Here is a 57,005-nt window from a genome sequence, read left to right on the forward strand (position 1 = left end):
GGCATGGTGGCTGAAGGACCAGGCCGAGGGCCGCAGCGGCGTTGCGCTTCCCGACGCCCTTGAGCGGAAGTATCCGCGCGCCGGGCATTCCTGGCCGTGGTTCTGGGTTTTTGCGCAGCACACGCATTCGACCGATCCACGGAGCGGTGTCGTGCGTCGCCATCACATGTATGACCAGACCTTTCAGCGCGCCTTCAAACGTGCCGTAGAACAAGCAGGCATCACGAAGCCCGCCACACCGCACACCCTCCGCCACTCGTTCGCGACGGCCTTGCTCCGCAGCGGTTACGACATTCGAACCGTGCAGGATCTGCTCGGCCATTCCGACGTCTCTACGACGATGATTTACACGCATGTGCTGAAAGTTGGCGGTGCCGGAGTGCGCTCACCGCTTGATGCGCTGCCGCCCCTCACTAGTGAGAGGTAGGGCAGCGCAAGTCAATCCTGGCGGATTCACTACCCCTGCGCGAAGGCCATCGGTGCCGCATCGAACGGCCGGTTGCGGAAAGTCCTCCCTGCGTCCGCTGATGGCCGGCAGCAGCCCGTCGTTGCCTGATGGATCCAACCCCTCCGCTGCTATAGTGCAGTCGGCTTCTGACGTTCAGTGCAGCCGTCTTCTGAAAACGACACCATGTGCAAACGATGTCAGAATAGAGTTAAATTTCCTATTGATTGACATATTCCGTCAAAGGTAATAGATTTCATCCTGACACTTTTGCCTTTGGAGGCATCTTGCAAGGTCAACGCATCGGCTATGTCCGCGTCAGCAGCTTCGACCAGAACCCGGAACGGCAATTGGAGGGTGTTCAGGTGGCGCGGGTGTTCACCGACAAGGCTTCTGGCAAGGACACCCAGCGTCCCGAGCTGGAAAGGCTGCTGGCCTTCGTCCGCGAGGGCGACACCGTGGTGGTGCATAGCATGGACAGGCTGGCACGCAACCTTGATGACCTGCGCCGCATCGTCCAAGGGCTGACACAACGGGGCGTGCGCATGGAGTTCGTCAAAGAAGGGCTGAAGTTCACCGGCGAGGACTCACCGATGGCCAATCTGATGCTGTCGGTCATGGGAGCCTTCGCTGAGTTCGAGCGCGCCCTGATCCGCGAACGTCAGCGCGAGGGAATCGTGCTGGCCAAGCAGCGCGGTGCCTACCGGGGACGAAAGAAATCGCTGAACAGCGAACAAATTGCCGAGTTGAAACGGCGAGTTGCGGCAGGCGACCAAAAAACCTTGGTGGCCCGTGACTTCGGCATCAGCCGCGAAACCTTGTACCAGTACCTGCGGGAAGACTGACCATGCCACGCCGCTCAATCCTGTCCGCCACCGAGCGCGAAAGCCTGCTGGCACTGCCAGATGCCAAAGACGAACTGATACGGCACTACACGTTCAACGAAACCGACCTGTCGGTGATCCGTCAGCGTCGCGGCGCCGCGAATCGATTGGGCTTCGCTGTGCAGCTTTGCTACTTGCGATTCCCTGGCACCTTTTTGGGCGTCGATGAGCCTCCGTTTCCGCCCCTGTTGCGCATGGTGGCCGCGCAACTCAAGATGCCAGTGGAAAGTTGGAGCGAGTACGGCCAGCGCGAACAGACACGGCGGGAGCACTTGGTCGAGCTGCAAACGGTTTTTGGGTTCAAGCCCTTCACCATGAGCCACTATCGGCAAGCCGTGCATACATTGACCGAGCTGGCCTTGCAGACCGACAAAGGCATCGTGCTGGCGAGCGCACTTGTCGAGAATCTGCGGCGGCAGAGCATTATCCTGCCCGCCATGAATGCCATCGAGCGCGCAAGCGCCGAGGCCATCACCCGTGCCAACCGACGCATTTACGCGGCGCTGACCGATTCTTTGTTATCACCCCACCGTCAGCGCCTGGACGAACTTCTCAAGCGCAAGGACGGCAGTAAAGTGACGTGGCTGGCATGGCTGCGCCAGTCGCCTGCCAAACCGAACTCTCGCCACATGCTCGAACATATTGAGCGCCTGAAATCCTGGCAAGCACTTGATCTGCCCGCAGGCATCGAGCGGCAGGTTCACCAGAACCGCCTGCTCAAAATCGCTCGTGAAGGTGGCCAGATGACGCCTGCTGATCTGGCAAAGTTCGAGGTGCAACGACGCTATGCCACGCTGGTAGCGCTGGCCATCGAAGGCATGGCCACCGTCACCGATGAAATCATCGACCTTCACGATCGCATCATCGGCAAGCTGTTCAACGCGGCCAAGAACAAGCATCAGCAGCAGTTCCAGGCTTCCGGCAAGGCGATCAACGACAAGGTGCGGATGTATGGGCGCATCGGTCAAGCGTTGATTGAGGCCAAGCAAAGCGGCAGCGATCCGTTCGCCGCCATCGAGGCCGTTATGCCCTGGGACACCTTCGCCGCCAGCGTCACCGAAGCGCAAACATTGGCGCGGCCTGCCGACTTTGATTTCCTGCACCACATCGGTGAAAGCTATGCCACGCTACGCCGCTACGCGCCGCAGTTCCTGGGCGTGCTCAAATTGCGGGCTGCGCCCGCCGCCAAGGGTGTGCTCGATGCCATCGACATGCTGCGCGGCATGAACAGCGACAGCGCGCGCAAGGTGCCCGCCGATGCGCCAACCGCATTCATCAAGCCGCGCTGGGCAAAGCTGGTTCTGACCGACGACGGCATCGACCGGCGTTACTACGAGTTATGCGCCCTGTCGGAGCTGAAGAACGCGCTGCGCTCCGGTGATGTCTGGGTGCAGGGTTCTCGCCAGTTCAAGGACTTCGACGAATACCTGGTGCCGGTCGAGAAGTTCGCCACTTTGAAGCTGGCCAGCGAATTGCCGCTGGCAGTGGCCACCGACTGCGACCAATACCTGCATGACCGGTTGGAATTGTTGGAGGCGCAACTCGCCACAGTCAACCGCATGGCTGCGGCCAACGACTTACCGGATGCCATCATCACCACCGCGTCAGGCCTGAAGATCACGCCGCTGGACGCGGCAGTACCAGACGCCGCGCAAGCCATGATCGACCAGACAGCTATGCTGCTGCCGCACCTCAAAATCACCGAGTTGCTGATGGAGGTCGATGAATGGACGGGCTTCACCCGCCACTTCACACACCTGAAGACCAGCGACACGGCCAAGGACAAAACCTTGCTGTTGACGACGATCCTGGCCGACGCGATCAACCTGGGTCTGACCAAAATGGCCGAGTCCTGCCCTGGCACCACCTACGCCAAGCTGTCTTGGCTGCAAGCCTGGCACATCCGCGATGAAACCTATTCGACGGCGCTGGCCGAGCTGGTGAATGCGCAGTTTCGGCAACCCTTCGCCGGCAACTGGGGTGACGGCACCACGTCATCGTCGGACGGCCAGAACTTCAGAACCGGCAGCAAAGCAGAAAGCACTGGTCATATCAACCCGAAGTATGGAAGCAGTCCAGGACGGACTTTCTACACCCATATCTCCGACCAGTACGCGCCCTTCAGTGCCAAGGTGGTCAACGTGGGCATTCGTGATTCAACTTACGTGCTTGATGGCCTGCTGTACCACGAGTCGGACTTGCGCATCGAGGAACACTACACCGACACGGCAGGCTTCACCGATCACGTGTTTGGCTTGATGCATTTGCTGGGATTTCGCTTCGCGCCGCGTATCCGTGACTTGGGCGAAACCAAGCTATTCATCCCCAAGGGCGATGCCGCCTATGACGCGCTCAAGCCGATGATTAGCAGCGACAGGCTGAACATCAAGCAAATACGCGCCCATTGGGATGAAATTCTGCGGCTGGCCACCTCCATCAAGCAAGGCACGGTAACGGCTTCGCTGATGCTGCGCAAACTCGGCAGCTACCCGCGCCAGAACGGCTTGGCCGTGGCGTTGCGCGAGCTGGGGCGCATCGAGCGCACGCTGTTCATTTTGGATTGGCTGCAAAGCGTGGAGCTGCGCCGCCGCGTCCATGCGGGGCTGAATAAGGGCGAGGCGCGCAACGCGCTGGCCAGGGCGGTCTTCTTCTACCGATTGGGTGAAATCCGCGACCGCAGTTTTGAGCAGCAGCGCTACCGGGCCAGCGGCCTCAATCTGGTGACGGCGGCCATCGTGTTGTGGAACACGGTATATCTGGAGCGTGCCACCAGTGCTTTGCGTGGCAACGGCACGGCGCTGGACGACACATTGTTGCAATATCTGTCGCCGCTGGGGTGGGAGCACATCAACCTGACCGGCGATTACCTATGGCGCAGCAGCGCCAAGGTCGGTGCGGGGAAGTTTAGGCCATTGCGACCGCTGCCACCGGCTTAGCGTGCTTTATTTTCCGTTTTCTGAGACGACCCCACACAGAACGACATGGTCGAAGGTTCTCTTGTCAGAGATTACCCAGTTGCCGGTTTTCACACGGCCTGCTTCACTCACCCCTGCGGTAAGATCGGGTATGAGCGTCCCCTGCATGCCGTCAGTTCGAATTGAAAGAATTTCACCCGATAAACCCAGCTCTGCAAGCTCACTAATAAACGGTCTTTTCATCCGGCTTACCGGTTTTGGCTTCGTCATTTTCATCTTTGCTGTAACACCTCAGTACCCCATTGCTCGTTCCTGGCGGGACAGCCGTTCATCAGCAGCCTGAAGACGCTCATCACGCCGCCGTGCTGCCAGAACCCGTCGTTCTGAAAAAGACATAGCCGCTACGTTTGGTACGCTGAGCTTACCGTCACCGGCACAAACGTCACAGCGAACATCAAATGCTCCGGCAAAATACTTTTCACGCATTTCTGGCTCCCACTCAGCCATTTCTGATTGGGTGAATCCATTTTCAAAGGCCGGGTTTTCCATGGTCCCGTGGCCTTCGCACTGGTGACAGATTATGTACTTAAATTTGCGCATGTAACGCTCCTGTATATGATGGATGAACCACTCTCGTTCAGGGTTATGGCGAAATGTTTATCGCCGCAGCGAGAGATTCAGTCTTGCTATCAATATTCCTGAAGGTTGTCCGCCTGATTTCAGGGAAAGCATTCATTCACTGGCCGGTTCTACCTTATTATTCATACAGATTAAAGTAGTTGTGCCTACTACTGCGGTCACCTTCCTTGACAAAGTAAGCAAAGTTTGAAAAATTTAACACCGACGAAAGGCCATACCTTCGTTAGTGTGCGAAAGCCGCTTGCGAGCGACGGAATAGGTGAAAGCTTTAGTCAGGGTTAATTACCCTGTCTGCGGTGATGGGATGGCTCAGGCGTATATCATCACTCCTTCCAAAGTCCGTACACACTCTTTCAGCCTTTGCAGAAATGCAGGGGCTGTTTCATATCAGACAAGCGCAATGAAATTTTCAAATGCTTTCCAGAAATTCAAAGGCCTTAAGCTTTATCTGTATCTTACGGTCCCCGCACGGAAAGTAACTTTCCTGAACAGGAACCGCCTTGCCAGCCTTAACTTTCTAAACGGTTAAAGTTACACCAGGCTGTAAATGGTGAAACAGTTTTTGAAGCCCATGAAACACCGCTGTCGGAAAGATAACTAGCCCCAAGACGTCTAACTTCTTTTTGATGTAGAGCTAATTCTTTCGGATCGGCAATATCTTCCACCACGCTCATCATGGCAATCTGAACTCCGGGAGATGCCATTTTATAAGCTGTCGAGCTTGCAACTGAATTTTTCAGGATTGCCAATCTTTCTTTTTCTGGTCGCCCGTTGTCAGACGTATTCGCGTACGTTGTACCCGCAACTAACAATGGAAGACTGGCGTTGGCACAGAACTGCATAACGCGTTTTTGCTGGAGCTGTAATTCAGTGGCTGCAAATGCTTTACTGCATCCGAGGATCCCGATAATCATCACTAATGCTGTTTTATACATAAAATTGAAACCGTCCTTATTGAACTTTAAATGTTGCGGTTAACACTGTGTGGAGATGTATGGACTGGATAATACCCACATGCCTGCGCCTGCCAGTATACCGGCTCAGGTATTAAACCTAAGAGATCTGGTGCACCGGATTTTACCTTTTCATTTCGGTTTTATCTTGAGCCTGGCTCTTGAGTTTAAATTTAAAGGTATGGCGCATGCAGGTTTCACTGACGGGTTTTCACACATCCCGGCTGTAACCCATCATTGTTCATGAGCCAGGCCCTGGTATCCTGCCCAGCGTACGGCCAGCCGCTCTAAGTCCAGATCGTACACCAGCGGTGTGATTTTACGGCCTTCAAACAGCTCGCCCAGCTCAATGCCTGGCTTAAAATGAACGGTCAGGGTGGCCGGATCTATGCCCATAAGATCGGCATCAAACAGAGCATGCATTGTTGGAGTCATCAGGATGCCATTAGACGGATTGTACCGGGTTCCATGTTCAATGTGTGCCGCATCCAGGACACCGCCATTAACCCAACCGGTTACCGCACAACGGCCCGCGAAATTCTCGATGAGCAGAGCTTTAAATTTACCCTGTGCCACGCCACTACGTTGCGTCACTACGCGCTCGCAGTGCTCACCCTGGATATCTACGTCAGGTTTCCGCTTTGGTTCGCTGGTGGCCGTCTCAGCTTGTTTTAGGGTGGAACGTGGATAGGCCAGGTTATATGCTGCGCCTGTGGTCATTTGCTCGATGACCGCAGGTGCATAACCTTCTGCTTCCAGCTTACGATATGCAGCCCGGTAGTCTCTTTGGGTTTTCAGCGGGTATATCTTTCCGCCTTTACCATCGAAAGCGATAAACCAGAAATCGTCCGTGCCAGTTTCCAGATTTCTGCAACGTTTCAGATGCCATCCGCCTTCTCTCGCCCAGATGGTACGGTTATTTCTGGCATTCGTTTTGTCATAACCGTTCTCGTCAAGCCAGCTATCAAAGCTGGTCAGCCCCAGATCCTGAACCTCCAGAGAAGGCACTCGAATGACCTGCAAGGTATGGCGGGGTCTTGGCTCTCTCATCTTGATCTCTTCCTAGCGCTGGTCTGGGAAATACGGATATTGCGGGCCATATTCATAGTCATGCGGGCCTGGCTCAACTTCCCAGAATGGACGGCCGCTAATTGTCTTTGGACCGCGCTCGTTTACGATGTCTTCTACATCCTGAATATTAAATGGCATCGTTGCCAGTAACAGCTGATCTTCGGGTGTCAGCGTCACAGTTGCACCGTCGATACGGCTGTAAAGGTCGGCAAACTGTTTACCTGCACCGTGCAACCGGTGCTCCGCTACACTTCTGATTGCGTGTAAGTCCAGCTCCGCCGCTTCCATGCGATCCACGTATAGTTTCATTTCTTTACGCAAAGCGCTCAGCTCACGGGCTTTAATAAACCCGCAGGCGTACCCACCCAGGGCGATAACTGCAATGATTGCTAAAATTGCCATTTTTTTCTCTCACGTGATTGCGGCCGTTACTCTAGTCTTAATGTGAAGTCTGGGAATTCGCTGGATGTTAAGTACGTTTTCATCCCCAGACTGACAGATGCTAAGGCGCGATCCCAACACTCCATTTGTAAGTATCAGGCCCATCTTCTCCGCTGGTGGCATCTGCTACAATCTGTGCATAACGTTCTCCAGCAAGTTCTCTTACCATCTGATCCACGACCCATTGCAGATGATGCATTTCATCGGTTCCGCCGTAACGACAAGCCAACTCAATAGCCCGCTCTATTCTTTTTTGTTCTTCAGTCATACTGAATCCTCACGCTTACATCAGCTATTCTGAAAACATGCACACTATAAATTGCGGCTGTCATTTCTCAGCCAGGCGCCTGCATTGCTGCCTCATTCCATCAAAAATACTTTCCGCAAGCTGCTGGGGGAACTGGTCCGGAAGAAGCCCGCTAACACGTTCAATGACACCCGGGGTTCTGGCGATGATTTCCTCTATCATCGCCTCTGTCTGCTGTTTACTCAGGCCGGTTATCTCACCATGCCTGATCCAGTGGCGTCGTTGTATTCGATATATCTGGTAATAGTTGCTACTGCCACGTACGGCCATCGCCAGTTTGCACTTCTGCCAGGATATCTGATTGTTCCCATGACCGATCACCGGCCATGCCGACAACACATCATAGAGTGGTGTAAGGTGATAACGTCCCTGTGGCCCAATAGAAATACTGAAATTTTTAGCGTGGCCATCTGTTGCGGCCATCATCCAGAAAACTATCTGCGTCATAAAAAACTGCGCTTTGTCACGCTCAGCACGGTCTGAATTACTCAGAACTTCCATAATTTCCGATATACCTGGCCCGCCGTCCGCCTGATATTTTCGTAATGGCGAAATGCCCAGGGCCTGACACATATCCTCCTGGGGTAAACGAATGATCCATTGTCCGTTTCCTGACCATTTTCGGTCAAAACGTTCTACCACCAGCGCTTTCTGATCTTCAAAGTGAGCAATCTGCGTTCTTGCCACGGGGAGCCCGTACTGTTCGAGAAGTACCGAGCAGAGCCATTCATTTTCAACCGACGAGCGCATGTCGGCTTTCATGTTCCCCACAAGTCCGAGCGGTAGCTTGAATATATGCGTCGTTGGTGTATTACCCTCCGGCATACACCACCGATCTTCATGCCACAGTAGGGCTGTTTTCTCCTGAGCACCGGCAATAGATAAACGTAAGTCGTCGTTATCTTCTGGCCTGCCCGGTAGCAATGTCTCCGTGGTATTACGCAAAGTTGCCGCAATTTCTGATTCAGTAAGCGGGTGATACTTCACGGAATATAAATCTGTGGGTTCATCTCCGTCATGAAGCAGCTGTATCGCGCCCACGCAGTCTTTTCCCAGCTCCGTCAGAAGATCAAAAGGCTCCAGGCTATCGGCCTTGTAACGCATTGCCAGACGTCTGCGTATGCCTTCGCTGTCCGGGAGTAAATTATCAAAATAGTCACGTACCACATTTCCACGCCAGACCTGGTTCCCGGGAGTAAAAGGAAGGGACAATGACAGCGGCCTTCCCTGTTCGTCTGCACTCCAGTCAGGAAGGTATTGTAAGCTGTCTACCCCTTTACTTTTTTCCCAGTATCCGACTTTGATTCCGTTCATCCAGATTGCCAGACGCTGCTGTTTCCGGCTCATATCGTTACCATTTCTCCTGTCGTGCAGGTGAGTTTGATTTAAGCATTTCTTCCGTCTGCTTCCCCTCTGAAGAGGCGGTTGTCGAGGAGAAGCTGATTTTTACGCCCAGGATAGAAAACACCTTGAATAGCCGTTCAATGCTCGCACTGGCAGGGTTGGCTTCCAGACGTGAGTATGTCTGTTGAGTGACCCCTAACCTTTCGGACAGGTCTTTTTGCGTCAGGCCATTCGCCTTGCGAAAACCAATGAGCAAGGGACGCAACTGGTTGAGCGTGTTTAACGGGTAATCATTATTGATCATAAGCTGGCCTCAGTAGTTCCTCTGATACACCTTGTACGCTGTTTTCTAAACATACACCCTAAAAGCTGTAATATCAAATTAACAGCCTAAAAGCTGTTAAATAGAGAGTACAACCTTTAGGCTGTTACTAAGTGGCAGCATAAATCTTTATGAGGTTTGATATGAGAGAACTATCAATAATAAGCCGTTACGCTCGTACAGCATCCGGTAAGAGAGCTGACAGATCAGGATCATCGGTAAACGAGAAGCGGAGTATCTTATGGCCCTGTTGTGAGCTGTATAAATAACTACGAGCTACTCTCTGCCTCGGGGAGGAGGCAGAGAGAGTATTAAAAGCAAAGGCAGACATTTTTAGCAGCTGGTGGGCTATGGGGTTCCGGAGGTGCTCCGGTGAATGTTACTTGACTGGCAAGTTTCCTGCTCTGATGGTCAATGCCTCGATGCTGTCTATATTGTTCTGAAGCCGTTCCAGTTCTGCCTTTTCAATACCGGCCCAAAGCTTTAAGTGTCGCTGATAAAGGGACCACTTGAGTGAGTGAAAACCATTCCAGGCCAACCCCATCCAGGAGGCGTAATTCGCATTGAGAATATTGCCGGTGATATACATTTTACCTGCGTTAACAGCACTGGAAGTTCCATAACCCAGGGCAAGCATCATCCGGAAGCGTGGATTTAGCCGCAACGGCATGGTATCCAGTAAGGTCTCCCCAAAAGCTCCTTTTCCCAGCGATACCTGTTTCGCCACATAGAAAACCCGCATCAAAACTTCCATTATGCTCATCGGAATACTTGTCACGATAAACTGACGAAAGTCATACCCGTTGACATACATGTACTCTATTTGTTTGCCGAAGTTAGAACTCCCCACAGGGATCCCCTCAAGCATACGAAGTAGCCCCATAAAAGGAGCCGGTAACCCCATGCCACGGTTTCCTTTTGCTGAGGGGGCATTAACATCCGATGCCAGGTGTCCAAACATTCTGGCGATGAGCCTGAAAATATTGGTTTCGTCTGTAACGCCTTTACTGGAAGGATAAACCACGATCTGTCCATTCTGAACCACCGTACAGGTCCCGTTCAGCATATCCTTTATACCGAAAATAATGCCCAGTACGGGATCGTGTGACAAAGCTCTTAAGCGGTGATTTGTGGGAGACAAAACGCCACCGGCCGCACCCACTAAATCGCTGCTGATCGAACTGTCTGGTGCCCCTATAGGGAACAAATCTGAGAGTTTTGTACTCAGGTCCTCCGGCAAAATGGCATTGAAGGCTTTCTGCACCTGTTTATTGAAAATACCATCCACTTCTGCCGTAAAGCTCACCGTAGGTTTTGGCGGGGCTCTGACGCAAAGTAAATCCAGCATGGATGCTATGAGCCCGCATCCGCAGGCAATAGCATAATCCCAGGCGTCGAGTGCGTAGCGATCATTAAATTCTTTAATATGATTCTGGATCCGGGCATCTACAACAGCCAAGTCATCCGTGGAGAGTATTGTGGCCAGTCCAATATCACCGCATACACGCTGGTTAGCCTCGCTATATATAGTCTTGAGACCAGTAGAATGCATGGCAGTATCTGAAGGGGTCATTTCTCGCAGATGATGTTCTTTAAGCGCCAGATGCTCCGCTTCATCAAGTTCAGTGCCGCTGATTAGCCCGGTCAACTGTGCCTTAAGGCTCTCTATGTCACTGTTAATTGTCTCGTGAGCGTTCGCGATATCCTGACCACGGAGCTGAATATAACGGATGGCCCTGAACTCATCATCATAAGGAGACTGACTCATGTGTTTACCTCACCGCGACCAGGCTACCTTTTGGAGCTTTCTTAGTAAGCATGTCGATTGTTGCCTTGATGCCAGCAATTTCTGCCTTAAAATATTCCGCATTCGACATCAACCTTTCCTGAACTTCGTAGAGCTTTTGGATGGCCTGACTAAGGGCGGCTGTCAGTTTCGCATTTTTTTTGTGTTTCACTATCGCGTACCCGCCAATCCCTAACACAGCTACAGGTGCGGCCAATACCGCAATGCCTGCAACCATACCGCCACCGACGATAGACCCTGCTGTAGCGAGCCCGGAGGTTATGCCTGCTGCTGACACTCCCGTTGTACCAAGCGTATAGAGAGCACCGAAGGAAGCCGCTGCGCCTACGCCTGACCCCGCCAAAGCTGCTGCGCCCTCAGTAATACCCGGGAACTTATTTTCAAGCGCCTGAAGAGCACTTGTAACTTCATCCATTGCCTTCTTGCGAATTTTTTCGAGCTCTTCAGTTTCGGTAGCGTCCATTACAGGCCTCGTATTCATAACTTGCTGTGTGATAGGTGAAAAAGAGCACCATAAAAGTGATGAAGAAATCATGACTTACTATTGTGGCACTTTCGAGTTCATGTTTGTCAGTTTCAATGCTGTTGCTGTTAGTAAGGGCAGACGCCATATCGGGCAGACCCAAAATAACTATCGTGCCAGCGTCATTTTGGAACTGACTTTGCTAAAAATCAGTAGCGGACTGAACAGACATGTGTGGATTTGAATCTGGGCAGGTTCCAGACATTATTCCAACCAGACTTCCAATGACAAAATGCTCGTCATTCTCGGAGACGACATAGGGTCCACCAGAGCAACCATCGGTGTTGAAATGTGCTATTACAAAGCGAGTTGTGAGATGTTGGGGAGAATGATTTGAGCAATTTAAAGGCCAAATGCCTGAAACTTCACCAGGGAATGTCGAAATTGTTGTCTCATTCATTGGATATCCGACACCCAATGTACCCATGCCAGCTGCGGGAGCCAGGACCTTAAAGTAACTACTTACAGGCTGTTGTATTCCAGCTGGTAATACGATTTCTGCACTGTCAACAAACGGAATGCCGTCTTTAAAGTCTGCCCTGTCATTAGCCTCATTGAGAATGAAATCGACTAGAACAGGCTCTTCGTTCACCAGTCCTTGATGGTTAAGAAATTTGACGTAAAGTTTAAGTGTATTGCTGACGGGATAAATTTTTCCAAGAGCATTGGTAACAACATGGGCTGCGGTGAGAATCTTTTGCTGCTGACCATTATCGAAACCAAACGCAGTTGCTTCGAGATGGCTACTAAAATGAGGATCATTGCTTACATAGATTTTACAAACGTAGTTTTCAAACATTATTTCCTCCTTTTGCCGGTACCTAATCAGTTACACGGCTGCATGTTATAAACAACTAAACTCGCTTCCTGATATTTGAGTTTGTATGTTTTGCCAGGCACCAGCTCACCTCTGAAACACGGTTAGTCTCCTCCATGACATGGTTATGGCGATGGTCAGAAACTGTTATCGACGAAAGGCTGGAATTCCTTTAATGGCATTATCCATTTCAAGTCGTATGTCCTGAACGGGAGCGTATATTTTTATGATTCCAGATCTTAACCCTGAAACATTCCCCGTATCAAAACTGACCCGTTACAGATAAGTCACCACCGGTGCTGTCGATTAATTTAGTGAATTGCATGTCCTCATCCCATAAAGGGTAGGGCCTACCCCCGGCATCGAGCAAACCTGACCACCCTGCCCTTATTAAGACCCCACATGCGGCAATGGTGCCCTGTCCACGCCGCCCGCGAACTTTGAGGAAATGGGGAGAAAATAAAAAGAAAACAAAAAGTTATCGGCTGAAGTACCGGCGCAGATCGGGAATCAGGCGAAGCCTGACAGCACGTTAGGGCCTGGCAGGGGGCTTGAGGGATGAGGACATGCAATTGTGATAACCTTCCCGCCACGGGGTCGGTTAAATTCGTATCCTGCCGGTGCAATTCCAACGGCCGCGTTACCAGTTCGCCGGGTAGCATGGCCAGCAAAGCCAGGCATCGAGCACCCGGGTTTCACTGACGGCCGCTGCATAGACGCCGGTATCCGGGAAGAAATAAACCGGGGTGGCGTTGTTCAGCTGGTCGCCTTCATCGGCCAGAGCGCCGATCACCTCATGAGGCTTAAGCAGCATATCCGTTAAATATTCATCCGGGTGGATGGCATTCAGCGATATGGCCATCTCCAGAAATTCATCCAGGGTATGGCGGGTACGATACCCCCGGAAAACCTCGTATGAAGGCGTGACGCATTCACCATCCAGGGAACAGGCATCGTAACCGGCCAGCTGCTCTTCGGTGAGTCCGGAGGCATGCTTTGCCACAAGATTCGTAAATTGCTCTTTATCGTCCATCACAATCCTTACGCTGTAGGGGCCTGTTTGTGTTATCACTGCTTCCGGTTTTTACTTCGCACAACCCGGCAGGTATCCGGTCGCCCGGGCGTCCTTTGCGGTCTTGTTCGCCCTTCGCCTGAATTACGTCAAATCCCTTTCACTACCCGGCCGCAGGGTGACACCTCCCCTTTTCTCCGGAAGCGAAAGAGGAAGAACAGTTTAACAGCCCGGATCCTCAATAATTTTCGCGTAACGGACTAAATAACCGGTTTATGCAGCTTCTGATAACCACAGACCGCGATAGAATAAAACGTCTGGTGAGGAACCGGAGTGTTATGTAAGCGGGGGGTTTAACTGGGTATCTGTGTAGTCCTATTTAGCCAGATATCCCGAATAAAAACCTCAACGATTAGGTAAACGAAATGGATGGATTCTGGTCGATGTTCTGTTTGTTTGTCGTGGTAGTTTCACTGCATAAAGCCCTTTCTGTAGCAGCAGCACGAGCAGACGCAGCAAAATTAAATATGCTTCTCAGAATGAGAAAGTTTAAAAAGTAGCTTTCAAGACATCTGAGAATTCTTTTAAATCCTCAGAGGAAGTTATATGTTTAGGCTATTTGCAAACTAAGGTTGGAATTCCATCATTCTAGCCTTAGATCTTTGATCAAGTGAAGTTGCTCACTTGGTTGGATTTTACCGTTTCCTGACGGCTTTTCAGAAGCGAGGGCTGGTTGGAATGCCTTCCAGCTAGAAGTCTTGCAGATGCTCTCCGGGCATTAACTCATTGTCGAATCTGCACCAGTATCACTAGGTTGTTGAGCGGGCGATTAGCTTTTTCACTGAGCCGCTGTACACTCGACTGCTTCAAGAAGCACTACTTACCATTTGCCTGCCGTAAGGTCTGTTCTTAGCTGGATTTTTTTGGGAGGATACGCAGTCATGACAACTCAATCCAGCTCAATACAATACGCTTACGCGCTAGACGGCGAGGGCACCCTCACGCACATTGGCGCTGCCCTGCGCTCACATACTTACACCTGCCCAGGTTGTAAGAGCCCCCTGACCCCGGTAATGGGCGAGTTCAACGCTAAGCACTTTCGCCATTCGGAAGAATGCTGTGCCCTTGAAACCTATCTTCACAAGTGCGGCAAAGAAGCATTCTTCTATCGCTACCAACAAGCTCTCAGCCGTGAAATGCCTATTAGCCTTGAGCTGGAGCGCCGGGTTGCCTGTAATGGTTCTCGTTTAGCCTTGGTTAGAGACGAAGCACGTCAGTGCGTAAAATCCGTGCCTGCACGCTACAACTTGACTCAATTTTTCGATCAGGCAGAGCTGGAAAAACACGATAAGGTCACAGGGCTGCGACCAGACGTGATGTTGTATGATACGACTGGCGAAAGGCGTTGCTACGTAGAGATTTGTGTCACACACCCCTGCTCTCAAGACAAGATCGAAGCCGGTATCCCGATTCTTGAGTTTAAGGTCCAATCTGCCTCTGATATTCAGATGTTGCTTACCGGGGCCTACTCGATCAAGGAGAAGATCCTGAGAGTATTCAACTGGCTTCCCCCGTTTCAATCTGTGGACACCTGTAGCGGCGTCTGCTCAGTAGGTAACGTGGATATGTCTGTCTGGAGTTTAAGTGGTTCCGGCCGACTCAACGAACAAACGATGCCGCTCGCTGAAGTGGATTTAACAATCAATTCTGACGTGAACACATGGCCTAGATCGTTAGGGGCCGCTGAGCTGGCTGATAACTTACGAGCTTTTATCCGTCACGCCGATCCTCATTCACTATTTCCCAACTGCATTATGTGCGAGCAAGCAGGCCGATGGGAGGATGGCTATCTGCAATGTCACAGTAAGGCAAAGATCGTTCCCTACACCGAGGCCCGTCAGTGCGCCAATTACAAGGTTAAGGCATGACCAAAAGACTGACTTGGGAGCAGAAAAGTATTGTCAGCCATGACACCGGACATGCGTTGGTAAAAGCCGTACCTGGTAGCGGGAAAACAACCACACTTGTAAAGCGCGTTGAGCGGCTGGTCAAGACGGGAACTGATCCTCGCTCCATTCTGATCCTGATGTACAACAAGTCGGCGCAGGTGAGCTTCACGGAGAACTTGAAGACGGCACTGATGTCGAGCGTGATTCCAGAAATCCGCACGTTCCACAGCTTGGCCTTAAAGATTGTTGGTTACGGAGAACGCCAACAGATAATCAAGAAGAAAGACCTCATTACTCCAAGCGACTACCGCTATGAGCAACTGGTAAAGCAAGCCTACCGCTATGGCTTTGACCATGAGGCGAATTATATTGACCCCAATGAAATTGAAAACTTCGAGCTGTTTATTGCTCGCTGCCGGGCGGCGGCCGTAACTCCTGTTGATGCTGCCAATGATCCAACGTTCAGCAACATCAAACGGGAGTTTATTCACGCCTATGGCCGCTATTGTGAGCTGCTGGAGGAAAACAGTCTGCGAACCTTTGATGACTGTTTGATTGAGGCTGTCGCACTGTTGCGTAATGACAGCAGCCTTGGTGCCCACTTCAAGCACATCATTGTTGATGAATATCAGGACGTTAACCTGATACAGCATGACATGACCCGCTTGCTATCTAAGTCGGATACGTCGGTTATGGCTGTTGGTGATGTTAACCAGTGTATTTATGAGTGGCGTGGTGCTCGACCAGACTTTATCGGCGGACTGTTTGAAAGGCACTACCCGAATACGAAGGTGTTTCAACTGTCATGCACGTTCAGATTTGGCCATGAGCTTTCCTTGATGGCTAACTCGGTAATTCGGCGCAACTCTACAAAGCTGACCAAGCTTTGTGTCAGTCATCCTAGCACCCCCAAAACAGAGGTCAGATTGCACTTTGATAACTGCCTATCCAAGGTGCTATCAAACCTCTCGGTGAGCAGTGGAACACAAGCCATATTGTCCCGCACTAAGGCGAACCTTGCTGAGGCGGAAATTGCTTTACGCCTGTGTGGGCTACCTTATCGCTACCTCAATGGTTCAAGCGCATTACACACCCGCACCGAAATCGGGATACTGGTAGTTGGCGTCTTGCTGTCTGTGTACGGCGATCTGCGGCTACTGGAAAACCATCCCAACAAACAAGCGATTGTTTACGGCTTTCTGAAGGAGGCTGGTTTTAGATGGCAGAAAGGGCAATTCAAAGCGGCGCTCAGTGGATTGATGGCTCCGCACGCCGACCTATGGTCTGCTCTAGGTCAGTTATTCGAGGGCGCACAATACCAAAAAGATCGGCTGGGCAGGCTCGCCACTATCTGCCAGAAAGAAGGAGAGGAAACGCCTGCTATCGATGTGTTACGACGCCTGAGTATGGAGGGTTTCATTGATAGTGTTGGCTCTGAGGGTGTAACTCGCACTGGATCGAACGACCAGCAACGAGGGGTCGTGAGGATCGGGGAGCTACTTGACTCCAGTAAGATCGATTCCCGCACGTTTTTAAACCTTATCTTGAATCCAGGCGAGGCTGCTACTGACTGCGATCCCTTCATCCTTTCCACACTGCATGGTTCCAAGGGGCTGGAGTGGGATAACGTAATACTGATCGGGCTGAATGAGCAGGAATTTCCTGGCGGCAAACCCGATGATGTTTACAGCGTTCGCACATCGATGAACACCCCTCCGGCCGAAGAGGAAATCGAGGAGGAACGTCGGCTGTTTTATGTCGGTATCACTCGCACAAAACAGCAGCTAAATCTGGTGGTCCCTCTTGATGAAGGGCTTGCGCGGTGGCTCAAAAACCGCTGGGATAGCACCCCGAAGAAGTCACCGATAGCTACTCGCTTCGTCTATGAGGCTGGCTGGACTGCTTGTGCGGTTACCAGTGATGCGATCTATAACAGCACGGTAGAGAAACAGAAGGCTGACTTCAGCAAGTTTCACCAATGGTATCTAAGAGATCTTCAGCGGCTAAAAGTCTAGGGCTACCGATACTTTTCGATTTCAGACAGGTGCTCGTTATCCAGATCAATTGTGGCTTTTCTTTCAGAAGCGAGCTTCTTCGCTCGCTTTGCATACTGAAGCCCCTTGGCTGGCTGCTCTCCGCGTAGGATCTGTTCAGCCTGCTTGCTCGTGCTGTGCCCCAGAAAGCGTTCGTACTGCTCGTCAGATACCTCAGTGCCGATCAGTCGTTCGATCCAGCCGCTTTTCGGCGGGTAACTTACGCCCAGCGCAAGCAACTGCCTTTTCTGTACCCACTATTTCCGGCGCGGCCGGCTTCAATCAAGGCTTTGGTTAGAACTACAGCCATTTGGGGACTCTCATACACAAACCTGAACCATGCGGGTCTGATTGGCGGTCAAGATAGCAGCGCATCGAAATCAACACTGAACTCTGCTTCTAAGAACTCAATCGTGGCTGGTTGGCTATCGAGCGATGCTTCCCGTGTAGACTCCAGTGCGCACTCCAATCGACGCAGCAGAGTAAACGGCAAAATGATCTTGCCGAAGTCGGTATGCTTGAAATCCCCCCCACAGGTCTTCCGCGTTCTTCCAAATGAAATCAGCTTGCGAAGCAGCCGAACCTACGAACTCTGCCATCTTGGCCTCCAACCAACTTTTGCACGAAACGGCACATCTTCCAAAAGAGGGTTGTCAACCAAGTTTTGCACAAAACGGACTTTGATCCATTTCTAACTAAAATCTACAATCCAACCTCAGATTGCAAATAGCCTATGTTTATTACAGATGGTATGGTTCGTGTTTTTGTTTATTCGATGGCAACTGTACTCTTTCTGCCGCTTGGCTTGTTGAAAAGCACGTGGTGGTTTTCACCATTGTTTGCGATAGCTGCTATTGATTACTTAATGTTTCTGCGTCGACAAGGCTAGTTGCTGAACCTCATACCTCAGAGCAATCTGTATGTTTTTTACACCACTGGTTAAAAGGTCAGGCTACGTTCCTGACGTTTTTTAAAAAACAGTTTTATGTTTGATGCGTTACTGGTCTGTCTGGTAACCCAGTGGTACATTACCATTATTAAGGCTGGCTGGCGGTGGTGCATCATGCTTAAACGACCCTCTCTGAGCGTACTTTCCGACAGTCCTGTGCACCGCACCACTTACCCGGCAGGCCTATGTCTTGGTTATTCTTCGTTGTACCTTTTTCTTCAGCTTTATCCCTGACATGTCTGTCTGAACAGTTCTAAGCAAACCGGAATGTTGTCATGGCCAAAGTACAAGGGCTCTTTGTTGGATACCGAAAATTCGCTGTTGATCGCGACTGGCTTCGTCAGCAGGAAGAACAACGTTATCGGGATCGCCAGCGACAATTTGATGAATGGTCCAGGAAATGGGTCACTGTAACCAGGCTCAAAGAGACTCGTTTATGGACTGACGGAGCCATCAGGCGATGGTTGGGTGAACCTCAGCAGCAGGGTAAATATAAAGTTTTCCCCGTTGAAGCGGTTTTGGCTGCTGAGAAGTTGAATGAGTTTCGGCTCTGGCTTAAACCCCGACTGGAAAAGAAACGTGCCCAGCACCACCACTTTTTAATTCCATTTCTGTAAAGTAGAAACAACGGCAGTTCCGGCCGCATTCAAGGCTTCGGCATCTGGTCAGAAATAAAGCGCCATTTTTCAGTATAAGGGAGGTTAGATAGTGGAAGGTATTGAGACACTGAGTTTGCAGCTTGATGAGAATGAAACTATGGCCCTTGCTCAATTAGTTAAACGTCTGAGCTGGAGCGATCTTCGTGGCTGTGCTGTGAGTGACGAAGAAGCCTGGGTAATGAAAAGCGCAATTGAAAAATTACAACAGGCGTTAAGGGAAGAAGGTTATGCGCCTCGATGAGGCTGGCTTCGTTCTTTATTCCGATAACAAATTTGCTTAAGGACTAACTATGAGCCAGCACTGGTATGAGGTGAAAAGCAATCAGGGAATTGTTCAGGTGATTGTTGGGAGAAGATATTAATGTAATGCGTTTCTGCATTACATCAAGCAGATTAGCTTTTTCTGGTCAAAATAGACGATGTGATTTTTCTTTAGCCGAAGTCCATCCGCTCCCCACGCAACCGGTAAAGGTTCGCAGGTTTAATAAAGATAGGTTTCGTATCTCCCTAAGGGTGGGATAGGTAAACTCATAATGGCATCTGTGTTTACTATGTAAGTATTCGGGTAAAATTCATCTAATACAGTAAAGTTTAGTTTCTTACAAAAGCTTAATAAATATGGGTTTTTCACGTCTTCTATTACAACATCGCACCAGGGATTCGATTCACAGCAAAGCTTCAGAAAAGACTTAAACCATCCCTTGTTTTGTATTTCTTCCGGAAGCCGTACCACATGTATGGTCAGACAATCTCCATGATAACGATTAGTACTTTGTCTAAGCCCTACAACAATCCCCTTTTCTTGAATCTGTACACCTGCCTGATGCTCTTTCATGTCGGGCGTATAGTGCCTTGCTCTGTTTAACCAGGCCACCAGCTGCTGAGCCGTACTTGGTGATTCTTCAGCTATCCATTTCAGGTACTTGATGCGGTCCATATGCGCCTCCCTGTACGATTTCCAATGAACAAAGGCTCTACAGTATTAAGCTGCTGTAGAGCTCATTCAACCAAGCTCAAACTGTGCGTATTAAAGGATGCCTAACCTTTTTGTTTCATCGATCCACGGTCTGAATTCTTCCAGTAGATTATCATATAACTTTTCATCGCTAATCGAACCGAAATCATCCATGGCAAAGAAGTGGGTGTTATCAACCCGGCGGTCAGTAAAGTCATCCAGATTTTTGAGGATACCGTAGCTTGAACCACCCAGGCCGACAAACTTCCAGAAGATGGGGTAGTTGGCAGAACGCCGGATTGCATCTTTAATCGCCCGGGTCTTGCTGATCCCGCCATCGGTAATAAATACAACATACACCGGGATTTTCGAGTCCTTAAAGTAGTCGACTATTTCTTCCATCACAGGAGGCTCGTTGTTTGTCCCTCCGAGGCCCGGCAGGTTCTCCCAGGCTGAACGCTTTCCAGCCCCGCGAATGGACTGAATATATGTGTCCAGGTTGTCCAGTGTGACGTTTGGATACTTCTTATGCTTCTCTCCAAATCCCCAGACATCCATTTCACCGTCGTCGTCGAACTGGGCGGCAAGAACGGCGATGCGGTCCAGCACAGACTGAACGTTACCCTTACTGAACTGGCCACTCATTGAGCCGGATGCGTCAAGTACAAATGCAACCGCTGCCTCAAGGGTGTCCAGTTTATTTTTAGTAAGACTGACCGAGGCTTTTTTAGCGAGGCTTACAAGGCGCGGAGATCTGGTTTCCAGTTTCTTTTCCAGACTGATACGAGCAGGCTTTGCTGGCTGCGGAGCTGGCTGTGCGACATCAACGCCATAGCTAATGGCCAGAGGCTCAAGACCACCGTTGAAACCCTGCCCGAGCGCACGAAGCTTCCAGGCGCCATTGTGCCGATATACTTCACCCAGGATAATTGCTTTCTCACTGCGGCCCTGAGTCTCAGCCTGGAACTCAGCGATTCCTTGAGCCTGCATGCTCAACGAACTGAGCCCACTGATGGTATCTTCACCATCAATGACAACTGTGATTGCAATTTTACTGATGTTCGCAGGAACACGATCCAGTGCTATCTCAATGCTGGACTGCTGAGAACCGGTAACGAGCTTTACTGCCCCTTCAGGAGAAGACAGATTATTGTAAAAGATAAAGTCAGAATCGCCGCTGACCTTTCCCTGAGCATTAAGCAGGAACAGGCAGGTATCGGGTTCGCCTTTAAAGCCGGATTTGGTAGGGTACTGAAGATTCAGCCTGATCGCAGATTGCTGAAGTGGTATGTTTTGTCCGGATTGTAGATTCACATTAACTCTCCTGATTTTTGATTATTTTAAAGCGCAGCGTTTATATAGGTTCCCCTGGCTTAGTTCAGGACGCTGGATTTCTGGTGAGGCGTATATATGGTGTGACACCATATTTCATCACGTTGAAGTTTCTATACCTGTTGAATTGGAATTTCCATTGGTCGGGTATTTTATCTTCCAGAACCCGTGCCTTCATAAGTCGCAAACGTAACATATATCAGAGGGGCATGCTGTTGATATAAGGCACGGAATACAGGCTTTAACCAGCAACCAGAGAAAAATCCGTTTCCTGCCTTTAAAAGGCTCACGTCAGAATTAACATCTCTCTGCTTTCTGAGATTCCCGAACCCTTTCTGCCCCCCCCCTCCTGATAGCGGATCGCAACCAAAAAAAACCCCGGCATTGCCGGGGTATGATTCAGCGTTATTTTAGATGTTAACGCCGTGCTGGGAGGCAAGAGCCGCCAGGCCACCGGCAAAGCCCTGACCGACAGCTTTAAACTTCCACTCAGCGCCATGACGATACAGTTCACCGAAGACCATAGCGGTTTCGGTTGAGGCATCTTCAGACAGATCGAAACGGGCAATTTCCGTGCCGTTGTCGTTGTTGTAAACGCGCATGAAGCTGTTGCTCACCATGCCGAAGTTTTGTTTACGCGCTTCTGCATCATAGATGGTAACGGCAAACACCAGTTTTTTGATATCTGCTGAGACTTTGGTCAGATCGATTTTGACCTGCTCATCGTCGCCGTCGCCTTCACCGGTACGGTTGTCGCCCTGGTGCTCTACCGCGCCATCAGGGCTGGTTTTGTTATTGAAGAAAATGAAATGCGCATCTGACAACACTTTACCGTCTTCGCCTACTGCGAACACGGAAGCGTCCAGGTCAAAACCCTGACCATCGGTTACACGGGCATCCCAGCCTAGGCCAACCATAGCAACATTCATGGTTGGTGCTTCTTTGGTCAGAGATACATTGCCGCCTTTTACGAGAGAAACTGCCATTTTTAGCTCCTGCAAACAGTTGAATGAGGGCTGCATTAACAGCCCCGGGTAGAAAAGTTACTTTTTGATCAGGACGCGTTAATGCCGTACTGAGCACATACAGATGCCAGACCACCAGCATAACCCTGACCTACTGCGCGGAATTTCCACTCACCATTGTGGCGATACAGCTCGCCGAACAGCATGGCAGTCTCAGTGGACGCATCTTCGGTCAGATCGTAGCGAGCAACTTCAGTCTGGTTATCGTCATTAACCAGACGAATAAACGCACCGGATACCTGACCAAAGCTCTGGCGACGAGCCTGAGCATCGTGGATGGTCACAACGAAGATGATCTTGTCAACTTCAGACGGGACGGCGTCCAGTTTAATTTTCAGCGATTCATCATCACCATCGCCCTCACCGGTGCGGTTATCGCCGGTGTGCGTTACGGAACCGTCGGATGACGTCAGGTTGTTATAGAAGATGAAATCTGAATCGCCGCGCACTTTGCCGTTTGAGGCCAGCAGGAATGCTGAAGCATCCAGGTCAAAGTCCTGACCGTCTGTTGAACGCGCATCCCAGCCAAGGCCCACCAGGACGTTTTTCATTGACGGAGCTGCTTTACTTAGGGAGACGTTCCCGCCTTTGGAAAGAGAAACACTCATAAAATAACCTCTTCGATTAGTAATTGTTCAGGTTAACACTTAAGGGGATTAACTCCCCTTTTCCTCAGATTCAGGTTTGCCCGGGAACATGACGCTTGCGAGAATGCCCAGCGCCAGTACACCCAGTACAACATACAGGCTGGTTGTTGCCGCGATGCTGTAACCATGATGCCAGATGTGATCGGTCGCATTCAGGCCGAGTTTTGCCGCGATGAAGAACAGCAGCACGATAACGGCCTTCTCCAGATGAACCAGGTACTGTTTCAGTGCCTCAAGGACAAAGTACAGAGTACGCAGGCCCAGGATAGCAAACATCATGGCACTATAGACGATAAGCGGTTCACGACTGACGGCAATGATTGCCGGTACCGAGTCAAACGCGAACATTACGTCCGAGAGTTCAACCACAGCCACACACAGGAACAGCGGGGTCGCATACAGCGCCGCTTTTTTACCACGGCCAATGGTGACATCGCTGTTTTCTGGTTTCGCCAGTTCAGCATCCACTTCCTTCTGGTTAAGCAGGAAGGCATGCCCTCTGAGCTTCGGCCAGATAGGGAAGAAGCGTTTAACCATGCGGTAAGCCAGATGCTGGGAGTAATCCTCAATTTCATCATCGTCATCACCGCTTTTAAGCATCATGACCGCTGTCCAGGCAACGATAATAGCGAAGACAACTTCAACATACGGCCCCAGACTCAGCAGGCTCGTACCGATGGCGACAAAGATGCCCCTGAAGACAATGGCACCAATGATCCCCCAGTAGAGAACACGGTGGCGATAACGATCCGGAACGGCGAACCAGGAGAAGATGGCCATCATGACGAACAGGTTATCGACCGACAGCACTTTCTCCAGCGCATAACCCGTGACAAACAGACTGGCAACCTCAGCACCGTGGTGGATATAGAGGAAACCGGCAAATGCCATCGCAACCACAACCCAGAATACGGACCAGAGCGCCGCACTCTTCAGCGAAATAGGCTTGTCATCACGGTGCATAAACAGGTCAATAAAGATGGCACCGACTGAAAGCGCAATAAAAACAATGACCGTTTCAGTCGGGAAGCCGATGTGTGTGGAAACCATATTTTACCCTTAGGGATGTGGATCAGAGGCCAAATTCAGCCGGGTCGAAGCCCAACGCGATAGCGATCTCGCGGGAGGCCAGTTTCTCGTCCTGATCGAAGTTACCGTCACTTTTCGCAACGGCAATACCAACACGTAAGGCCAGCTGAGCGGCCTCAGGCTGATCTTTCAGCGCCAGGATGTATTTCATGGTTTCGCCCTTGCCGATTTCAACATCGAAATCGAAGCTTGAAACCAGTTTATTGAAGAACTCAATCACCTCATTGGTATCGAAGACCTTCAGCTCTTCTGAAGAGCGCAGAAAGCCCATCATTTTCTGCTTTTCTTCCGAACTTACGCCGTCACTCGATACGGCAATACGGGCACATACAGCAACGGTGCCCTGCATGAATTTTTTGTTTTTGAAACGGCCAACCTGGCGGGTCAGTTCGTCACGGCCTGAGTTAATGGCACCTTTAACTTTGTCGAAAAAGCTCATACCTGTTTCCTTTGTTGCTGTGTTATTTAGAACCGGCGCTCCAGCGAAATCCCCAGCCAAATGCCCGGTCCATTTCGTCCTGGCCTTTGAAGTACTGGTTAATTCGCTCGACTTTAATTGCGCCGTTTTCGTTTACGAGTCTGGCAATGGCGCACAATGTGCGACGGTTTTCACCTTCGGTCAGGCGGGTCTCAATGGGCGGTTGATCCGGCACATGAATGGTGACCACACCATCAGTCTTGTCCCAGCTGGGAACACCTTCATAAATAAAGGCGTAAATCAGCACTTCGCGGATATGCTTCCATTCACGTCCATTGATATGCAGCCACTCGCCGTCTGATACATCACCCGTCCGGTCATCGCCCTTGAGCTGAACATACGGTTCATCGCGATAATCACCGAATGCATTACCGAGCGCCTGAATGACCGATTTATACCCGTCCTGAAGCTCAACAAAGGCCCCCAGATCCAGGTCGATTCCTTTGGAGCCGAACATGCCTGCAAAGCCTGATTTGCCGCTGCCCCGGTGCCAGTTCAGGTTGATCCGGATTTCACCGAAGTTATCCCGTTTGGTCAGGCTGATTGCAGGCTTCTCTTTTGTCAGCGATACCTTGCTCAGGCTGATTTTTGTCTCAACTGGCGGAGGGGTTACAACCGGAGGAGTCGGGGCTGCGGGAGCCGGTTCGTCGGCAATATTTACGCCGAAATGCTCTGCCAGCGGTTTAAGTCCACCGTTGAACCCCTGCGCAACGAAGCGGAATTTCCAGTCATTATTACGACGGTAAAATTCACCCAGAATTAAGGCTGCTTCCTGACGGCCGCTCAGTTCGACACTGCCGCTAACCAGGCCGGTAGCCCCTTGCTCCACGTCGATGGAAAGATTACGAAGACCGGACACCGTCTGCCCACCGTCACAGGTCACGGTGAACGCAATTTTCTGGACATCAGGTTTCAGCCGGTTGAGCGCGACAGTAAAGGTTGAGTACTGGCCTTCACTGACCAGGCTGACGGTACCATCATCGTTACGTGGCTGACCATAAAACACCATGTCCGCATCACCCTGCACCTTCCCGTCGGCATACAGGCGAAACGCCGAAGCATCCACCTGGCCGCCCGAGGTGATCCGGACCCGCAACTCCTGGGCTGGAACGGGGGCATTGCCCCCCGGCGTCAGGTTCATTAGCGAATAACCGCTGAAACGATATCGGAGTGCATATCGTCAATTGTGCGGCCGCGACAGGCATGGCCAAGGGCGGTAAAGTCCCAGTTGCCGTTATTACGGCGCAGCGAAGAAATAACGATCCCGGTATGTGAGCCCTGCTCAGTCAGCTTGTAGCGAGCCAGCTCTTTGCCGGTTTGATCGACAACGCGGCAGAACGCGTTTTCGACGTCATTGAACGACTGACCACGGAAGCTGTTTACCGTAAACGCCAGGTATTCAACGTTTGCAGGCAGTCGGGAGAGGTTGACATTAATCACCTCATCGTCACCGTCACCTTCACCGGTCAGGTTATCGCCACTGTGCACAACAGCGCCGCAGGTGGATTCCAGTTTGCGGAACCAGATGGTGTCAATTGTTTTACCGGTGCTGTCCATTAATACGCAGCCAGCATCGAGATCGATTGAGTCGTTGCCTCCAAACAATCCTCCAAGAAGACCTTTTTTCTTAACCGGATCCCAACCGAGACCGAAATGAAGCTGGCTTAATGCAGATGATTCTTTGCTGAGTGATACCGTCTGGTTCTTAACTAATGAAACCATGTTTTATTCCTTAAAATGGTAATGACCGAGACAATCAAAGGTATATTTAGTAACTGACGAAGAAAATCATATCATGATGAAGTTCTCTGACAAGGGAAATTTTGGTAGTTTTCTGAAAAAACACAAAAAGAAATCCTTTTCAGGGTGTTAATTTTCTAAGTTTAATTTAAATATCAATGTGTTATCAGGAATCCAAAAAACCTGACGCACTCCATAACCACAGGAGTTATTAATCATATTATGATTGACATGTAGCTTAGACACTCATAGACTCACTTCTCAATCATAAATTTGCATGGCGTTCCGGATAATTAAAAAAAATGAACAAGAAAATTTGGTTTATGGAAGGTTTATCCTCCCAGCGAGATATTATTCAGGGGGTAAAATCATTTGCAAAAAAAAATAATTTTGCCATTACCGTTTTTGCCTCCCACCGTAACGAAAGAAATGAAATCCTTTCCGTTGCCGACTATTCTTTGACTGAACCTGAAGATCCTCAAAAACGTCTTCAGTTTATCCAGGAAACCATTCAGTCCTACGGCATCCACCATATTCATACTGGCCGTAACAGCCAGTGGTTTGAAGAACACCGTTCAGCCATTGAATCGACCGGTGCCACCCTTACTACCGGTGCAACGGGCGTCGACTGGTTAACTCTGGCTGACGAAAAAGTTACTTTTGCTCAGTTTATGGAGCAAAAGGGTCTCCCGGTCGTACCATCCTGGCGGGTGAATACGCTGACAGAATTAAAAACACACCTCGCGGCCCCGCCGTTCACTGACAGCCCGGTATGCGTGAAGCCGGTGACGGGTATCTATGGCATGGGATTCTGGCGCTTTGATGACAGTGCTTCGCCTATGGCCGTCTTTAATCATCCCGAACATCGTCTGGTCAGTCCGCAACAGTATATTGCAGCAGCATCAGCTGCTGAGTCGTTTAAACCCCTTGTTTTGATGCCGTACCTGCCAGGCCCGGAATTTTCCGTCGATATCCTCGCGGATAAGGGCGAAATACTCGCAGCCGTGGGACGCCGTAAGGAAGGGGTTATCCAGTATCTGGTAAACGAAGGAAGCGCCTGGGAACTGGCGTGTGACTGCGCCAGGGTTATGAAGGCCGACGGGCTGGTGAATGTTCAGACGCGAAACGATGTGAATGGCAACCCGGTGCTGCTTGAAACCAACATGCGTCCGTCAGGGGGGGTGGGTTATACCCTTCACAGCGGGGTGAACCTTCCTGGGTTATTTGCTGCCTTTAAGCTCGGTCTGATGTCTGAAGATATGGTGCGCCAGAGCGCTAAAAACACCTTTTCTCCGGTTGCGGTGAGATCCATTACGGATGTAATTGCATACCCGGAATCACTCTCTAACCTTCTGAATTAAGGCGTATTTATGTCTGATATCCTCGAAGATATGATTTATCGCCGTACCCTCTCATGCGGTACGATTCAGGTAACCCGCGACCAGGGTGAAGTTTCGCTCGATGACCTGTTTGACATCGCTGAAAGACGTAACCCGAAACGCGCCTTTCTGTTTGTCAGCAAAGTACTCGGCAGGCACATTCCCGTGCCACCCTCAGTCATGCGGCAGGCCTACAGACAGCTTGCCAGCCAGTTCCCCTCGACACTGACAGGACCCGTACTGTTTATCGGTATGGCTGAAACCGCCGTTGGGCTTGGGGCCGGTGTATTTGATGAAGTGCGCCACCAGCATCCTGAATCTGTCTATCTGACCTCTACCCGTCACCCGGTTGATGGCACGTTGCTTTGCGAGTTCAAGGAAGAACACAGCCACGCCACCGATCATCTGATCTATCTGCCAGATGATGAAGAGAAAAGACGTCGTGTTACCAACGCACGAACGCTGGTTTTGATTGATGACGAGGCAACCACCGGTAATACCTTTATTAACCTGCTTTCAGCCCTGCGTAATACCGGCAAGCTTCAACATATTGAACAGGTTATAGCCGTTACGCTTACCGACTGGAGTGGCAAAGCCTTGTCCGAGCGCAGCACCTTACCAGTCACTTCGGTTTCTCTTGTAAGCGGTAAGTGGGGATGGACCCCATTACCTGATGCACCTGTCCCGGACATGCCGAAAGTCAACGTAACTTCACGAGGAGAATGGGACATCCAGGGAAAACAGTCCTGGGGCCGACTGGGGATGCTCGCACCTGCGGCCGATCTCGGCCATGAGGTCTCCGTCCACAAGGGGGAACGTATTCTGGTTCTCGGGACCGGGGAATTCGTCTGGGAGCCGTTCCTGCTTGCTGAACGGCTCGAAGCTGCCGGAGCACAGGCATTTTATGGATCGACCACCCGCTCCCCTATCGCCGTTGGTTATGCCATTGAGTCCGCCATTTCCTTTACGGATAACTACGGGCTGGGCATCCCCAATTTTGTCTATAACGTCGCCCACCAGCAGTTTGACCGCATTCTTGTGTGTACTGAGACACCCGCAGAAAGTATTGACACGCAGCTTCTTAAAGCGCTGGCTGAGGTTGCGGCCGTCGTGGAGATTGTTACCTATGAATAAACCCGTTGTTCTGAGCGACCTTGACGACACGCTCTTTCAGACCCGTCGTAAAATGGTGGACGAGCTGGCCCTGGAGCCATTCCGTACCGGTGCCGTTGATCGCACCCTGAATCCACGAAGCTTTATGACGGAAGAACAGTCCATGTTGGTGGACTGGCTCCTGGAGCAGGCTGAACTCATACCCGTTACCGCACGGGGAACTGAAGAAATCAGCCGCGTACGGATCCCTTTCCACTCCTGGGCAATCACCACTCACGGGGCCGTCATTCTCACGCCAGAAGGCAAACCCGACGAGGAGTGGAAGGCCCATATGCTCGGCCAGCTGGCTCCCTATCAGGAAAAGCTGACATCGATGCAGCGTCTGATCACTGAAATGATGGACGCAAAAGGGATCAATGCCTGGGCAAGGCTGAACTTCGAATACGGTGAAACGGCGGTTTATATGGTGATGAAGCACCGCGACAGCACCCGCCTTGACGAGCTCAATGCCATTGCAGATGAGATAGAAACGGTGTTTCCGACCGAGGGCTTCTACATCCACCGCAACAGTAATAACGTGGCCTGGCTTCCCACCGCGGTTGAGAAAGGGCTGGCAGTCAGATGGCTGCTTGAAAAACTTCGGGCTGAACGCGGAGTCTTCCCCGTAATTGGTCTGGGCGACAGCCTGAGCGATCATCGTTTTATGAAACTGTGCAGCTGGTTTGGCATCCCGCGTCAGAGTCAGTTTGCAGATGCCATTTCACAGCGAATTTTTGGAGAAAATTAAAATGCAGCCACATGACACATTTACCGGCTCATACCAGCCCGGTGACGTGGAATTTCTGCTAAAGCCGGTAGTCATTGAGATGACGCCGGTTGAGCAAAAAGAAGAGCTGATTCAGTCAGGGAAGAAACATTATTCGGACATGCTCAGTCAGGAGCCAGCGCCAACACAATGGCATCTTGATTTGTTTCACCGGGCGCTGGATCGGGGCGCAGAGAGACTTGCAAAAGAAGTCACACAGCTCGCTATTGCTCTGGCCGAACGCTTCGGTGATGAGCCCATTGTACTGGCCAGTCTCGTCAGAGCTGGCGTGCCGCTCGGCGTTATGCTGCACCAGGCCCTGCGTGACATGGGGAAAACCTCATGGCATTACGGTATCAGCATTATCCGGGATCGTGGAATTGACGGTGCAGCCCTCGACGTCATTGAAGAGCGCCATGGTACCAGCGGTATTGTCTTTGTTGACGGATGGACAGGTAAAGGCGCAATTACCGGAGAGCTTGTACGCGCACTGAAAGATCGCCCGGGCTATCCTGAGCAGCCGCGACTGGTTGTCCTGGCCGATCCCTGTGGCTGCTCCTGGCTTGCAGCCAGTGATGATGACTGGCTCATTCCTTTTGGCATCATGGGTGCGCCGGTATCAGGCCTGATCTCCCGGTCAGTATGGTCCTCTGAAGGATTACATGGGTGCATGGTTTGCGAGCATCTCAGTGAATTCGAATGCAGCCGGATGCTTGTCGATACCGTCGCCCATTTCCGTAAGAAGTTAACCCCGTCATCCCTCGCTACCCTGAGCTGGAATATGGAGTCAGCCCGGGTCTTATGGCAGACAAGTCGCGACGTTATCGCGTTCCTGGCCGATGAATTTAAAGTGGACAGCGTCAATCGTATTAAACCCGGTATTGCTGAAGCAACCCGGGCTGTATTACGTCGGGTACCGGACCATGTATTTGTGCGTTCTATTGACGACCCGGACGTTGCCTTGCTTGTAGGGCTTGCTCGTGAAAAGGGAATAGTTGTTACAGAAATGGGGGGAACCCTCGGCCAGTATCGGGCTGTAACCATTATCAAGAAGGTACTCTGATGAAAAATCGTCTTTCTCCCTGGAATCTGGGAGCCACGCTATACATGCCTGCAACACGGGAAGATATTGCTGATGCCGTCCTGCACGGGAAAATCCCGGGTTTGCGCTCTCTGGTGATTTGCCTGGAGGATGCTGTCAGTGAAGCAGACATCCCCATCGCCCTCAAAAATCTGGAGCACCTGCTGCACGAGCTCAGTAACAGCATGCGTAGCCTGGGTAAAAATGACTGGCCTCTGGTGTTCATTCGCCCTCGGCATGCCGAAATGGGCAGATGGTTAAAAGCGCATTATGATCTTTCCGCTGTCGATGGGTTTGTGTTGCCGAAATTTACCCTCAGTTCGTTAGCTGAATGGTGGGATATCATGGGCGGGACTCACCTGTGCATGATGCCAACGCTGGAAACAGAAGACGTCTTTGACGTGGTTCAGATGCGCGAGCTGGCCACTCGCCTGGTGGAACATCCCTGCCACGACCGCATTATTGCGCTTCGAATCGGCGGCAACGATCTTATGAACGTTGTGTCGCTTCGCCGCCCCCGGGACCTGACGCTGTATGACAGCCCGATGGGCTACGTCATCAAAATGCTCGTTTCAGTCTTCGGCCCGCGTGATTTTGCCCTGACCGCGCCCGTATGTGAGCATATTGACGATCATGCCGTTATGGCCAGAGAGCTGGCTCTTGATATGGCACATGGGCTTGTTGGGAAAACGGCCATTCACCCGGGTCAGATAGAGGTCATTCAAAACGCGCTGATGGTCACTCAGGGTGAGTATTCTGACGCTCTGCGGATCCTGAACTCTACCCAGGCCGTGTTTAAGTCGCAGGGAGCAATGTGTGAACCCGCCACACATCGCCGCTGGGCGGCTGGCATTCTGGACAGAGCTCGTTTTTATGGGTTACAGAACGAGCAAAGCGCTGATGGAATCAGATTACTTACCGTGACCCAGCATCATTAAGGAAATCATAATGGGGTTCAGGTTCAGAAAGTCGATCAACATTATTCCTGGCGTTCGCCTCAACCTGAGTAACGGTGCACCGAGCCTGAGTGTCGGGCCGAGAGGTGCTTCCGTTTCTTTTGGTAGCCGGGGGACCTATGCCAATCTGGGCTTGCCCGGTACCGGGCTGAGTTACCGTACCCGGCTTGACCGGGCCGCGCGTTCCGGAGGTGGAAACCGGACGGCAACCGACCCGGGGCTCAGACAGGCGCTTGAGCAGGAAGCCGCTGAACTCATGTCAGCGGTAACCGCAATCCGTAATATTCACGAGCTGACGCCGGATCCAAAAACAGGCATCAGCTGGGCAGAGCTGGAAGCAGTATACCTGCATAACAGAACGTCGCCTTTTCAGGTTCCGGCACCGGTGCGTCCAGAAAAGCCAGACTACCTTGCATTGCCGGAAAAGCCTGCCGAGAGCGAAGGCATTAGTTTTCTGGGTAAATGGTTTGAATCGGAATCAGCTAAAGCTGAGCGCCACGCCGAAAATCTTCGCCGGTGGCAGCAGGAGCTGATTGATGTGGAGCGTGAGAATACCCTTCGACAGCACCGGTACCAGCAACAACGGACGGCCTGGGCCGAACAGTATGCAAACTGGAAGTTTGAAGCAGAAGAACATGAAAAACGGCTCGCCACGGCTCAGGCAGATGCCCGGCAGCAGTTCCGGACAGACGCCGCGTTTTTCGAATCATACCTGGCGGGTGTGCTGGCAGAAACTGAATGGCCGCGTGAAACGATTGTTGCATTTGAAGTAAAGCCGGAGCTATCAGCAGTCCTGCTGGACGTTGATTTAGCTGAGATTGAAGATTTCCCTGATAAGATTTACGGCGTTAATGCCCGGGGCACGGAGCTGACGGAAAAAGCCATGACGCAAAAAGCCGTACGCGAAAACTATGCCCGCCACGTCCATGGCTGCTTGTTCCGCCTGGTCGGTATCGTTTTACATACGCTACCTTTCGACAACGTGATTGTGTCAGGCTTTACGCAACGGGTCAGTAAGCGGACCGGCTATCTGGAGGATGAGTATATCCTGTCCTGCAAATGCACTCGCAGCCAGATGTCGTCAGTAAATTTTGCAGGCATAGAACACATTGATCCGGTTGAAGCGTTAGGCGATCACCCGGTTATTCGAAAGATGAGCAGTACCTTCATTTTTCAGCCTATTGAACCACTAACCCTTTAAGCAGGCTAAATCTTACGATGCAATTAAATACCAGACAGGCCCGGATTTTTAAGCTTGCCAACTTACTGGGCACCGGCAAGCCCGTTTCCGCTGCCGACATTATAACCAGTCTGGAATGCTCAGAGCCGACATTAACCCGGGCCCTCAAAGAGCTACGCGAGTCATATTCTGCGGAGATCAAATACAGCAAGGCAGGTCATTCCTACCATCTCGTTAATCCGGGCCAGCTGGATAAAAAGACCCTTCGCCGGATGAATGAAGCGCTCGCACAGAATGCTGAACTGAAAACCGGTGAGTCTACAGGGAAGGTCGTACTCGATAAGGATAAAAAAACAGCCGTGTCCTTATCGCTACGCATGCGGATCTTAAGAAAAATTGACCGTCTGGCTGCGCTGAGTGGCTCGACCCGAAGTGAAGCGGTAGAGAAGCTGGCTCTGCACTCCGTTGACGAACTGATAAAAGAATACAGCGCTAAAAAGTCCTGACGCTAAATCTCAGACCGGGGTGAAAACCCCGGTTTTGTCATATTTTACCTCTGTATTGGCGTGACGTAGTTTTGATCTATTCTCCTCCCGCAATGCCAGCAGCGCCTTACTGACTACAAAACCTGGTGTCTTGACATCCTCTTGTGCTACACATCAATCTTTGGGCGTTTTACACTCCATTCATGCAGATCTGTGATGTATGATGAATTTCATACATAAGACAGTTTATTTGTCCGAGTTTTTTCAGAAATCTTATATTCCAGTCCGGTCTGAATTATTTTTCTGTTGATAAGAGGCCATTCACATGTCGGTAATTCTATGGTGGTTAACTTATTTCTTTAATGCCGCTTCTGAGTATTTAATCTCCACCCGACAGATGTCGTGCCGTTTTATCAAATCAACAAACCCTGGCCTCTTCCTGAAACTACTCTCCTCTTCCGATCTCTTAAGAAGGAATTACATTTGAGACGCTTACCCGTATATCTGCTACTCGACACGTCCGGCTCTATGCACGGAGAGCCTATCGAAGCGGTTAAAAATGGCGTTCAGACGCTGCTTACCACGCTGAAACAGGATCCGTATGCACTCGAAACGGCTCACGTGTCAGTGATCACCTTTGATTCTTCAGCCCGACAGGCAGTCCCCCTGACAGACCTCCTGAGTTTCCAGATGCCAGCACTAACAGCCAGCGGCACCACGTCTCTTGGCGAAGCGCTTTCCCTCACGGCCAGCTCCATTGCCAAAGAAGTACAGAAAACGACGGCTGACACTAAAGGTGACTGGCGTCCCCTTGTATTCCTGATGACGGATGGAAGTCCGAATGATGACTGGCGTAAAGGCCTGAATGACTTTAAAGCGGCCAGAACCGGCGTTGTTGTGGCATGTGCAGCCGGGCATGATGCCGATACCAGCGTCCTCAAAGAAATCACTGAAATCGTGGTTCAGCTCGATACAGCTGACAGTTCGACGATTAAAGCTTTCTTTAAATGGGTCAGTGCGAGCATTTCGGTAGGCAGTCAGAAAGTGGAGTCCAGCAAAAAAGAAGTGATCGGTCTTGAAGACCTGCCACCGCCGCCGCCAGAAGTAAATGTGGTCTTATAATTTTATTGATTAAGGGGATATCATGTCTGTCAGTCTGAGCAAAGGCCAGGGCGTAAGCCTGAAAAAAAATGAATACGATCTCTCGTCCGTTACTATCGGCCTCGGTTGGGATATTAATGAGGAAAAGAAAGGTTTTCTCGGCGGGATCTTTGGTAAAAAAGAAGAAGAATACGACCTTGATGTGATCGCTTTCCTGTGTAATTCAGCCGGAAAGGTGACCGATCTCGGCAATGTGGAAAATGGTAAACCAACGCTTGTGAATGGCGATATCATCTTTTTCAACAGCCTTCGCCATAAGTCAGGCAATATCTGGCTGACGGGCGATAACCGAACCGGAGCCGGTGACGGTGACGATGAGCAAATTATTGTGCGCCTGAATTCCCTTGACGCTCAGTACGAGAAAATTGTGTTCATCGTTCAGATCTACAATGGTGAAAAGCTCCAGCAGCACTTTGGTAAAGTTCAGAATGCCTTCATCCGGGCAGTAGATGCCCGTAATATTGAAATGGCACGATTCGATCTTTCTGGCGGACCCGCCTTCGCCAGCCAGCGCTCCATGGTCTTTGCCGAGCTGATACGCGAGGCTACAGGCTGGAAACTCAGGGCAATTGGTGAGCCTTCAGAATCAGATTCGTTTGTCTCGCACCTGAGGAATTACATGTGATGCGCCGCCTGCCTGTTTACCTTGTTATCGACACATCCGGCTCGATGCGCGGTGAGTCAATCCATTCCGTTAACGTTGGAATTCAGGCGATGCTTAGCGCTCTTCGCCAGGATCCCTACGCCCTCGAAAGCGTTCATATCTCCATTATCACCTATGACAATGAGGCGCGTGAGTTCATGCCTCTCACCCCGCTGGAAGACTTCCAGTTTTCTGACATCGTTGTGCCAAGCGCAGGCGGGACGTTCACCGGTGCTGCCCTTGAATGTCTGATGCAGTGTGTTGAACGGGATGTACGTCGCTCAGATGGTGATACCAAAGGAGACTGGCGTCCTCTGGTATTCCTGATGACTGATGGAACCCCTTCTGATGCCCTGGCGTACGGTGAAGCGGTAAAAGCGATTCGCGGCCGGGGATTCGGATCCATCATTGCCTGCGCCGTTGGTCCTAAAGCAGGCCATGAGCACTTAAAACAGCTCACCGATAAGGTTGTGTCTCTGGAGACGCTAGATTCAACCGCGTTTGCAGGTTTCTTTAAATGGGTATCGGCCAGCGTGTCTTCCGGCAGCACAAGCGCGGGGATCAATAACGGAACTGATACCCTTCCCCCTCCTCCACCAGAAATCCAGCTGGTGCTCTGACAGACAGAAAGGTGCTGCTTTCCGGGCAGCACCTTTCTGTACAGCAACGTTTTCTGCTGGCCGTACCAGCCGTACGAGGAAAATTATGAGACGCCTTCCCGTGTTTTTTGTCCTGGACTGTTCAGAGTCCATGATTGGTGAAAACCTGAAAAAAATGACTGATGGTCTGCAAATGATCGTCGGAGATTTAAGAAAGGATCCACACGCACTTGAAACAGCCTGGGTTTCGGTAATCGCATTTGCCGGTGTAGCCCGTACGATTGTACCTCTTCACGAAATTGCCTCGTTCTACCCTCCCCGCCTTCCCGTTGGCGGCGGTACGAGCCTTGGGGCCGCATTGCGTGAGCTGACCGTACAAATTGATACCCAGGTCAGAAAAACCACTCATGAGGCAAAAGGCGACTGGAAACCCGTCGTGTACCTCCTTACCGACGGACGTCCGACTGACGACACAACCGCAGAAGTGAAGCGCTGGAAGGATCACTACGCGAGAAAAGTGAATCTCATTGCCGTTGGCCTGGGGCCGTCAGCGGACCTGAATATCCTGCGGCAACTGACAGAGAATGTCATGCTGTTCACCGAGTCTCAGGAAGGGGACTTTACCCGCTTCATCAAATGGATCACGGCCTCGGTTACGGCGCACAGCCGCAGCGTCGGGGACGACAAACAACCTGAGCTCAGCCAGACTGAATACATAGTCCGGCTGGCCAAGGACGAGCCAGTAAAAGCGTACGACGAAAACTGCGTTACGCTTACCGGCCGTTGCAGCAAGACCCGTCGTCCGTACCTGATGAAGTATGAACGGCCACCAGCAAGGGTTTCCGGGCTCGATTTCAGTCTGAACCTGAACAGCTTTAATATTGCCGGATGCTATCCCATCGATGAGGACTATTTTGCGTGGTCAGATGCCACCGCTACCGGTTTGCAGGTAAATACCAGCGAACTGCATGGCGTACCGGGTTGCCCCCACTGCGGTAATGCCAGTGCGTTTGCCCTGTGCTCATGCGGAAAGTTGCTGTGTATTGACGGCCCGGATGACGTGATCTGCCCGTGGTGTGAAACAGGCCTGTCATTCAGCAATGATGGCGGAAACACTAACTTCGACGTAAACAGAGGGAGAGGTTGATGTCGCAAAATGCTTTACTTGAAGAGAAGATTATCCGCTTAGTTCTGTCTGAGCTGGGCCACCCTGTTGAAGGTGAGCGGCTTTTACTTCTATCGCAGGACCCATCCCTTACCGAAGAAATTATGCGGCTTAAAGAGCGGATTGAGAGCCTTGCACAGGGTTTATCTGCGCGGGTTAGCGAAGGTGATAACGACGCAGAGATTGCCGCCTCGTCAGCATCCAGTCTTTCCGATCAGCAACAAACGGTCGTAAGTGTTGCTGATAACCCGGGCATTGACGCTACCGATACATCAGCACTGCAACCCCTGCCAGAAAATGAGCCTCATCCTCCGTTCTGGAAGCTGATGCCTTATTACGAATTTGATAAACCAGCACAGAGGGAAGACGAAAACCTGTCTTCCCTGGTATTAAAACCCGGGCAGATACCGACAGGCCAGCAGCGGGCCAGCTTAGCTGTGCCACCTGCCGTTCCCCCGAGAGCTAAAATAACGATCCCCAACGCCCGCGCAGGCGAACGTTTCTCTTCGCCGGTTGCTATCGTTCTGGGTGAGGGCCAGCAGGCTACTGTCAGGGACGTTGTCTTTCCCCGGAACATTGGCCTGTCTTTTGACAAAGAACAGGAGTTGCTGACAGGTACTCCCACCGAAAGCGGCGATATAGAGCTTTCAGTAATCTGGTCATGCACGTCGCACGACGAATGTGAAACAAAACAGCTATTTATAATCAATCCCGATCCGAGAAGCCTGTGGAAGGTGGTAGAGCCACCAGCAGACGCTCCCTACCCTAAGTCCCATCTGGACGCTGCTGGCCTGGTCAGGGGTGATATACGTATTGCTGCCGCCAGTCGCCGGGGACGCTCTCATGAGCATGCCGGAAGCTTCAGAGATGACGACTTCTACATCAACCACTGCCAGGAAACAGGATGGTCTGTCATGCTGGTCGCAGACGGAGCCGGTAGTGCGGTAAATTCCCGGGAAGGCTCCCGGATTGCAGTCAAAACGGCTGGCGATTACCTTTTAAATCAGCTCAGTGGTGTGAAAGGCGTCCATTTAAAGCAGCACATCACGGCGTGGGAAGGGAGCGATCAGCAGGCAACAATAAACGCCATGCTTCATCATTTTAAACAGGCAGCTACGCTCGCGGTCAACAGTATCCAGAACGAAGCCATTTGTGCAGAACAACCTGTGAAATCCTATTCAACAACCCTTCTGGCAACTGTAGCGCTACGAACTGATAACGAGCTGTTTGCGGCTGCATTCTGGCTTGGTGATGGTGCGATAGGTGCATACAGCCCTTCCGGTAAAGTCAGGATACTGGGAAATCCCGATAGCGGAGAATACGCAGGACAAACCCGTTTCCTTGACCAGAGCATTATCGCAGACCCCTCGTTTAGCGGCCGCATCAGCGTGGGTAAATGGAATGATGTATCTCACTTGATCCTCATGACAGACGGCGTCTCAGACCCTCTGTTTGAGACGGATAATGGGCTTCGCAGTGACGAAAAATGGACCCGTCTCGTTGATGAGCTCAACCCTGTCCTTACAGACGCCAGTATTGCGCCTGAGAGGTTAGGCGACTGGCTTAACTTTTTCTCCACAGGGAACCATGATGACCGCACTATTGCGGTGTTGTGGTAAGGGATACGCTTTTTCGGTGATCAATATGGCAAATATCGTTACGTGCAAAACAAAGGACGGCGAAACAGTCCAGTATGTTGACGAGGTAATTGGTTCGGGCTCGATGAAGGATGTTTACTTTTCGCCTGATAAATCATACGTCGTCGCTTTTTATCATAAACCGCAGAACGAGCAGGCCCGGGATCGGATTGATATGATCACCGGACGCTACAGGCAAAACATTTTTGGCCAGTCCGGAGGTGAATACTGGAAGGACCTGTTTTGCTGGCCGACCCATGTTGTTGAGCATGGGGATAAAATCGGCATCGTGGTTCCAACCTACAAAAGCTACTTTTTCTTTAAATACGGCTCTAAAAACGATGATTTTCTTGGCATAAAAGGTCGTGAAAAGGAAGGCAAATGGTTTGCCAGCGCCAGCAACCAGAACAAATTTCTCGACCCACGTGAACGAGGCAATACGCTTACCTATCTCAAGGTCTGTCTGCTGCTGACAAGAGCCGTCAGAAGGATGCATGCGGCAGGTCTCTGTCACAGCGATCTAAGCTATAAAAACGTGCTTATCGATCCAGAAATGGGACATGCCTGCATCATTGACGTAGACGGCCTGGTTGTCCCTGGAAAGTATCCTCCCGACGTGGTGGGCACCCCGGATTTTATCGCTCCGGAAGTGGTGAAAACCAGTCATCTTTCCAAAGAGGATCCGAACCGCGTATTGCCAAGCATTACTACTGACCGTCATGCGCTGTCGGTGCTTATCTACATGTATCTGTTCTTCCGTCATCCGCTACGTGGCGGAAAAATACATGACATGTCGGATGAAGTACGTGATGAGACCTTATCTATGGGTGAGAAGGCACTCTTCATTGAACATCCGACAGACAAAAGCAATGCAGTCAAAGTCAGTCAGCTATCGTCCTTTTCACTGCCCTGGGCTGACCCGGAGAAAATTCCTTACACCATCATGGGCCCTTATCTGACACCTTTGTTTGAGCGCGCCTTTATAGATGGCTTACACGATGCCACTAAACGCCCGACCGCCGATGAGTGGGAAAGCGCCCTGGTTAAAACAGTCGATCTGATACAGCCCTGCCAGAACAAGGCGTGTGAACAGAAATGGTACGTTTTCTCGGGTAAGACAAAGCCGGTTTGTCCCTACTGCGGTACGCCATACAAGGGTAAATTACCGGTTCTAAATTTATATTCTTCCCGAAAGGAAGGCAGTTATCGTCCTGACGACCACCGGTTGATGGTGTGGAGCGGGCAGTCAATCTATGCGTGGCATGTGAATCGCCTCATTGCGCCAAATGAGCGTACAACCGATTTGCAAAGGAAACGAGTTGGGTATTTTGTTTTCCATAACGATCAGTGGTGGTTAGTAAATGAAGGCATAAATGGGCTTATGTCATTACCGGATAAACGACAGATTGCCATTGGGGAAAAAATTGAACTGACGAATAACGCTCAGTTTGTTCTGTCAAAGGAGGAAGGCGGCAGGCTGGTCGTCGTTCAGTTAGTAGAAAACTAACGGACGCCCATAACGACTAAAACGTTCTGGCAGCATACTGAACCTGTTTAATGAATCACTATATTAAGCTGTGTCAAATTTAAGCTGCCAGAAAAACTGACTGTCTGTGCCGGATATGCGGTACACCTCCTGCGGCAAGGGTTTAATGCGCAAAGCCCAATTTATTTATAAGAGTGAATAGTTTTGTGGCTCTACCCTGCCGCTCTCCTTTCCTGTGTCATGGTTTTTAACATCTGAAATACTGACATTGTTAAGCCGGTGATTGTATAAGGCGATGCGGACAATCTCATGAAGATATTCAAGTTCGTTTTGTGTCAAGGACTGGCCTTCCTGGGTTTTTGAAATCATTTCCTGCCAGCAGATCAGTCTTTCGTAACTGACATGTTCGCTGTTTTCCAGGCAGTGCAACCTGAAATAGCGAAGGAACAAAGGAAATTCATCGGTCTGAGCGATGTCATAAGCCCGAACCGTTAACCGACACAGACATACAATCGTATCCTGCTGTAACCTGACTAACGCGTTATGACTGCCCGGAAGGATATCAGGCAATTTCATCTTACAGTCAGCAAGGCGCTGAAGAAGAGGCCCTTCCTCTGAAGGCTCCCGTCCCCGATACTCCTGAAGAGGTTCAGATTCAAGTTCATGCATTAATGGATGATATAGCCATTCCCGGGAACTGGTCTCATCAATGATCAGGCTTTCAATGCACTCACTGTATGTTGTTTTACGTCGCCCGAGCTGCACCTGACTGATTTCATATTCAATATCTGGAAGATCGATACGCAATGCGGCAACTCTTTCGGAAGGATGAAGGTGGTCAAAGGTTAACTTCGCAGAAATGCTACGATCCCTGTCCAGAAAGACGGCCACACATAAATCATTAACCTTTACGAACAGATCAGCTGTGCCTCCGAACATACTGCCGCTTCCAATAACCTCATTCAGTGAAACCGGCCCACCATCGTCGCCAGCGAGAAGATTTGGGAAACCAAGAACCTGGTGCTCGTTGATGACTTCAATAATTTTTCCCCGGATGGCTTCCATCAGACCATCACAGTCACCGGCTACAGCAGTACTGTGTGAGAAATGCCAAAGCTTGACCTCCCCCTGCTTTGCTAACAGATCAGTTTTGCAAGCGGGGCAGATGCAGTTACAGTCGATACCCCGGCTGACCTCTGTAATATCTAAAAAGAGTCCTGATTCTCTCTGGAGTCCAAATGGAATACCAAATGTGTAACTCTTACGCATGGCTGCACCCCGTTTTTGATAATTATTCAAACTATATCCGAAATAACGGAGGAGGATTTCTGTAAAACGAATTAAAAGAAATGATTTTTTAGTTTTCCAGATTAATGTTTGACAAGAATCAAATGAGAGCCTTACAAATATGGAGAGAGAAGTTTAGGTAAAGTAACTTTTATCACAACTTCTAAAATTAAGGAGAATATCGGATGTATTTAGCAGTGGGCTTGGCTTATGATTAAAGTCTTTCTCCGAACTTAATAAGAAAGTTAAAAAGACAGGCTATTACAGTGCCTTTAGCCCCGAAAGGGGCATAAACTATTTTCAAATCCAGACACAGTCTTTTTGTTGTGCCAATATCAATAATTACTCGCGAACAAAGGTCCACACACTCGCAGGAACTTTGTCATATAACTTTTTCATTGTCAGTTCAGCTTTACGATGATCATAAGCACCAGAAATTTCAAGAGAGGCGACACCCGAGTTTTTTTCACATAACCTTTCAAATACTTTTTCGAGCGTTTCGAACGAACTACACTTACGGAATTTCATTAAATAAGACTGCTTTGTGTCAGACATAATCAACCTTCTTTAGACAGGCCTCAACTGGCCAGGGATAATCTTAATATCATTTTTCACTTAAGCCTAACGATTTCACAACCTTTTTCGTTGTTTCCACCCTGTTCATAACCAGGTACATGAGTGCTAAAATGACTGTAAATAAAACCAGTGTATCCCGGTGAGCAGGATGAAGAATCAATCAGTGATCAGACAGTTTTCGGAAAGCGAATTGCATCAGCAGCTGGAAACGTTCGGCAACCATGATAAACAGCTTTCACGCTTGATCCGTTACTTTTCCCATCTGAGATACAACACAGCTAAAACCTATCTGCACTGGCTACGAGTATGGAACGAATGGTATCAGGCGAATGCCCGGTTGCATACAGACTGGCCAGTAAGTTCGCTCCCCGTGTCTGAGGAAGCTCTGCTGGCGTTTATGGGGCATCTTGAAGGCAAATTGTCACGAAGCAGCATAAACAGCTGTCTTCAGGCCTTAAACAGTATCCATAAAAAAGGGCTTAACCTGCCCGGGATTATTACGTCTGAAGCATGGTACATGCTGGAAGCCTTAAAACAATCGGAAGCCCGGAAGCGAAAGACGACTAAACAGGCAACTCCCTTTCTTATTGGCGATCTCAAGGCTCTGATAAAGTTACGCAGTACTACAAACTCAGTTCGTAAGCTTCGTGACCTGTGCCTGATCTGGACAGGCTTTGAAACACTGCTCCGTTCATCCGAAATTCGCCGTATACGTCTGAAAGATCTGTCTCTGGATAGTATGACCGGTGAATTTAACCTGACGGTATACCGTACAAAAACGAACATCAGTACACTTCTTACCTACCGGCTGACACGTCAGTTAACTAACTGCCTCTTGAGATTGATGAACCTTGTGAAAATGGATCAGCACAGTCATCCGGATGAATACCTTTTCCAGGCCGTAAATTTCCATGATACAGGCTATATGCCACCCGGCTGGAAGCTTCGGAGTAAAGGGAATGAGCTATCTGAGCTTCTTAAACGGCATAACCTGCCCTACCGTGCTAAACAAAGTCTTCTGAACGATGAAGATGAGGAAGACACTGTGGACGATGCCGGTATGCTCAGCAAAAATTCCCTTTTACGGGCATTTAAAGAAATGTGGAATGAGCTTTATCCAAATGAGACTAAAACCCGTTACTGGACAGGGCACAGCGTTCGTGTAGGCGGTGCGATACAGCTGGATATTGAAGGTTACTCGCTACCACAGATTATGGAAATGGGGAACTGGTCGAATGAAGAAATGGTTATGCGCTACATTCGCAATATTGAAGCTGGTAAAAAAGCCATGATCAAGCTTATGCGAAATGCCTTTGATGAATAGCGCCCTCACGGGCGCATAACTTTATTTTTTCTTGAACGGGTTAAGTCTGGTGAGATTAGAGAGTGCCCCTCCCGGAGGCAAAATTCCCGTCCTTTTATATTTGTACACGCCATTTAATTTCATTGTCTGGATTCCAAGATTAATAAGCGTGACAAGTTTAAGGGTATACAGGAGTGTAAATTGGGGAGCAACCTGAATAAAAACTAATAACAAGCCTGCACACATTACACGTAGCCATGCCGCGTACTCCATGCTCAGCGGACGCTTGAAATAGAATCTTTCGAGCAAATCAACTGTCTTATTACTGATCCACGCCGCCGCCACTGAGAGTAACAACACGATGCACACCATAATGCCCAGTTCCATTTTCACTCCCTTCTCTTTTAGTCTGTTTAAGTTGAGGCTTAGCCACAGTAGTTTTGTTTTTTGCTTTTTTCTTAGGTTTGGTATGGTGAAACAGAAAACAATCCACCATTACCCAACCATTTTTATATCGAGCCACCAGCATCTTCTGGCTGGGGTAATGAGCATGAAACAGCATTTTCACGTCCATGGTGCCCATCAACGACTGTTTGCGCTTTAGCTCATCCTCAGCCATCTGAAATTCTTGTAAGAATTCTGAAGACAGACGCTGACGCAGAATTCTTATGGCACTGGAGTTTTCATCATTCTTTGCCAGGTGCCCGAAGCGTACAAGTGCCTTGTGGGTTATCTGGATGGGTCCCAGATGAGAGCTGAGCTGTTCGTACTGCCAGAAGTAGGTCAAATCCACCTTAACCCAGCTGATGCTGTCCAGCAGAGCCTCGTTCATGATGGTTCCGGACATAGGTACCATTGTCAGCCTGGCCAGACGCATATGTATGTAGTCCGTAAGCAACCTCAGCGACTCAGGAACGTTTTTATTGAGTAGGAGATGCTGAAGCACCGGGGTTGCGGTCTGCCAACACAGATTGCGCCCGTCAGGCAGGAAAGCAAACTTTTGATCGTCAGGCGCAGAGTTCGAAGCGTTTTCCTTACGAAGCAAAAAATAATGGCCGCACAGCAGCTCTGCTCTTACCTGGTCCTCGTCAGGGTCATGTCGGGCTTTACTTAGATCAACGGTTAGCACAACGCGGTTAATCGCATCAGCGTGATATTTTTTTACCCAGACGCAGACACGATAGAGACGCTCATCGATTTTCTGGCTGGCTGTGGAAATCCATTGCATTGTTGTTCCTTAATTTTCGGGGCTGACAATGAAAATGCCCAGCTCAGCCCCCGGCACGAGTTCTGTATATTTCAGGCTCAGCTTCCGTTGGTTGGACGGACCCTGGCTGTTTTCAGGAGCCCAGTCAGAGAGCGTTTTTAATTGAGGTATGTTGCCTGCTGCGAAAATGGGCAAGGATGCTTTTACTACTGAATAATCAGTCTCAGCATATTTATTCCCGTTTCGTTCCTGCCCTTCAGGCCTAAATGCAAAAATGTGAGCAATCGGAACAGGGAAAGAGTTAGTTCGACAAAGGCGATAAGATTCGCCCTGCTTCAGTGGGTGAAATTCAAGACGGTGTAAAGCCTTATCGATATTAGACACGACATTCAAATTGGTAGTTGCTACATTTTTTACTTCTGAGGCTCTCCTGCGCTCCAACAAACTCACAAGTTGCTCTGCTGTTTTAACTTCCTGGTTTCGGTTTAGCCGCCATGAAAAAGTAACTTTTTTAAGCTGGGACTTGATGAAAAGGATATTTCTTGTTGAGTGCATAGCGACAAGGCCCGGGAGCTTCTTGTGCACTTTATCAAAACGGACATTCTTTTTATTATCGATACGCCTCATTGCCGCAGCAAAATCATTTTTTGCTTCGTTTATAGAAGTGATCAAGCTTTCGAGAAGATCTGCTCTTTCGGGGACAATGATTAGACCCGGGTATTTAGTGGTTACTTTGGTGGAATCATGACTTAATGACTCTATGTCATCCACACAGATGTCAGTAAGTGCCTGAATAATTTCCTCAACCGAAGCATCGTCTTTAATACTAACCCTGATGGGTTTAACCTGCTTCAAGCGCTCTTCTGTTCTAGATACGGTGGAGACAGTCATCAGGTTTGCCATCATCGGGGGGGTGTTCGAAAGAAAACACTTGAGCGAGTCGATGCGTTCCAGAATCTGGTCACGAAAATAGGGCAAATCGTCATAACTCATACGTTTCTCCAGGCTCATGTTATTTCCAATCAATTTTGCTGCCCAGGCTGACCTTGCAGAACATAAATGTCATGTAAACCTCTAAAGAAGTCATTTTGAAACAGCTTTCACAGCATGCGATTTATGTTCGATAGGGCTCATGAACAAAGGATGATAATGGAGACGCCATGGATAGTGGATAGTCTTACCCACCTGGGTGATCCGATTGAGGCGAAAACGACCATTTATACAGTCAACTGACCAAAGCCCGGGAGAAACTAACCTCTTCCAGCGGTAAAAAGAGAAACCTGCAACACAGAGGTCATGCTCCAGGAAATGTTGAGTTTCGACGACGCGAACTTTTATCAAAAACCCCAGCATTGGCGAAAACCAGATCAACAACCATGTTGGCGGCAGGATGACTTTGTTCAGGAGATGATCTGTCATAAGCAAGGCAGATAACATCAGAAAACTGATAGTCAACCACAGGGCCATCCAACCGGCCCATACGCGGCTCTGACAGGGTTTCCATTCGAGAAGAAAAAGTTTTTTATGCATTCTGCCCCGCCTAATTTTAATGTATTGCCGAAGTATGCTGCATCATGATGGTGGTGCGGGGAAAGATTTCAAACTTCCACAATTCTGAAGCCGTGTTCCAACCATGAAAGATCCCGTCTCCACAGCGAGTGTTAAAAGCAAGAATTTCATCCCTGACCTGGTAAGCGAGCACTTCTGGCATATCAATAAACTCAGGTAAGGAAAGAAGAATTCCATGGATAACTTCTCCGGTTAACTTACTCATAACCTCTTCCTCAGACAGGGCAGCGTCCGGGAACAAACACAACGGAAGTGAAAAACAACATAGGTCAAGACCAATAGCAGCCCTTCCTGCGTCGTAGCCTTCTTCATTAACGACAAAACGAAAGAATTTTTCTGTCTCACCCCGTAATGATGACGGTCCTTCAGACGGAACTTCAATACCACTGAAGACTTTATCGGTCCAGTTGGTAAAAGGACTGGTGAAAACCCAACAAATTAAGGATAACGCCAGCTCTTCCTTAAACATACGTTCAGTGCCGGTAGTTCTGGAAAGTTGCTTTTGAGTACTCATGTTTTACCTGTTGCATGAAATTATTGATGTTATATAAACACAACCGGCATTTTATCTAATAGGTTTGAAAACACTAAAAATCGCAAATGCTGGTACCTTTCTGTTTTAAGAGATTTTCAAGGTAAAGTGAGGCTAGATCAATTGGCTGGTTCTCTTCAAGACAGGCTCGAACAAGATCTTCAATAGAGACCGAATCAACCCCCCTTCCCTGTAAAATTTCTTTAGCAGATGCCAGCGTTTTATGAACGCTTCGACTTAGTTGTAATCTGACTTGTGTGCGGGTATCAAAAAGACAATCTTCTGTGACACTTTGTGAAACGGTTCTACTCATTGAAAAATCACTCCATTTCTGGGATCGAATGAAAATTAACAGCTATAGATGTATCAGGTTTCCCATTTTCTACGATACTCAACCACGTACGCGCTGAGATTTGTTGTTCACAGACGAGTATGTAACCTGTTCCCTGTTGATGATGTAGCTCAAGAGCTTTTAGGATAGGCTCTGAATGAGGTCCGAGAGCATCACGCGTGTGAATAAGCGTTTGCTCTGGCAATACGTTGCTAAGCATAGACAGCAGAACATTACGCTCATCCTCATTATCCGACAAAACAAGAATTATACGAAAACCCGTTTTTATACGAAATCTGATTTCTGAAACTAACTTTCTTAATCTTAATTTATATATGACCAGGCGGAATCGAGTCATCAGTAAAGAGACCACTGTGAAGATAACGATTACTGCGCCATATTTTGACCTGTAGAACCACCAGTTAAGGCCTCCAGCAACTATCAGGATTAACATTAAAATTAAACTCCCATAGAAAAAAAGTGCTGGGTAGCGAGTTGTCTTTCCTTCAATTAGTGCTGAGGCAAATATCAAAATGGATATTCCGTAAATTACCCAGTCAAAAATACTTTCTCCAATCATTCTTTAGTGAACATCCTTAAAAGTGGAAATGTAGGTTTATGGGTTTATGCATTTTCCTGATGGCCTTGACAACCAAGGATTTCACAGAAATTGTCACAGTGTGAAGCTGTAACAAAGCGCTCTCCACGTTCGAATCGCTCAACCAAATCCTTTCTTACTTCACTTCCAGGTTTCTGGAAGATGTACTCAAGCTGGAGATCCTCGGCCGTTGAAAGTAGTCGTTCTATGCTGAAATCAACATGGTAAAAGCAAAACTGATTATCAACCGGGGGAAAGTTGCTTTTGGTACTGTTCTCGTTTTTGGATTTTAGTTCATTCATGAGCTCTCCTTGGTTGAGAACAGTATACAAATCTCTTTAGGGATTTTTTTTCGTTAATAGCACTTTTTTGAGTTTAAAGAGTATGTTCATACCAGAGCATTAGAGGCTACGAAAAGGATAATGGAATTAGAAAGATAGATTTTAAGTGGTGATGTAAGGTGGGATAGGTAGAAGAGGAGTAGACGCTTGTAAGCGAGGCAAAAAAAAGGCACGGAAACCGTGCCATAAGAGTATGTGAGAAAAAATCAAAATCAGGGAAAGAATCAAGCAGCTTGTGAAACTGAATCTCCAACTGCAAGATTTAAATTTCTTAGGTTATCGAAAACTTCAGATACTAAGTCATTACGGTCGTGGATTTTAATCCGCCCACCGGTTAACTCTGAAACATAAACGGTATGGCAGAGGTCAGTAACCACTTCGCCGTATTCATCAACGACTTCCAAAGATGCAATCATCGGAATATAAGAAGCCGCAGCATAGCTCTCATAAATACTTATTATGGAGTCATTGTTGCGTCGAGAAATTACCCTACCAGAAGGTAAAGCCTCATCTTCCATATAGCAATCAGATAGGTCCTCACAGAAGTCATTTTCTTTAAGTGAAATATTAAGGGTCAATTCACTGTTGATAGAGCGTGAATAAGAATATTCACTCAGTTTATAGCAAGCCAAACTTATATCACTAAAAGTTTCATAAGCTTTATAGAGGCTCGATGTTATAGACTCAGATACAAATGTTATTAGTCCAATAAAATGAGTATCCCAGAACTGTTGCAAAGCAAAACGGGCAATCATAACCTGACCATCAACCTGCATCAGTCTGTTATATTCATCCCGGTCATAACCTTTCGACTGAGAAACATCATTAGACATGCTAAGAACTTCACTACAAACATCATCATATTCAAAACGGCTAGTTGCAAAGTGTTTTCCTGAAATCTCAAGGTACTGACCAGAGACTGCGTCAAACACCTCAAGAAAGTAACAGAGTCGAGATTTTAAAGATTCTCTGTTTAAAGCTTCTATTTCATTCTCAGAGATACTATCGACATATAAATCAACAGCATTCTTGAGTTCAATAGCTTTGATATTACAGGTAAAAGAAAGCTCGTCACTTTGACAATGGCAAACACTTAATACTATATCCGCCTCATCAAAATCTATGCCAAGATAGCTCAGAACTGCTCGGACATAGTTTTTATCATCAGATGAATGTGTCATATACACTACCTCAAATTTGAGAGGAAGTGCCCCAGAAGGGAAGCGACTTCCCCACTGGGTTAGATAAAAGTTTGGTTAAGCTAAAAGAAGATGCCAGCGACAGATTTTACATTGTCATAGACAAGTGTCTTCAGCCAACCAAAGTTACTTTTTTGGACTGAAGCAAAAGGATCATTGAGACGCGTTACGAAAATCGTCAAAAGCTTCAGTTATTAGTAATGTGCGATCAGTTACTCTGTATCGGTCATTACTTTCGAGAGATACGTAAGTTGAATGCGAAGAATCACAGACAACACGCCCTCTTTTATTGATCAATCTTACTTCCATCATCACCGGCACATTGATAATTGAAGCAACATCGGTATAGAGGGATATGAGGGCATCATTGTCACAATATAACGCCCCGTTCCCATCAAATGTATCGTTAAACTTAATATATATATCTGGCATATTTGCCGGATAATCATCAGTATTGAAATCAATGCATAACTTTAAGTCATCATTAATACGGCGATTAATCTTATGCTGCCCAACACGTACAAAGCCATGTTCAACAGCTTTGATAATCCTTAAAGTTTCATTAAGACAATCTGTAATTCTTTTCTCGACAAATGAGATAAAGTCACCAAAGTCGGAATGAAAAAACTGTTTAAGTGCAAATTTCGCAACTAACACTTTCCCATCCACCTTCATTTTATCGAGATAAAGATTTCTTATAGCATCAGTAGAAGAATTAGCTTTAGATAACTCTTCACAGTCATTAATAATCATTGAAACAATATCAATAACTTTAACTGGGCTTAAAGTATTACTATATCCGCGAATATCAAACGTAAAAAATCCGAAATTCTTAAATACTCCAAGAAAATAAATTATTTTTTGTTTCAAAAGAATAGAATCGGAGTAAGATGCGTTGTGCTTTATTAGTTCAGATATGTAGAGATCCAACATACAATTTAAATTATCGATATCTACATCGTAATCAAAGGTTACTTTGTCGAACGAAGTATCAGATAATTGAACGGTTATATCGTCAGCGGGAACATTAAGGCCTAAATTTTGATAAAGAAAGGCACTAACAAATTCCACGTGGTCAGATTCTTTAAACATTTACACTACCTCATGACTAAAAAGGAAGTGCTTCCCACCGGGAAGCAAGTTCCCGGATGGGTTAGATTAATTATAAAAGAGTTCTTCAGAAGGTACATGCATTTCTGGTTTGAACTGTTTTAAGGAGTTGTTTATAGCTTTTCGATATAACCCTGAAGAGTGTGGCTTAAACATTTGATATTCCGTAACGAGCAGAGGAGACGTAAAGCATCCTAAGTTCACTAGTGAAATATTTGATGTTTCTTCACAAACATCTAATTCAGCGTATATCCGCCTCTTCATTACCCTGCCTGCTAAATAGCGACGAACATGATTTATAAACTTGTCCGCATCTGATATAGAATTAACTATATAATCAGATGTGACTATCTGATTAGATACAGTTTCAGGTATAGCTTCGGCTATTATTTTTACGTTCATTTCATAATCAACACTATGGAAGCAAGCAAGAATTTGTGGCTTCGCGCTTTCTAAAATCTTTTCAAGAACAGAAAAAATCAGAGAGAACTCGTTTAAAATTCGCTTTTGTATAAGTCCATGTAGATGTTTTATGAAAGGAGAACCGTGTTCAACAAGGCCTAGTATAAGATCCTTAGAGGCCAAATCTGAGCGGTAATAAACGTATTCTAGATTATCCCGGTTAAATCCTTTGATAAGCAAATCAGGCTGCTCTGAGACCAGTCGTAAATGAGTTGAAGCTATAGAAACTTCAAAACGAAAGTTCGCGAGATTTACAGGGCCTGCTTTTAATGTAGCCGCTTCGGAAAAATAAATGAAAAGAGGATGCAAATCATCGTTACCACAGTAAAGATGGTCTGCGCCCTTAAGATATTTCACCAAATGAGGTAGAAAAGATATTACTGGAATATCAGCCACAAATCGAATATGCCGAAATGGTTTTGAATCCAAATATATATTTTCCACTACAGCGCCAACAAAACCCATTTTAACAAGAATAGATTCAACTAACTTTTGTATCGCATTCATTTAAATACCCTCTTAATAGAGGGATTTCTCCCAAAGGGAGAAATCCCTATGGGAGAAAATAATTTTAATTAATAATTGTAGCGAAGCGCATGTTCTTTTTCACTAAGATGGTTTTCATATTCCGACTTACCAGAACTTAAACACTCTTTGAAAAAGACCTTTGAAAAATTCTTCAAGTCACTTCGGTTATTAATTTCTTTGTCAGACATCAACTTAGCTGAGTGTGAGGTATCCACAGGCCCCAACCACCATTCATATTTAATATAAACACAATTGGTTTTTGTATGTCCATTTAGAAATCGTTTTGCATTTCTAAGTATTTTTCTACAACCGTTAAGGTCTGAAAGTAAGATATCTGGAGCAATGAGCTCTTCCAGAATATGACCAGGTAAGCCTTTCCTAAAAAGCTCAACATCGTAACTACAATACCAGTCACGATAATTAAAAGCTTTAATAAGTCTTTCAGGTGTATCCAAAGATATCTTATTCAGGATTTTTAATGCAAAGCATACAGCATCTTTTAACAACTCGTGCACCTCAACATTGATAAATGAGAAAAACGAGCTTAATTCTTTCTCTAAGGAATTATACAACTTACCGTAAATATCCTGAGAAAAAAGATACTGCAATCTTTCTTTATTATAAGTGCAATTCGAAATTGAATAGACTTCTCCTCTTTCGATTTTGCACCCTTCCCTTAAAACTATAGGAAACCTCAAATGGTTAACAATGAAAGAATGATTCTTTCTTTGCTTCAAAGCATCTAATTGAAATTTCGTAATTTCCTCCAGATTTGCATCTTCAAAACCTGGAAAGGGAATATCACAGAAACAAGAACTATATGCTTTTGCTGATTCATACATAAACTCCAGTGAAACATCAGCATCAAAAGACATACCAGAGAACATGCCCTGCCCATTGTCTAAAAATGTAATGTTTTTAACCTGTATTTTTTTATGTTGAACAACCAAAAAGGCATTAATGATTTTTTCGATAATTTTCATGTGATCCTCTCTCAATAAAAAAGGGATCACTCCCATATGGGGTGTGATCCCCACATGGGTATAATTTAATTAAAAATCTGTAAGACCTAAATCTTTATTTCTACCACAAACTGTAGAAGATATAAGACGTTTTACTCGCTTTCGAGCACTTCGGCCTGACGTATCTTTCAAGTACATCGGTAATGACAATGATGAGATTTGATTACTTCGCTTATGATGGCAGACTATATAGCCCTGCCTCCACCCCGAACGCACAAACTCACGGATGCGGTTAATATATGCCGAAGCTTGAGATTTTGTACTTATCGATTCAGAACACTTTAAGTTCTGTTCGATAGAGTAAAGCTCAGCCGCCATTAATTTCACCTCATACAGGTCATCCCCATAACTTATAGTTTTCAACAGCTCTTCCTTTTCCCGAATGAAAAATACTTGCTGCATTCCAAGGATCAGGTCATAGGCCTCTCGAAAGAGGTCGATAAGCTTATTACGAACATAAATCATAAACTCCTCAAAGTGCTGAAGCCAGAAATAAGCCGCATTACTTATTTGTGAATTGTGAGAACAAACAAGCCCTTTAGCAAGCTCGACCTCTTCCTCCCGAAAAGTAAAGTTACTTTTCTTAAACCGACTTTGTTCAAAAATGCTTTGATGCATTTCTATCCATACAGAAACAAAACCGAGGGATTCAAATTCTTCGTTTAACAAATGTAAACTTTCGAAGATTTTCTGAATTTCGATCCCGATGTCATATGACAGTGGACATTCTTTTATAGAATAAACATAACCGGGTAGGAAGTGAGATAAATGCTCAGTTCGCAAATATAAACTGAATTTAAGTTCTGTCAGTGGTTGTTTCAAAGATAATTTAGATGATTCGCTTATATTTACTGGTTCAACACCATTTCTAATCAAAATAGCTTTTACCAGGTCCGTAGCTAACTTCATACAGCCTCCAGTCGTTATTGAGGCCTCCCTGATGCAGGTTGGCCATCAGGGAAAATATGTAAATCAATTAGCAACCAATCAGACCGTTGCCATTACATTGTCAATGTATCTGACAAGGGATGGGCGGTCGTCCTGTAAGGCAAAACGGCGAAGGTCATCAAGATTATACGCAGGAAGATAATCAGCGTAACCTCGAATACGAAGGTCCTCAACCACAACTTTTATATACTCAAATCGTCCAAGATTTCCTTTTAATGGGGGTTTTCCTGGACTAGACAGCATATCGTCTGCTTGCTCCCATGTGATTTCTTTAGCTTCACCACTATGTAGATCAAGATGGACATATATGAATGACTTATAATCTCCACGGCAACGAAGATAATATTTCGGATAGAAATATTTGTCACAACGCAACAAACACGTTCCTGAAGGACGAACTACGTACAACAGGTTTCTGTCATTTTCTAATATGCCATGTTTCAAAATCGTTATATCTATCTCATTATCATGCAGCAAATAGCATGACGATGGTTCATTGACGATGCGCGATTTTATAACAGCAGCAAATTTATTAAAAACTTCGTTAGTTTGAAAATTCATTAAAATGCTCTCCGATGTAAAACGACGAGCATCACCATAACGGTAATACTCCCGTTATGGGTTTTAATAGTTTATGGAATAACCATGTCATACAACCGACCATAGCCAGTAGTACCGCACATTTATTTAACTGAGCAAGCATCTCAGCCGTGAAAAGACCTTAAAGGCAGGTAATTATCACGAAGGAAAGCGGTTATCTTATCAATACAATTTAAAAAATAATATTGATAAGATAACCCCCCCCGCAAAATGCGGGGGAGTTATCGTTGTTACAGCTGATTAAGACATTCAGGAGCCCAGTGAATCGGGAATCCATCCTGCCCTGTTAACTGGAGAACATCGTTCCAGTCGATACCCTTTTTCCCATCAGGAATATCTTGTGCTGGTTCGAAGACTTCAATTGTCAGCTTTGATGCGGGATATCGTTTAGCCAAAAACTCAACCATGCGGCTTTGAAGTCGCTGAGCAGCTTCGATACCGGCACGAGTGCCTTGTGAGTTAGCAATATCCTTATCCGCCCAGATATAAAAGTTTATATATTTTACATCCGGCGGAGGCAGTAAAAAATCAGGAACAGTAACGTTTTCAAGGCACCATGCGGAGCTGGCTGCCCAGCATGGTGTTGAAGTCGCTTCTACAACAGAAAGCGCATTCTCGATCCCTTCAGCCACTCCCAGTGTCCAGGTCGAACTACCTGAATCATAGTGAGGGTCAAACAACTGAATTGAGCCACCTGTCATATCGGCAGGAGGCTTCATCATCAGCTTTGGATTTTCTACAGGTGCCTTATCACCGTTTTTGTCTACGTATGTTCTATGGATAGTCAGAGGCCGACCTCGGGTGTCACGATAGATTGCAATCATTCCCGGATAGATAATCGATTTCTGCTTATCTTTATCCCAATAGTAGATCCGGTTATTAAAGCCTAAATCCTTTGGTAAGTGACTCAGTAAGCGGGAGATCCCACGATTACGGAGGTACAAAGCAACAGGAGTATTAGGCTTTATTTCACCGGTATAGTGATACATCACATCAAGTTTTCGCATTCGCTTTGCCACTTCCTCTCGGTCAAGAGTTTCTGTGGCACGAACTGCTGATTTATAGCGTCGTTCATTTTCAATGTCGGCGTCAGTTAACGGAGCATGCAGATCCATCCCGAAAAAATCTGAGAGAATCTTTTTGCAAGTCTGCGTTTTACTTAATTCATAATATTTCGCCAGAACATCAATTCCGTCGCAAAACTCATTTACCGGAAAGTCATTATGGATCGCACATCCGGTATAAAGGTCTTTTTGTCGGAAACGAAACTTCGATTTCCCTGCGCCAGTAAACGGGCAAGGAACCTGGCTCGGGGCTTTTGCACAAGCGTCTTTGAAAGCAGGTATTCTTTCGAATATATACTTCCAGCCAGACACTTCAGCAATTCGAGCATGAACGAGTTTAATAAAGTGTTCAGATACTTCCTGTGGTTTACGACGAAGAGCCGGGGATGCATAAGTCATGATGATCTCTCTTATCTGGCATTGTGAGTTTCTCAATGCCTTCTGCGGTGCAGAAGACAGGGAGAAACCCACAACGCAGAATTTAAGAAAGAGGGCCCGGGGGCCCTCAACATTTATGCTTCAGTCGTGAAGCCATTATTCTCAAGACGCTGTATGTAGTTATCTACAAGTAACGCAGCCTGCTGGCTATTACCCTCCGCTATAGTGACTTCGCGGAAGATTCTTTCCTGAGGGCTATCATTGCTTATAACTTCACCAACACGTCCGAAAATACGGACTTTATGCATCGCACCGACTTTTTCATGTTCTACACGGTAAGTTTTTATCTGAGTCATATTTTGCTCCTTATTCCTTCATGGAGCAAAAAGACCCACCGGGGCCTTTTTGCCCCGATTGGGTAGAGTTTATTAAGAAAGTATTTGATGAACTAGCTTACTGACTTCAATAGACAATAAAGAAGTATCATCAACTGTTACGAAAGTGTCCGTTTCAAAACCAATTATTTCATCAGTCTTAATACCAACACCAACGATTTCTATTCCATTACATTTAGCCTTTTCCATAACTTCGACGATAGTAAATTCCGATTTATTCGGATAACCATCAGTTATAAGAAAAATTATTTTCCTATCGAATTGGCTGTCAAGTAACAGATCAACAGCTGCCATTAAAGCAGATCCCGTAGGGGTATAATAACCCTTACATCCAAGAGTGAATTTCGATAGAGATTCCTCAACGCTTTGATCAAACGTTTTGATAATCTCAAATTCACTTTCCTTGAAGGGAAAAACTATATTGGAGACATGCATTTTTGACAAACTTTCAGCGGCCATCGATAAAGCAAGATCTGACTTAATGGCATGAATATATCTTTCATCATTAGCCATTGACGCTGAAATATCACGAACTAATACGAGGCCAACATGCCCTCTATTTTTAGATTCGCTTTGAGCTCTGAAGACATCACGAACTCCCATTTGTGACAGAATTAATCGATTTCCATCGAAGGTAATTCCACGCTCATGAGTTTTGTTTCGGCCACGCATTTTAACCTGCTGTAAAACAGACAAGTCGCTACCGATTGAATGACTCAGAGACAAAGCCTCATTGTAAACATTCAAATCGATAAGGAGATCAGGGATATCCCATTCAGAAGCACCGAATTCGGCTTTCACGTCATCGGATACTTTTGATGCAATACCTTCAATCTCTTTAGCCAAAGCATCGTGATAATCTTCGCTATCCTCATCACTGCTAAGAAAGGCATCCAACAAATCTGCCAGTATCTCCCATTGAGCCGATGAAAAGTTACTTTCATCTTCAACGTTAGTCGAACTGGCTTCATCTGATTCACTCTCGGAAGGGTTAATCGCATCAGTATCGTCTTCAATAATGTTATCACCCGTGGGATTGCCACCGGTGGGTTCATTATTTCCCTCGTTATCTTCAGCAAGTTCTGAAGGCTCAGAACATCCCTCTTGAGCAAGATCAGCGTTATCGGAAGTATCTGCCTGACCTTCACTATCGTCCTCAGAATCATCCTCACGACTATCAGTCGACGTAAGCGATTTATCTTCTGATTCGGTATCGGTATCGGTCTCGGATTCATCATATGCCTCCTGCTCCTCCTGCTCTGTCTGCTGCTGTTGTTCCTTTGCCTCATCCCGCAGTCTCTCTAAAAGAGCCAGGGTCTTACGAGCAAGGGATTCACAGCCCTGAGTATTTTCACAACCAAGAGCATCATGAAAAATTTCCTCAACATCAGAAATTACTGGAGAAAGTATCTTTTGGGCATAGTCAAAAAACGGATCGAGGGTTTCTTTGTGACCTACCTGCTGAAGGACTTTTACTCGCAATGAGTTAAGCAGATACCACTCAATAAATAGGACAGGATTTTCCGGAC

At 48.1% G+C, this 57,005-nt stretch carries 60 protein-coding genes and 2 pseudogenes (1 of these 62 running past the window's edge); 21 read left to right on the top strand and 41 right to left on the bottom strand.

What is annotated here, in order from left to right; all coding sequences use genetic code 11:
* The 3 genes and pseudogenes from intI1 to ACOTX4_RS19935 all read left to right on the top strand — a co-directional run.
* Positions 1–427: pseudogene (intI1, locus tag ACOTX4_RS19925) on the top strand (class 1 integron integrase IntI1); the annotation flags it as partial.
* A gap of 305 nt (positions 428–732) precedes the next feature.
* Entirely contained in the window at positions 733–1,290 is a 558-nt protein-coding gene (locus ACOTX4_RS19930) for a recombinase family protein (RefSeq protein WP_001162012.1), read from the top strand.
* 2 nt (positions 1,291–1,292) lie between these two features.
* Positions 1,293–4,265: a Tn3 family transposase gene (locus ACOTX4_RS19935; RefSeq protein ID WP_001138073.1), complete on the top strand. Its 2,973-nt coding sequence runs from the start codon at positions 1,293–1,295 to the stop codon at positions 4,263–4,265.
* Between the two features lie 6 nt (positions 4,266–4,271).
* Here the strand turns inward: ACOTX4_RS19935 and ACOTX4_RS19940 are convergent, their stop codons facing one another.
* From ACOTX4_RS19940 to ACOTX4_RS19995, 12 genes are all read right to left on the bottom strand, one after another.
* A complete protein-coding gene (locus ACOTX4_RS19940) occupies positions 4,272–4,520 on the bottom strand; it encodes a hypothetical protein (RefSeq protein WP_060614888.1) in 249 nt (82 codons plus the stop codon).
* A gap of 15 nt (positions 4,521–4,535) precedes the next feature.
* Positions 4,536–4,844: a hypothetical protein gene (locus ACOTX4_RS19945; RefSeq protein ID WP_001224686.1), complete on the bottom strand. Its 309-nt coding sequence runs from the start codon at positions 4,842–4,844 to the stop codon at positions 4,536–4,538.
* A gap of 548 nt (positions 4,845–5,392) precedes the next feature.
* Complete coding sequence (locus ACOTX4_RS19950) at positions 5,393–5,818, bottom strand: hypothetical protein (RefSeq protein WP_000278471.1); 426 nt, start codon at positions 5,816–5,818, stop codon at positions 5,393–5,395.
* A 252-nt stretch (positions 5,819–6,070) separates the two neighbouring features.
* Positions 6,071–6,886, bottom strand: coding sequence for an HNH endonuclease signature motif containing protein (locus ACOTX4_RS19955; protein ID WP_001641519.1), 816 nt, complete (start codon positions 6,884–6,886; stop codon positions 6,071–6,073).
* 12 nt (positions 6,887–6,898) lie between these two features.
* Entirely contained in the window at positions 6,899–7,309 is a 411-nt protein-coding gene (locus tag ACOTX4_RS19960; protein ID WP_000985909.1) for a hypothetical protein, read from the bottom strand.
* Between the two features lie 100 nt (positions 7,310–7,409).
* The gene (locus ACOTX4_RS19965) at positions 7,410–7,616 is read right to left on the bottom strand and encodes a hypothetical protein (protein ID WP_000134171.1); all 207 of its coding nucleotides are present in this window, start codon (positions 7,614–7,616) and stop codon (positions 7,410–7,412) included.
* Between the two features lie 60 nt (positions 7,617–7,676).
* Positions 7,677–9,002 (bottom strand): type II toxin-antitoxin system HipA family toxin, encoded by a 1,326-nt coding sequence (locus tag ACOTX4_RS19970; protein ID WP_000088044.1) that lies wholly within the window; start codon positions 9,000–9,002, stop codon positions 7,677–7,679.
* A 4-nt stretch (positions 9,003–9,006) separates the two neighbouring features.
* Positions 9,007–9,300 carry a helix-turn-helix transcriptional regulator gene (locus ACOTX4_RS19975; protein WP_012477377.1) on the bottom strand — a complete coding sequence of 98 codons (294 nt, stop codon included), beginning with the start codon at positions 9,298–9,300 and terminating at the stop codon, positions 9,007–9,009.
* Positions 9,301–9,700: 400 nt separating this feature from the next.
* Positions 9,701–11,089 carry a hypothetical protein gene (locus ACOTX4_RS19980; RefSeq protein WP_000083579.1) on the bottom strand — a complete coding sequence of 463 codons (1,389 nt, stop codon included), beginning with the start codon at positions 11,087–11,089 and terminating at the stop codon, positions 9,701–9,703.
* A 4-nt stretch (positions 11,090–11,093) separates the two neighbouring features.
* Entirely contained in the window at positions 11,094–11,591 is a 498-nt protein-coding gene (locus tag ACOTX4_RS19985) for a membrane protein (RefSeq protein ID WP_000340139.1), read from the bottom strand.
* Positions 11,592–11,793: 202 nt separating this feature from the next.
* Positions 11,794–12,450 carry a trypsin-like serine protease gene (locus ACOTX4_RS19990; RefSeq protein WP_000462754.1) on the bottom strand — a complete coding sequence of 219 codons (657 nt, stop codon included), beginning with the start codon at positions 12,448–12,450 and terminating at the stop codon, positions 11,794–11,796.
* 658 nt (positions 12,451–13,108) lie between these two features.
* On the bottom strand, positions 13,109–13,501 hold the full coding sequence (locus tag ACOTX4_RS19995) for a hypothetical protein (protein ID WP_000341066.1): 393 nt from the start codon (positions 13,499–13,501) through the stop codon (positions 13,109–13,111).
* A gap of 920 nt (positions 13,502–14,421) precedes the next feature.
* On the opposite strand from ACOTX4_RS19995, the gene ACOTX4_RS20000 reads away from it, so the two are divergent.
* Together ACOTX4_RS20000 and ACOTX4_RS20005 are read left to right on the top strand one after the other, a co-directional pair.
* The gene (locus ACOTX4_RS20000; protein ID WP_000211823.1) at positions 14,422–15,408 is read left to right on the top strand and encodes a hypothetical protein; all 987 of its coding nucleotides are present in this window, start codon (positions 14,422–14,424) and stop codon (positions 15,406–15,408) included.
* On the top strand, positions 15,405–17,444 hold the full coding sequence (locus tag ACOTX4_RS20005) for an ATP-dependent helicase (RefSeq protein ID WP_421635417.1): 2,040 nt from the start codon (positions 15,405–15,407) through the stop codon (positions 17,442–17,444). Before ACOTX4_RS20000 ends, ACOTX4_RS20005 begins: the two co-directional genes overlap by 4 nt.
* 2 nt (positions 17,445–17,446) lie before the next feature.
* Here ACOTX4_RS20005 and ACOTX4_RS20010 read toward each other — a convergent pair whose 3' ends face one another.
* Both ACOTX4_RS20010 and ACOTX4_RS20015 read right to left on the bottom strand, forming a co-directional pair.
* Positions 17,447–17,701, bottom strand: a complete 255-nt coding sequence (locus ACOTX4_RS20010) for a hypothetical protein (RefSeq protein ID WP_000880375.1) — start codon at positions 17,699–17,701, stop codon at positions 17,447–17,449.
* 140 nt (positions 17,702–17,841) lie between these two features.
* A pseudogene (locus tag ACOTX4_RS20015) lies at positions 17,842–18,061 on the bottom strand (type I restriction-modification system subunit M N-terminal domain-containing protein); the annotation flags it as partial.
* A 625-nt stretch (positions 18,062–18,686) separates the two neighbouring features.
* Between ACOTX4_RS20015 and ACOTX4_RS20020 the strand changes: the two are divergent.
* On the top strand, positions 18,687–19,028 hold the full coding sequence (locus ACOTX4_RS20020) for a hypothetical protein (RefSeq protein ID WP_001151572.1): 342 nt from the start codon (positions 18,687–18,689) through the stop codon (positions 19,026–19,028).
* A 91-nt stretch (positions 19,029–19,119) separates the two neighbouring features.
* Positions 19,120–19,311: a DUF7706 family protein gene (locus tag ACOTX4_RS20025; protein ID WP_000398479.1), complete on the top strand. Its 192-nt coding sequence runs from the start codon at positions 19,120–19,122 to the stop codon at positions 19,309–19,311.
* Positions 19,312–19,551: 240 nt separating this feature from the next.
* On the opposite strand, the gene ACOTX4_RS20030 is transcribed toward ACOTX4_RS20025, so the two are convergent.
* From ACOTX4_RS20030 to ACOTX4_RS20065, 8 genes are all read right to left on the bottom strand, one after another.
* Entirely contained in the window at positions 19,552–20,007 is a 456-nt protein-coding gene (locus ACOTX4_RS20030; RefSeq protein WP_000374058.1) for a hypothetical protein, read from the bottom strand.
* Between the two features lie 90 nt (positions 20,008–20,097).
* A complete protein-coding gene (locus tag ACOTX4_RS20035) occupies positions 20,098–21,339 on the bottom strand; it encodes a vWA domain-containing protein (RefSeq protein WP_001053340.1) in 1,242 nt (413 codons plus the stop codon).
* Between the two features lie 428 nt (positions 21,340–21,767).
* On the bottom strand, positions 21,768–22,343 hold the full coding sequence (locus tag ACOTX4_RS20040; RefSeq protein WP_000301247.1) for a TerD family protein: 576 nt from the start codon (positions 22,341–22,343) through the stop codon (positions 21,768–21,770).
* Between the two features lie 68 nt (positions 22,344–22,411).
* The gene (terD, locus tag ACOTX4_RS20045) at positions 22,412–22,990 is read right to left on the bottom strand and encodes a tellurium resistance membrane protein TerD (protein ID WP_000116680.1); all 579 of its coding nucleotides are present in this window, start codon (positions 22,988–22,990) and stop codon (positions 22,412–22,414) included.
* A gap of 48 nt (positions 22,991–23,038) precedes the next feature.
* Complete coding sequence (gene terC / locus ACOTX4_RS20050; RefSeq protein ID WP_000255079.1) at positions 23,039–24,079, bottom strand: tellurium resistance membrane protein TerC; 1,041 nt, start codon at positions 24,077–24,079, stop codon at positions 23,039–23,041.
* A gap of 22 nt (positions 24,080–24,101) precedes the next feature.
* Positions 24,102–24,557, bottom strand: coding sequence for a tellurite resistance TerB family protein (locus ACOTX4_RS20055; protein ID WP_000007449.1), 456 nt, complete (start codon positions 24,555–24,557; stop codon positions 24,102–24,104).
* A gap of 22 nt (positions 24,558–24,579) precedes the next feature.
* Positions 24,580–25,737: a TerD family protein gene (locus tag ACOTX4_RS20060; protein ID WP_001054786.1), complete on the bottom strand. Its 1,158-nt coding sequence runs from the start codon at positions 25,735–25,737 to the stop codon at positions 24,580–24,582.
* Complete coding sequence (locus ACOTX4_RS20065) at positions 25,737–26,318, bottom strand: tellurium resistance-associated protein TerZ (RefSeq protein ID WP_000254137.1); 582 nt, start codon at positions 26,316–26,318, stop codon at positions 25,737–25,739. The genes ACOTX4_RS20060 and ACOTX4_RS20065 overlap by 1 nt, the downstream gene beginning before the upstream one ends.
* 320 nt (positions 26,319–26,638) lie before the next feature.
* Between ACOTX4_RS20065 and ACOTX4_RS20070 the strand changes: the two genes are divergently transcribed.
* From ACOTX4_RS20070 to ACOTX4_RS20130, 13 genes are all read left to right on the top strand, one after another.
* On the top strand, positions 26,639–27,697 hold the full coding sequence (locus ACOTX4_RS20070; RefSeq protein WP_012477371.1) for an ATP-grasp domain-containing protein: 1,059 nt from the start codon (positions 26,639–26,641) through the stop codon (positions 27,695–27,697).
* 9 nt (positions 27,698–27,706) lie between these two features.
* The gene (locus ACOTX4_RS20075) at positions 27,707–28,849 is read left to right on the top strand and encodes a phosphoribosyltransferase domain-containing protein (protein ID WP_001280115.1); all 1,143 of its coding nucleotides are present in this window, start codon (positions 27,707–27,709) and stop codon (positions 28,847–28,849) included.
* A complete protein-coding gene (locus ACOTX4_RS20080) occupies positions 28,842–29,615 on the top strand; it encodes a hypothetical protein (RefSeq protein ID WP_001040058.1) in 774 nt (257 codons plus the stop codon). The genes ACOTX4_RS20075 and ACOTX4_RS20080 overlap by 8 nt, the downstream gene beginning before the upstream one ends.
* Before the next feature lies 1 nt (position 29,616).
* Complete coding sequence (locus ACOTX4_RS20085) at positions 29,617–30,696, top strand: cysteine protease StiP family protein (RefSeq protein ID WP_001585166.1); 1,080 nt, start codon at positions 29,617–29,619, stop codon at positions 30,694–30,696.
* Positions 30,696–31,652 carry an HpcH/HpaI aldolase/citrate lyase family protein gene (locus tag ACOTX4_RS20090; RefSeq protein ID WP_011152965.1) on the top strand — a complete coding sequence of 319 codons (957 nt, stop codon included), beginning with the start codon at positions 30,696–30,698 and terminating at the stop codon, positions 31,650–31,652. Before ACOTX4_RS20085 ends, ACOTX4_RS20090 begins: the two co-directional genes overlap by 1 nt.
* 10 nt (positions 31,653–31,662) lie before the next feature.
* A complete protein-coding gene (locus ACOTX4_RS20095; protein WP_011152964.1) occupies positions 31,663–32,871 on the top strand; it encodes a DUF4236 domain-containing protein in 1,209 nt (402 codons plus the stop codon).
* A 17-nt stretch (positions 32,872–32,888) separates the two neighbouring features.
* Positions 32,889–33,356, top strand: a complete 468-nt coding sequence (gene terW / locus ACOTX4_RS20100; protein WP_001176767.1) for a tellurium resistance protein TerW — start codon at positions 32,889–32,891, stop codon at positions 33,354–33,356.
* Positions 33,357–33,818: 462 nt separating this feature from the next.
* Complete coding sequence (locus ACOTX4_RS20105) at positions 33,819–34,457, top strand: vWA domain-containing protein (protein WP_001253657.1); 639 nt, start codon at positions 33,819–33,821, stop codon at positions 34,455–34,457.
* Between the two features lie 22 nt (positions 34,458–34,479).
* Complete coding sequence (locus tag ACOTX4_RS20110) at positions 34,480–35,121, top strand: TerD family protein (RefSeq protein ID WP_000116681.1); 642 nt, start codon at positions 34,480–34,482, stop codon at positions 35,119–35,121.
* Complete coding sequence (locus ACOTX4_RS20115; protein ID WP_421635421.1) at positions 35,121–35,759, top strand: vWA domain-containing protein; 639 nt, start codon at positions 35,121–35,123, stop codon at positions 35,757–35,759. The genes ACOTX4_RS20110 and ACOTX4_RS20115 overlap by 1 nt, the downstream gene beginning before the upstream one ends.
* Positions 35,760–35,844: 85 nt before the next feature.
* Positions 35,845–36,885: a TerY-C metal binding domain-containing protein gene (locus ACOTX4_RS20120; protein WP_008786860.1), complete on the top strand. Its 1,041-nt coding sequence runs from the start codon at positions 35,845–35,847 to the stop codon at positions 36,883–36,885.
* Positions 36,885–38,522, top strand: a complete 1,638-nt coding sequence (locus ACOTX4_RS20125; RefSeq protein ID WP_000081059.1) for a PP2C family serine/threonine-protein phosphatase — start codon at positions 36,885–36,887, stop codon at positions 38,520–38,522. Before ACOTX4_RS20120 ends, ACOTX4_RS20125 begins: the two co-directional genes overlap by 1 nt.
* Positions 38,523–38,547: 25 nt before the next feature.
* Entirely contained in the window at positions 38,548–40,047 is a 1,500-nt protein-coding gene (locus ACOTX4_RS20130) for a helix-hairpin-helix domain-containing protein (RefSeq protein WP_001284315.1), read from the top strand.
* A gap of 165 nt (positions 40,048–40,212) precedes the next feature.
* Here ACOTX4_RS20130 and ACOTX4_RS20135 read toward each other — a convergent pair whose 3' ends face one another.
* Together ACOTX4_RS20135 and ACOTX4_RS20140 are read right to left on the bottom strand one after the other, a co-directional pair.
* Positions 40,213–41,295 (bottom strand): hypothetical protein, encoded by a 1,083-nt coding sequence (locus ACOTX4_RS20135; RefSeq protein ID WP_001232447.1) that lies wholly within the window; start codon positions 41,293–41,295, stop codon positions 40,213–40,215.
* Between the two features lie 360 nt (positions 41,296–41,655).
* Entirely contained in the window at positions 41,656–41,868 is a 213-nt protein-coding gene (locus ACOTX4_RS20140) for an Hha/YmoA family nucleoid-associated regulatory protein (protein ID WP_001285422.1), read from the bottom strand.
* A gap of 169 nt (positions 41,869–42,037) precedes the next feature.
* Between ACOTX4_RS20140 and ACOTX4_RS20145 the strand changes: the two genes are divergently transcribed.
* The gene (locus tag ACOTX4_RS20145; RefSeq protein ID WP_000795949.1) at positions 42,038–43,213 is read left to right on the top strand and encodes a tyrosine-type recombinase/integrase; all 1,176 of its coding nucleotides are present in this window, start codon (positions 42,038–42,040) and stop codon (positions 43,211–43,213) included.
* 21 nt (positions 43,214–43,234) lie between these two features.
* Here ACOTX4_RS20145 and ACOTX4_RS20150 read toward each other — a convergent pair whose 3' ends face one another.
* From ACOTX4_RS20150 to ACOTX4_RS20230, 17 genes are all read right to left on the bottom strand, one after another.
* A complete protein-coding gene (locus ACOTX4_RS20150; protein WP_001805195.1) occupies positions 43,235–43,579 on the bottom strand; it encodes a hypothetical protein in 345 nt (114 codons plus the stop codon).
* A complete protein-coding gene (locus tag ACOTX4_RS20155) occupies positions 43,515–44,420 on the bottom strand; it encodes a hypothetical protein (protein ID WP_001198595.1) in 906 nt (301 codons plus the stop codon). Before ACOTX4_RS20155 ends, ACOTX4_RS20150 begins: the two co-directional genes overlap by 65 nt.
* Positions 44,421–44,429: 9 nt before the next feature.
* Complete coding sequence (locus ACOTX4_RS20160) at positions 44,430–45,392, bottom strand: DNA replication terminus site-binding protein (protein WP_000119428.1); 963 nt, start codon at positions 45,390–45,392, stop codon at positions 44,430–44,432.
* Between the two features lie 90 nt (positions 45,393–45,482).
* Positions 45,483–45,929: a hypothetical protein gene (locus tag ACOTX4_RS20165; RefSeq protein ID WP_000549069.1), complete on the bottom strand. Its 447-nt coding sequence runs from the start codon at positions 45,927–45,929 to the stop codon at positions 45,483–45,485.
* 16 nt (positions 45,930–45,945) lie between these two features.
* Positions 45,946–46,482: a hypothetical protein gene (locus ACOTX4_RS20170; RefSeq protein ID WP_000107167.1), complete on the bottom strand. Its 537-nt coding sequence runs from the start codon at positions 46,480–46,482 to the stop codon at positions 45,946–45,948.
* Between the two features lie 73 nt (positions 46,483–46,555).
* Positions 46,556–46,813: a hypothetical protein gene (locus ACOTX4_RS20175; RefSeq protein WP_001371933.1), complete on the bottom strand. Its 258-nt coding sequence runs from the start codon at positions 46,811–46,813 to the stop codon at positions 46,556–46,558.
* 7 nt (positions 46,814–46,820) lie between these two features.
* Complete coding sequence (locus ACOTX4_RS20180) at positions 46,821–47,411, bottom strand: hypothetical protein (RefSeq protein WP_000578891.1); 591 nt, start codon at positions 47,409–47,411, stop codon at positions 46,821–46,823.
* A gap of 44 nt (positions 47,412–47,455) precedes the next feature.
* Positions 47,456–47,731, bottom strand: a complete 276-nt coding sequence (locus ACOTX4_RS20185; protein ID WP_001004201.1) for a hypothetical protein — start codon at positions 47,729–47,731, stop codon at positions 47,456–47,458.
* Between the two features lie 263 nt (positions 47,732–47,994).
* On the bottom strand, positions 47,995–48,951 hold the full coding sequence (locus ACOTX4_RS20190; protein WP_000149830.1) for a hypothetical protein: 957 nt from the start codon (positions 48,949–48,951) through the stop codon (positions 47,995–47,997).
* A 171-nt stretch (positions 48,952–49,122) separates the two neighbouring features.
* Positions 49,123–50,061 (bottom strand): hypothetical protein, encoded by a 939-nt coding sequence (locus ACOTX4_RS20195; RefSeq protein ID WP_000472041.1) that lies wholly within the window; start codon positions 50,059–50,061, stop codon positions 49,123–49,125.
* Between the two features lie 66 nt (positions 50,062–50,127).
* Positions 50,128–51,048: a hypothetical protein gene (locus tag ACOTX4_RS20200; RefSeq protein ID WP_000991697.1), complete on the bottom strand. Its 921-nt coding sequence runs from the start codon at positions 51,046–51,048 to the stop codon at positions 50,128–50,130.
* A gap of 68 nt (positions 51,049–51,116) precedes the next feature.
* On the bottom strand, positions 51,117–52,052 hold the full coding sequence (locus ACOTX4_RS20205; protein WP_000691119.1) for a hypothetical protein: 936 nt from the start codon (positions 52,050–52,052) through the stop codon (positions 51,117–51,119).
* Positions 52,053–52,121: 69 nt separating this feature from the next.
* A complete protein-coding gene (locus ACOTX4_RS20210) occupies positions 52,122–53,000 on the bottom strand; it encodes a hypothetical protein (RefSeq protein ID WP_000762003.1) in 879 nt (292 codons plus the stop codon).
* Positions 53,001–53,078: 78 nt separating this feature from the next.
* Positions 53,079–53,600 (bottom strand): hypothetical protein, encoded by a 522-nt coding sequence (locus tag ACOTX4_RS20215; RefSeq protein WP_001011130.1) that lies wholly within the window; start codon positions 53,598–53,600, stop codon positions 53,079–53,081.
* Between the two features lie 269 nt (positions 53,601–53,869).
* On the bottom strand, positions 53,870–55,102 hold the full coding sequence (locus ACOTX4_RS20220; protein WP_000220379.1) for a DUF7146 domain-containing protein: 1,233 nt from the start codon (positions 55,100–55,102) through the stop codon (positions 53,870–53,872).
* A 113-nt stretch (positions 55,103–55,215) separates the two neighbouring features.
* On the bottom strand, positions 55,216–55,437 hold the full coding sequence (locus ACOTX4_RS20225; RefSeq protein ID WP_000192120.1) for a hypothetical protein: 222 nt from the start codon (positions 55,435–55,437) through the stop codon (positions 55,216–55,218).
* A gap of 72 nt (positions 55,438–55,509) precedes the next feature.
* On the bottom strand, positions 55,510–57,005 hold the 3' portion of the coding sequence (locus ACOTX4_RS20230; protein ID WP_421635418.1) for a VWA domain-containing protein. It continues 511 nt past the right edge of the window; the window shows 1,496 of its 2,007 coding nt (coding positions 512–2,007); its start codon lies off the right edge, out of view; its stop codon occupies positions 55,510–55,512.

This window comes from Enterobacter cloacae complex sp. IR5459 (assembly GCF_049238005.1).
Classification (GTDB): domain Bacteria; phylum Pseudomonadota; class Gammaproteobacteria; order Enterobacterales; family Enterobacteriaceae; genus Enterobacter; species Enterobacter hormaechei_C.

Excerpts from the sequence above, each read along its gene's own strand:
- ACOTX4_RS19935 (WP_001138073.1), top strand. The coding sequence starts at position 1,293 with ATGCCACGCCGCTCAATCCTGTCCGCCACCGAGCGCGAAAGCCTGCTG.
- ACOTX4_RS19940 (WP_060614888.1), bottom strand. The coding sequence starts at position 4,520 with ATGAAAATGACGAAGCCAAAACCGGTAAGCCGGATGAAAAGACCGTTT.
- ACOTX4_RS19945 (WP_001224686.1), bottom strand. The coding sequence starts at position 4,844 with ATGCGCAAATTTAAGTACATAATCTGTCACCAGTGCGAAGGCCACGGG.
- ACOTX4_RS19950 (WP_000278471.1), bottom strand. The coding sequence starts at position 5,818 with ATGTATAAAACAGCATTAGTGATGATTATCGGGATCCTCGGATGCAGT.
- ACOTX4_RS19955 (WP_001641519.1), bottom strand. The coding sequence starts at position 6,886 with ATGAGAGAGCCAAGACCCCGCCATACCTTGCAGGTCATTCGAGTGCCT.
- ACOTX4_RS19960 (WP_000985909.1), bottom strand. The coding sequence starts at position 7,309 with ATGGCAATTTTAGCAATCATTGCAGTTATCGCCCTGGGTGGGTACGCC.
- ACOTX4_RS19965 (WP_000134171.1), bottom strand. The coding sequence starts at position 7,616 with ATGACTGAAGAACAAAAAAGAATAGAGCGGGCTATTGAGTTGGCTTGT.
- ACOTX4_RS19970 (WP_000088044.1), bottom strand. The coding sequence starts at position 9,002 with ATGAGCCGGAAACAGCAGCGTCTGGCAATCTGGATGAACGGAATCAAA.
- ACOTX4_RS19980 (WP_000083579.1), bottom strand. The coding sequence starts at position 11,089 with ATGAGTCAGTCTCCTTATGATGATGAGTTCAGGGCCATCCGTTATATT.
- ACOTX4_RS19985 (WP_000340139.1), bottom strand. The coding sequence starts at position 11,591 with ATGGACGCTACCGAAACTGAAGAGCTCGAAAAAATTCGCAAGAAGGCA.
- ACOTX4_RS19990 (WP_000462754.1), bottom strand. The coding sequence starts at position 12,450 with ATGTTTGAAAACTACGTTTGTAAAATCTATGTAAGCAATGATCCTCAT.
- ACOTX4_RS19995 (WP_000341066.1), bottom strand. The coding sequence starts at position 13,501 with ATGGACGATAAAGAGCAATTTACGAATCTTGTGGCAAAGCATGCCTCC.
- ACOTX4_RS20000 (WP_000211823.1), top strand. The coding sequence starts at position 14,422 with ATGACAACTCAATCCAGCTCAATACAATACGCTTACGCGCTAGACGGC.
- ACOTX4_RS20005 (WP_421635417.1), top strand. The coding sequence starts at position 15,405 with ATGACCAAAAGACTGACTTGGGAGCAGAAAAGTATTGTCAGCCATGAC.
- ACOTX4_RS20020 (WP_001151572.1), top strand. The coding sequence starts at position 18,687 with ATGGCCAAAGTACAAGGGCTCTTTGTTGGATACCGAAAATTCGCTGTT.
- ACOTX4_RS20030 (WP_000374058.1), bottom strand. The coding sequence starts at position 20,007 with ATGGACCGCATCAAGTACCTGAAATGGATAGCTGAAGAATCACCAAGT.
- ACOTX4_RS20040 (WP_000301247.1), bottom strand. The coding sequence starts at position 22,343 with ATGGCAGTTTCTCTCGTAAAAGGCGGCAATGTATCTCTGACCAAAGAA.
- terD (WP_000116680.1), bottom strand. The coding sequence starts at position 22,990 with ATGAGTGTTTCTCTTTCCAAAGGCGGGAACGTCTCCCTAAGTAAAGCA.
- terC (WP_000255079.1), bottom strand. The coding sequence starts at position 24,079 with ATGGTTTCCACACACATCGGCTTCCCGACTGAAACGGTCATTGTTTTT.
- ACOTX4_RS20055 (WP_000007449.1), bottom strand. The coding sequence starts at position 24,557 with ATGAGCTTTTTCGACAAAGTTAAAGGTGCCATTAACTCAGGCCGTGAC.
- ACOTX4_RS20060 (WP_001054786.1), bottom strand. The coding sequence starts at position 25,737 with ATGAACCTGACGCCGGGGGGCAATGCCCCCGTTCCAGCCCAGGAGTTG.
- ACOTX4_RS20065 (WP_000254137.1), bottom strand. The coding sequence starts at position 26,318 with ATGGTTTCATTAGTTAAGAACCAGACGGTATCACTCAGCAAAGAATCA.
- ACOTX4_RS20070 (WP_012477371.1), top strand. The coding sequence starts at position 26,639 with ATGAACAAGAAAATTTGGTTTATGGAAGGTTTATCCTCCCAGCGAGAT.
- ACOTX4_RS20075 (WP_001280115.1), top strand. The coding sequence starts at position 27,707 with ATGTCTGATATCCTCGAAGATATGATTTATCGCCGTACCCTCTCATGC.
- ACOTX4_RS20080 (WP_001040058.1), top strand. The coding sequence starts at position 28,842 with ATGAATAAACCCGTTGTTCTGAGCGACCTTGACGACACGCTCTTTCAG.
- ACOTX4_RS20085 (WP_001585166.1), top strand. The coding sequence starts at position 29,617 with ATGCAGCCACATGACACATTTACCGGCTCATACCAGCCCGGTGACGTG.
- ACOTX4_RS20090 (WP_011152965.1), top strand. The coding sequence starts at position 30,696 with ATGAAAAATCGTCTTTCTCCCTGGAATCTGGGAGCCACGCTATACATG.
- ACOTX4_RS20095 (WP_011152964.1), top strand. The coding sequence starts at position 31,663 with ATGGGGTTCAGGTTCAGAAAGTCGATCAACATTATTCCTGGCGTTCGC.
- terW (WP_001176767.1), top strand. The coding sequence starts at position 32,889 with ATGCAATTAAATACCAGACAGGCCCGGATTTTTAAGCTTGCCAACTTA.
- ACOTX4_RS20110 (WP_000116681.1), top strand. The coding sequence starts at position 34,480 with ATGTCTGTCAGTCTGAGCAAAGGCCAGGGCGTAAGCCTGAAAAAAAAT.
- ACOTX4_RS20115 (WP_421635421.1), top strand. The coding sequence starts at position 35,121 with ATGCGCCGCCTGCCTGTTTACCTTGTTATCGACACATCCGGCTCGATG.
- ACOTX4_RS20120 (WP_008786860.1), top strand. The coding sequence starts at position 35,845 with ATGAGACGCCTTCCCGTGTTTTTTGTCCTGGACTGTTCAGAGTCCATG.
- ACOTX4_RS20125 (WP_000081059.1), top strand. The coding sequence starts at position 36,885 with ATGTCGCAAAATGCTTTACTTGAAGAGAAGATTATCCGCTTAGTTCTG.
- ACOTX4_RS20130 (WP_001284315.1), top strand. The coding sequence starts at position 38,548 with ATGGCAAATATCGTTACGTGCAAAACAAAGGACGGCGAAACAGTCCAG.
- ACOTX4_RS20135 (WP_001232447.1), bottom strand. The coding sequence starts at position 41,295 with ATGCGTAAGAGTTACACATTTGGTATTCCATTTGGACTCCAGAGAGAA.
- ACOTX4_RS20140 (WP_001285422.1), bottom strand. The coding sequence starts at position 41,868 with ATGTCTGACACAAAGCAGTCTTATTTAATGAAATTCCGTAAGTGTAGT.
- ACOTX4_RS20145 (WP_000795949.1), top strand. The coding sequence starts at position 42,038 with ATGAAGAATCAATCAGTGATCAGACAGTTTTCGGAAAGCGAATTGCAT.
- ACOTX4_RS20150 (WP_001805195.1), bottom strand. The coding sequence starts at position 43,579 with ATGGAACTGGGCATTATGGTGTGCATCGTGTTGTTACTCTCAGTGGCG.
- ACOTX4_RS20155 (WP_001198595.1), bottom strand. The coding sequence starts at position 44,420 with ATGCAATGGATTTCCACAGCCAGCCAGAAAATCGATGAGCGTCTCTAT.
- ACOTX4_RS20160 (WP_000119428.1), bottom strand. The coding sequence starts at position 45,392 with ATGAGTTATGACGATTTGCCCTATTTTCGTGACCAGATTCTGGAACGC.
- ACOTX4_RS20165 (WP_000549069.1), bottom strand. The coding sequence starts at position 45,929 with ATGCATAAAAAACTTTTTCTTCTCGAATGGAAACCCTGTCAGAGCCGC.
- ACOTX4_RS20170 (WP_000107167.1), bottom strand. The coding sequence starts at position 46,482 with ATGAGTACTCAAAAGCAACTTTCCAGAACTACCGGCACTGAACGTATG.
- ACOTX4_RS20175 (WP_001371933.1), bottom strand. The coding sequence starts at position 46,813 with ATGAGTAGAACCGTTTCACAAAGTGTCACAGAAGATTGTCTTTTTGAT.
- ACOTX4_RS20180 (WP_000578891.1), bottom strand. The coding sequence starts at position 47,411 with ATGATTGGAGAAAGTATTTTTGACTGGGTAATTTACGGAATATCCATT.
- ACOTX4_RS20185 (WP_001004201.1), bottom strand. The coding sequence starts at position 47,731 with ATGAATGAACTAAAATCCAAAAACGAGAACAGTACCAAAAGCAACTTT.
- ACOTX4_RS20190 (WP_000149830.1), bottom strand. The coding sequence starts at position 48,951 with ATGACACATTCATCTGATGATAAAAACTATGTCCGAGCAGTTCTGAGC.
- ACOTX4_RS20195 (WP_000472041.1), bottom strand. The coding sequence starts at position 50,061 with ATGTTTAAAGAATCTGACCACGTGGAATTTGTTAGTGCCTTTCTTTAT.
- ACOTX4_RS20200 (WP_000991697.1), bottom strand. The coding sequence starts at position 51,048 with ATGAATGCGATACAAAAGTTAGTTGAATCTATTCTTGTTAAAATGGGT.
- ACOTX4_RS20205 (WP_000691119.1), bottom strand. The coding sequence starts at position 52,052 with ATGAAAATTATCGAAAAAATCATTAATGCCTTTTTGGTTGTTCAACAT.
- ACOTX4_RS20210 (WP_000762003.1), bottom strand. The coding sequence starts at position 53,000 with ATGAAGTTAGCTACGGACCTGGTAAAAGCTATTTTGATTAGAAATGGT.
- ACOTX4_RS20215 (WP_001011130.1), bottom strand. The coding sequence starts at position 53,600 with ATGAATTTTCAAACTAACGAAGTTTTTAATAAATTTGCTGCTGTTATA.
- ACOTX4_RS20220 (WP_000220379.1), bottom strand. The coding sequence starts at position 55,102 with ATGACTTATGCATCCCCGGCTCTTCGTCGTAAACCACAGGAAGTATCT.
- ACOTX4_RS20225 (WP_000192120.1), bottom strand. The coding sequence starts at position 55,437 with ATGACTCAGATAAAAACTTACCGTGTAGAACATGAAAAAGTCGGTGCG.